This is a genomic window from Edwardsiella piscicida, from assembly GCF_021733145.1.
Taxonomy (GTDB): Bacteria; Pseudomonadota; Gammaproteobacteria; order Enterobacterales; family Enterobacteriaceae; genus Edwardsiella; species Edwardsiella piscicida.
Genome location: NZ_CP090968.1, coordinates 3,673,098 through 3,730,768 on the forward strand (window position 1 = coordinate 3,673,098; position 57,671 = coordinate 3,730,768).

Consider the following 57,671-nt stretch of genomic DNA (forward strand, 5'->3'; position numbering starts at 1 on the left):
GGGTGCGTACCGCCCTACGCGATCTGCAAAGCAAACTGCGTTTGGGCAGCGACGAAATCGAGCGCTGCCTGCGCTGTCCGGGGGATTAATCCCGCCCGCGCCGGCGCACCCGATGGCGCCGGCGCGCTGCGCATCAGAGAATGTTACCCAGCCGCCGCTGGGCATCATCAATCGCCTGTGCGACCTGCTGCGGCGCTACGCCGCCGCGGGCGCTGCGTTTTACCAGACAGGAGTCCAGCGCCAGCAGCGGATAGACATCGGCGCCGATCGCCGGGCTGAATGACTGCAGCGTCTCCAGCGGCAGCGCCTCCAGCGGTTTACCCTGCGCCAACGCGGCCACGACCGCCTCTCCGACAATATGATGCGCCTCCCTAAACGGGATCCCTTTGGCCACCAGATAATCCGCCAGCTCCGTGGCATTCGCGTATCCCTGCTGCGCCGCTTCGGCACAACGCGGGCGCCTCACCGCCAATCCATCCAGCGCCAGCGCCGCCATCTGTAAACAGTCCAGCCAGGTGTCCAGGGCATCAAACAGCCCCTCTTTGTCTTCCTGCATATCCTTATTGTAGGCCAGCGGAAGCCCTTTTAACGTCATCAGCATGCCGCTGAGCGCCCCCTGCACCCGTCCACACTTACCGCGGATCAGCTCCAGCGCATCCGGGTTCTTTTTCTGCGGCATCAGCGACGATCCGGAGGTGACCCGCTCCGATAGCTCGATAAAGCCGGCTTCTCCGCTGTTAAAGAAGATCAGATCCTCGGCGAAGCGCGACAGATGCACCATGCCGATGGCGGCCGCCGACAGCAGCTCCAGGACATGATCGCGATCGGATACGCTGTCCAGGCTGTTACGGGTTGCGGCAGAGAACCCCAGCCAGTCGGCCAGCCGATCGCGATCGATAGGATAGGCGGTACCGGCCAGTGCGCCGCTGCCCAGCGGGCTGGTATTCAGACGCCGCAGGGCATCATCCAGTCGGCTCTCATCACGGGCCAGCATCTCGACATAGGCCAGACACCAATGGGCAAAGGTGATCGGCTGCGCCCGCTGCAAATGGGTATAGCCGGGCATCACCGCATCCTGATTCTGGCGGGCGCAATCCGTCAGCGCCTGCTGCAGCGCTATCAGCGCCTGGCGCAGCATCTCGCCCTGCGCCTTGCACCATAGCTTCAGATCGGTCGCCACCTGATCGTTGCGGCTGCGCCCGGTATGCAGCTTTTTACCCAGGTCACCGACCCGCCCAATCAGCTGCTGCTCCACCCAGCTGTGAATATCCTCCGCATCGCTGTCCAGAATAGCGTGGGGATCGGCGCGGACCTCCTCCAACAGCGCCGCGAGCGCCTGCGCCAGCTGCTGCTGCTCCTGTACCGTCAGTACGCCGACGGTCACCAGCGCCCGGGACCAGGCGACGGACCCGATGATATCCTGCTCCGCCAGCCGATAGTCAAAGCGCAGGGAATCATTAAACTGTTTAAAACGACGATCTGCCGCCTGGGAAAAACGCCCGCCCCAAAGTGCCATAGTGACTGCTCCGTACTCAGAATAAAATGATCGGCAGGCCGCAGCGCGGCCCGCGTTCTGCCCTGTGCGTACTACTGCTTTGCGCTGTTCAGCGCACGAATGCGCGAAGAGAGGGAGAACAGGCGAATAAAGCCGCCGGCGTGGCTGTGATCGTACACATCATCCTCACCAAAGGTGGCGAAAGCTTCGTTATACAGACTGTTGGCCGACGTCTTCTGAATGGCGGTAGCCTGCCCTTTATACAGCTTGATCACCACCTCGCCGCTCACCGCCTCGGCCAACGCATCGGCCGCCGCCTGCAGCGACTGACGCAGCGGCGCGAACCAGCGGCCGTCGTACACGACGTAGGACATCTCCTGGCCCAACTTCTCACGCCACTGGAAGCTGTCGCGATCCAGTACGAGCTGCTCCACGCCGCGCAGCGCCGCCATCATGATGGTGCCCCCCGGCGTCTCATAGCAGCCGCGCGATTTAATGCCCACCAGGCGGTTTTCGACGATATCAATACGCCCTACGCCGTGGCGGGCGCCCAGCGCATTCAGCGCCTGCAGGCAGCCAAAGGGCGTCATCGCCACCCCGTTGACCGAAACGACCTCACCCTTCTCCACGCCCACGGTCACCAGCTCTGGCTGATCCGGCGCCTCCTCGGGAGCACAGGTCCACACCCAGCAGTCTTGGTTAGCCGGGCTCCACGGGCTCTCCAGTACGCCCCCCTCGGTAGAGATATGCCAGGCGTTGGCGTCACGGCTGTAGATCTTCTCCAGCGTTGCGGTGGTGGGGATATCGCGCCCCTTCAGATAGTCGAGCAGCGCCTCACGCGAACGCAGATCCCACTCACGCCACGGCGCCACGACCTGCAGCTGCGGCGCCAGCGCGGTATAGGTGGTTTCAAAGCGCACCTGATCGTTGCCTTTCCCGGTCGCGCCGTGGCACAGGGCGTCGGCCCCCAGCGTCAGCGCCAGCTCAACCTGCGCCTTCGCGATCAGCGGGCGGGCCATCGACGTCCCCAGCAGATAGCTGCCCTCATAGAGCGCGCCGCTCTTCAGCACCGGATAGACGTAATCTTTGATAAAGGTTTCGCGCAGATCCACGACATAGCAGGAGGTGGCGCCAGAGCGGAGCGCCTTCTGCTCGATGCCCACCAGATCTTCACGCTCCTGGCCGATGTCCGCCACAAAGGCGATAACCTCACAGTCGCCGTAGTTTTCCTTAAGCCATGGAATGATGGCGGAGGTATCCAGGCCGCCGGAGTAGGCCAGAACGATTTTGCTGATGCTTTGGGTTGCCATACGGGTTTCCTTATTCTTAACCGAATCGTGTCGTTGTGTTATGCATGAATACGCGTGCCGACGGCTTCGCCGTTAAACAGCGCCGGCAGCTTTTCGGCGTGACGCCAACCGGCGATATCCACCGGGCGCCCCAGCGTCCGTGCGGCTTCCAAGGCCGCATTCACCTTTACCACCATCCCATCGGTGATGATGCCCTGCTCGATCAGGCGCTGCGCCTTCTGCGCCGTCATCTCCGCAATGCGCTGTCCCTTACCATCGAGGATGCCGCTGACGTCAGACAGCATCAGCAGATCCGCGCCCAGGGTCGCCGCCAGCACCGTCGCCGCCTGGTCGGCATTAACATTCAATAACATCCCGTCAGCGTTGATGCCGATGGAGCTGACGATCGGCAGAAAGTCCGCCGCCAGCAGCTGACGCAGCAGCCTCGGCGATCCCGGCTGCGCCTGGCCAACGTGCCCCAGAGACGCATCCAACTGACTCACCTGCACCGCCCCGCCGTCGGCCAGCGACAGGCCGATCGCCGCCAACCCGTGCGCAATAGCACAGGCCTGTAGCGTCTTGTTCGCCGTCCCCGCCAGCGCACCGCTGATGATGCCTATCTGGTCGGCCGGCGTGACTCGCAGACCCTGCCGCTTCACCACCGGCAGCTGCAGGCGCGCCATCAGCTCATCCACCAGACACCCGCCGCCGTGTACGATGACGATCGGACGGCGATCGTGATGTCGGTAGGCCAGCAGCGCCTGAAATAAACGCTCCATCGCCTGTGGGTTATCGAGTAATACGCCGCCGAGTTTGATGATTAACGGATCCATAGCTGCCTCTGTCTGTCCGGGATAGATAGTTAAAGAAGAGCGCACGTCTCATGAAAGCCAAAGCGCAGGTTCATACACTGCACCGCCTGGGCCGCCGCCCCTTTCAGCAGATTGTCCTCTGCGGCAACCACGATCAGATGCTGCCCCTGCAGGGAGAAGCCGATGTCGCAAAACGGCGTACCCGCCACCGCGCCGATGGACGGCAGCGTTCCCTGACACAGGCGGATCAAAGGCTTATCTTGGTAGGCCCGATAAAAAGCCGTCGCCACCTCGGCCGCATCCACGCCGCGTTTTACCCGCAGATGGATCGTCTCCAGTATGCCGCGAGGAAAATTGCCTAAGTGGGGGGTAAAAATCACCGGAATGCCCAGATGCGTGGCGATCTCCGGCTGATGACGATGAGTAAACAGCCCATAGGGCTGCAGGCTCACCTCGCAAAAGCTGCTGCCGAGGCTGGCCTTACGCCCGGCGCCGCTAACGCCGCTGACGGCGTTGATAACCGGCCACTGCGCCGTATCGATAAGCCCAGCATCCAGCAGCGGTTTTAACGCCAGCAGCGCCGCCGTTGGGTAGCACCCCGGCAACGCGATCAGCTGCGCCGCGCGCAGCGCCACGCCCTGCCACTCCGCCAAACCATATACGGCCTGCTCAAGCCACTCTGAGTGTTGATGCGTAAAGCCGTAATACTGCGGGTAGACCTTGCTGCAGCGGAGCCGATAGGCGCCGGAGAGATCGAACACGGTGCACCCGGCCGCCAGAAACTTAGGCGCCAGAAGATGGCTAACCGCATGATCGGTCGCCAGAAAGACCACATCAGCCAGATCGGCCAGCGCCGCACTGTCGTCGCTGGCAATCAACGGGAGATCGACCACCCCTTTCAGCCGCGGGTGAATATCTGACAACAATTTTCCGCCATCAACGCTTTGCGCAGACACGGTCAAACCCGCTATGGTGATGTGGGGATGGCGCTGCAGATAAGCGGCGAGCTCAGCACCGGTATAGCCGCTGGCGCCAACGATTAACCCATTTAACGGCCTCTGAATACTGGACATCGCTGCGATCGCTCCTCTTGGTTAACCGTGGATACCGGCCGTGCACTGAGATGCCTCAGCCCCTGACCACACATCCAGTTAGCCCCACCGCTGCTGCCAATACTCGGGCGTCCCTGTCTGTTCCATTTGATGATGCTTTATTGTATTTTTATTCATAATTATTGCATGAATATTGATACTATCCAAACTTGAGGCTGTCAACCATGAATACGCAATTACCCTCATTTATCGCGTTGTACCGTGCGCTGATCGCAACCCCCTCCATCAGCGCCAACGACGGCGCACTGGATCAGAGCAATGAACGGTTAATCACGCTGCTGGCAGGATGGCTGAGCGATCTCGGGCTGCGTGTTGAGGTACAGCCAATACCTAACACACGGAATAAATTCAATTTATTGGCGAGCTATGGCGAGGGATCCGGCGGACTGATGCTGGCGGGGCACACCGATACGGTCCCCTTTGACGAGGGACGCTGGACCCGAGATCCCTTCACCCTCAGCGAACAAGATAATCGCCTGTACGGTCTTGGCACCGCAGACATGAAAGGATTCTTCGCTTTTATCATCGATACCCTACGCGATATCGAACTGCATAAACTGAATAAACCGCTCTACATTTTGGCGACGGCGGATGAGGAGACCTCGATGGCGGGCGCGCGCTATTTTGCCGCCAGCACCGCGCTACGCCCCGACTGCTGCATCATCGGCGAGCCCACCTCCCTTAAGCCGATCCGGGCCCATAAAGGCCATCTCTCCGAGGCCATCCGCATCACCGGTCAGTCAGGACACTCCAGCGATCCGGCGCGCGGCGTTAACGCGATTGAGATCATGCACGATGCCATCGGCCACCTGCTCACCCTGCGCAATACGCTGCAGCAGCGTTACCACAATCCGGCCTTTAATATCCCTTACCCCACCATGAACCTAGGGCATATCCACGGGGGCGATGCGGCCAACCGCATCTGCGCCTGCTGCGAACTGCACCTGGATATGCGCCCGCTGCCGGGAATGACGCTGAACGATCTCAGCGAGCTGCTGAACCAGGCGCTGGCGCCCATCGCGACGCAGTGGCCGGGACGTCTGCGTATTGAGCACCTGCATCCGCCGATCCCCGGCTATGAATGTCCGCGCCACGCGCCGCTGGTACAGGCAATAGAACAACTCTTGGGGGAACGAGCAGAGGTCGTCAACTACTGTACCGAGGCGCCGTTCCTGCAAGAGATCTGCCCAACGCTGGTACTCGGCCCAGGCTCCATTGAGCAGGCGCACCAGCCGGATGAGTATCTGTCCACCGACTTTATTGTGCCGACGCGCACCCTGCTGACGCAGATAATCCACCATTTTTGTCAGCGCTGATCGCGGCAGGCGCCGCCCTGGGCAAACGATGACGCGGCGGCGTTTGCAATGTAACTGTTATCAGTTAGACCTCTTCAGGTCATTGCGTAATTAAATTTCAGTTAACAGCGCTAAATTGTGTGTTTTGGCAAGAAATTGTGTCAATTGACGCAGAGGACGGAACGTGGCTTTATAAAGAGGCACTCTACAATTTCAGAGTGAAAGAAATTTACGTATTGGGAGGGGCAGTGGTTCTATGAATGAGCAATATTCGGCGATGCGTGGCAATGTCAGCATGTTGGGCAAGCTGCTGGGCGATACCATCAAGGACGCGCTGGGAGAAGATATCCTGGATCGCGTTGAAACTATCCGCAGGCTGTCCAAGTCGTCACGCGCAGGCAATGAAGCCAGCCGACAGGCGCTGCTGAACACACTGCAAAATCTTTCCAATGACGAGCTGCTGCCGGTGGCGCGCGCCTTCAGCCAGTTCCTCAATCTGGCCAACGTCGCGGAGCAATATCACCGAATCTCCCCGCACGGCGAGGCCGCCAGCAATCCCGATGCCCTATCTCACCTGTTCACCCGGCTGAAGAATAAAAATCTGGACGAGGCGCAAATCCGTCAGGCCGTCGACAACCTCTCCATCGAGCTGGTACTGACCGCGCACCCCACCGAGATCGCTCGCCGTACGCTGATCCATAAACTGGTGGAGGTAAACACCTGCCTCAGTCAGCTCGATCATGACGATCTGGCCGACTATGAGCGTCACCAGATCATGCGCCGTCTGCGCCAGCTGGTTGCCCAATCCTGGCACACCGACGAGATCCGTAAAAATCGCCCTACGCCCATCGACGAAGCCAAATGGGGCTATGCCGTGGTCGAAAACAGCCTGTGGGAAGGCGTTCCCGCCTTCCTGCGTGAGTTTAATGAACAGCTGGAAAAATCCCTTGGCTACCAGCTGCCGGTCGAAGCGGTGCCGGTGTGCTTCACCGCCTGGATGGGCGGCGATCGCGACGGTAACCCAAACGTCACCGCCGAGGTGACCCGCCGCGCGCTGCTGCTCAGCCGCTGGAAGGCCGCGGAGCTGTTCCTGCGCGATGTCCAGGTGCTGGTATCAGAGCTCTCCATGACCGTCTGTACACCGGAGCTACGGGCGCTGGCGGGCGAACATGCCCAGGAGCCCTACCGCGAGGTGTTAAAACGCCTGCGCCAGCAGTTGAACAATACGCTGACCTATCTGGACGCGCGTCTGCGGGGGGAGCGCCTGCCGCGCCCCACCGATCTGCTGGTCAGCAATGATCAGCTGTGGCAGCCGCTGCATACCTGCTACCGCTCGCTGAAGGCCTGCGGTATGGGGATCATCGCCAACGGTCAGCTGCTAGACACCCTGCGCCGGGTTCACTGCTTCGGCGTGCCGCTGGTACGCATCGACATTCGCCAGGAAAGCACCCGCCATACCGAGGCGCTGGCCGAGCTGACCCGCTATCTGGGGCTGGGTGACTATGAGACCTGGTCTGAAGAGGATAAGCAGACGTTCCTGCTGCGCGAGCTGAACTCCAAGCGTCCGCTGGTGCCGCGTCACTGGACACCGTCGCCGGAAACCAAAGAGGTGTTTGACACCTGTCAGGTGATCGCCGAGGCGCCTGCCGGCGCTATCGCCGCCTATGTCATCTCGATGGCGCGAACCCCATCCGATGTTCTGGCGGTCCACCTGCTACTGAAAGAGGCGGGCTGCCCGTACAATCTGCCGGTTGCTCCGCTGTTCGAAACCCTCGACGATCTGAACAATGCCGAGGCGGTGATGACGCAGCTGCTGAGCATCGACTGGTACCGTGGCTTTATCCAGGGTAAACAGATGGTGATGATCGGCTACTCTGACTCCGCCAAAGACGCCGGCGTAATGGCGGCCTCTTGGGCTCAATACCGGGCGCAGGAGGCGCTGGTACGCGTCTGTGACGGCGCCGGGATCGCCCTGACCCTGTTCCACGGTCGCGGCGGCTCCATCGGCCGCGGCGGCGCGCCGGCGCACGATGCTCTGCTCTCCCAGCCGCCGGGAAGCCTGAAGGGCGGCCTGCGCGTAACGGAGCAGGGGGAGATGATCCGCTTCAAGCTCGGCCTGCCGGAGATCGCCGTCAGCAGCCTGACGCTCTACACCAGCGCCATTCTGGAAGCCAATCTGCTGCCGCCGCCGGCGCCGAAGCAAGAGTGGCGCGATGTCATGGACGAGCTCTCACAGACATCCTGCGCGCTTTATCGACGCTATGTCCGCGAAAATCCAGATTTTGTTCCTTACTTCCGCTCGGCGACGCCCGAATTGGAGCTGGGTAAACTGCCGCTAGGCTCGCGTCCGGCCAAACGCCGCCCCAGCGGCGGCGTAGAGAGCCTGCGCGCGATCCCTTGGATCTTTGCCTGGACCCAAAATCGCCTGATGCTACCGGCCTGGCTGGGCGCCGGGGCCGCGCTGGAGGAGGCCATGGCAGAGGGACGCCGCGACACGCTGGAAAGCATGTACCGCAGCTGGCCATTCTTCACCACCCGTATCGATATGCTGGAAATGGTGTTCGCCAAGTCCGATCTGTGGCTGGCCGAATACTACGATCAGCGCCTGGTCGATCCCGCCCTATGGCCGCTGGGTACGGAGCTACGCCAGCAGGTACAGCGAGATATTCAGGCGGTGCTGGCCATCGCCAACACCGATCATCTGATGGCCGATCTGCCCTGGGCCGCAGAGTCTATCGCCCTGCGTAACGTCTATACCGATCCGCTCAACGTCCTGCAGGCTGAGCTGCTCTACCGCTCGCGCCACCAGGAACAGCCGGATGCCAACGTCGAACAGGCGCTGATGGTCACCATCGCCGGGGTCGCTGCCGGAATGCGCAATACCGGCTAGCGACGGCGCAGAGGAAAAAGCCCGCGGCAGCGGGCTTTTTTACGCCTATCACGCCACGCTCCCCTGCGGCCGCACGCCCAGCGTATGGCAAATGGCGTAGCTCAGCTCGGCTCGATTCAGGGTATAAAAATGGAAGTCTTTCACCCCCTCGCGGCTGAGCAGTTTCACCATGTCCATCGCAATGTTGGCGCCGACCAGCTTGCGCGTCTCCGCATCCGCATCCAGCCCGTCAAACATGGCCAGCATCCACTGCGGCACGCGGACATTGGTCAGCGCGGCAAAGCGCTGCAGCTGGCGAAAGTTGGACACCGGCAGGATCCCCGGCACAATCTCCGCGTCAATGCCGGCCGCCGCACAGCGATCGCGAAAGCGCAGATAGCTCTCCACGTCAAAGAAAAACTGGGTGATTGCCCGACTGGCGCCAGCGTCGATCTTACGCTTTAGGTTTAGCAGGTCGGCCTGGGCGCTCTTAGCCTCCGGGTGGACCTCCGGATAGGCGGCGACCGAAATATCAAAGTCAGCCTCCTCGCGCAGCAGCGCCACCAAATCGCTGGCGTACATTTCAGGACGCCCACCCTCCGCTGGCAGATCGCCGCGCAGCGCAACAATATGGCGGATACCGCTATTCCAGTAATCTCGAGCGATTCCCCGCAGCGCCTCCCGGCTGACATCAACGCAGGTCAGGTGCGGCGCCGCCTCCAGCCCAGTACGCTCTTTTATTCCCTTAATCACGCCGTGGGTACGGTCGCGCTCGCCGGAGTTAGCGCCGTAGGTCACCGAGATGAACGACGGCCTCAGGGTGCTGAGCCGATCGATGGATCGCCACAGCGTTTGCTCCATTTCCTGGCTGCGCGGCGGAAAAAACTCAAAGGACACCTGGATCCGCCCCTGCAGCTCGGCCAGGCTCTGGTTTAGCGCATCATGCTGGCTTGCGTGAAAAAAACTCATACCCCATCATCCTTATGCTCTGCGCGGATCTCCGCCACCCCATTTTAAACATCCATACGTTTAGACGTCTAAATAGAAATTGCCGCAAGTTGATGGATTCGTCAACAGCAAATTGCCGCCGAGCGATGAAGAAACGTCAGGAGATGATGAGAAAGCGTCAGGTGGGCTCCTGCGCAGCCCGGACACCGATCCTGCGATCCGTGTCGGAGAGCCCGTCGGCGCAGGGAATTAGGATAGCGTGCTGGCGCGCCAGCGACGCAGCGCGGCGCAGCTGTCATCCACCAGCGTCGCCAGCGCAGGGGAATTGCCGATCTGCAGCGCCATAATGCGAATACCGATCACCTCTTTTTGCAGCCAACGCGCCATTTGCCGGGCCTCGGCCTCGGTTAACGATGGCGTACCTTGCCGAAAAGCCCGGTAAAAGGCCGCCTCCATCGTCGCCAGGCTCTCCCGCACCACTGATAGCGGCGCATCCTCCGCTCTCCCCTCAAGCTCAAGCAGGCTTTTAACCAAGAAACAGACGCTGGAGGGAAGCCCCGTCGAACACGGGGCGCCAAAATGGCGCAAAAAGGCCTCGGCGCCGGAAAACGGATCGGGATAGTCCGCCATCAGCGCGAAAAACGCCTCTACCTGGCACTGGGTATAGCGCGTCAACGCGCTGGAAAACAGCGCGGCTTTATTGCCAAATGCGGCGTAGATACTGCCAGGGCGCATATTCAGCGCCTGCTCAATCTCTTTCATCGACGTCGCAAAGTAGCCACGCCGCCAAAACAGAGCGACAGCCTGCTGCAGCGCCGCGTCGCGATCGTGTTGGAGGGGTCTTGCCATGCTACAAGCCTGCTGAGGAGTTTAACGGATTTCATTGTAACGCACTTTTTTGAACAACCGTTCAAAAAAGTTATTGAATGATCATTCAAAAATATCTAGAGTGAAATTTCACCGGTTAATGCCGGGAGGAAGAGCGCTGGCAGAGCGTGGTTTACAGAGACGCCAGCGCAGCACGACGGCCTCAACGCCGCCTTATCCGATTCGTTAAACGCCAACCCCAGGGAAATAACATGCTGACTTTTGAAAAGTACGATGAGCACACGGCGCCCCAAGAAAGCCGCGATTTACTGCTGCAGAGCAAGCGCAGCAACGGGGGGATCCCAGGGCTACACGCGATCATGGCGGAGTCGCCGCAGCTGCTGGCGGGATACCAGGCTCTGCATAGCCTGTTTCTGCACAGTAGCTTCGATAATGACGAAAAAACCGTCGTCTGGCAGACCATTAACGTTGAGCACCGCTGCCACTACTGCGTACCCGCCCATACGCTGATCGCTCGCGCCATGAAGGTCAGCGATGAGATCAGCGACGCCCTGCGCGACGAAACCCCGCTGCCCAATGCGCGTTTAGAGGCGCTGCGCACCTTTACGCTGGCGATGGTACGCCAGCGCGGCGAGGTAGATGATGCAACCCTGCAGGCGTTTATCGCCGCCGGTTTTGAGCGCCGCCATATCCTCGACGTCATTTTATGCCTGGCGCAAAAGGTCATGAGCAACTATACCAATCATGTGGCTCATACGGCGCTGGATCCCCGTCTACAGCCCGTTGCTTGGCAAAAGCGGGCGGTTTAACCGTCGACGGTGCATCTCCGCTCTCCGCGGCGCTCCTGCGCCGAAGGGAGCGGGTTCGCCTTACCGACCGCACGAACGGCAGTTGCCAAGCCCGGCCGCTGACGGCAGAATAGCCAACCCCACCAGCCGCTATTTCACAGGCGATCCCGCTGGGTCTGACTGTTTTTCCTTTTAGCGACCATACATTATGCAAAACCGTTTATCTTCTACTCGCCGACTTGGCCGGCGTGCATTGTTATTTCCCCTCTGTCTGGTGCTGTATGAGTTTGCCACTTATATCGGTAACGATATGATTCAACCGGGCATGCTGTCGGTAGTGCAAACCTTTGGCGTCGACGAAAGCTGGGTACCGACCTCCATGACCGCCTATCTGGCCGGCGGCATGTTTCTACAGTGGCTGCTCGGCCCGATCTCCGATCGTATCGGACGGCGACCGGTGATGTTGACCGGCACGCTCTACTTTGCCGTAACCTGCCTGGCGATTTTGCTGACCAACAGCATCGAACAGTTCACCCTGATGCGCTTTTTGCAGGGGATCAGCCTGTGCTTTATCGGCGCCGTCGGCTATGCCGCGATCCAGGAGTCCTTTGAGGAGTCCGTGTGTATCAAGATCACCGCGCTGATGGCCAACGTTGCGCTGATCGCGCCGCTGCTCGGGCCGCTAGCCGGCGCCGCCTGGGTGCATCTGTTTCCCTGGGAGGGGATGTTTATCCTGTTTGCCGCGCTGTCGCTGCTCGCCTTCCTTGGTCTGTATAAGGCCATGCCGGAAACCGCGACCCGGCGGGGGGAGACGCTGTCGCTGTCGGCGCTGGGGCACGACTATGCGCTGGTGCTGAAAAATAAACGCTTTCTGGGCGGCGCGCTAGCCTGCGGCTTCGCCAGCCTGCCCCTGCTGGCCTGGATTGCCCAGTCGCCGGTGATCATCATCAGCGGCGAAGGCCTCAGCAGCTACGACTACGGCATGCTACAGGTACCGATTTTCGGCATGCTGATCCTGGGGAACTTTACCCTGGCTCGCCTGAGCGGCCGCCGTCCGGTTCGCCGTCTGATTCAGCTGGGCGCCTGGCCAATGGTCGGCGGACTGGCGATCGCCGCCGTCTCTACGCTATACAGCGCCCATGCCTATCTGTGGATGACGGCGGGACTGAGCCTGTATGCCTTTGGCATCGGTCTGGCCAACGCTGGCCTCTATCGCCTGACGCTGTTTTCCAGCACGATGAGCAAGGGCACCGTCTCCGCGGCGATGGGCATGATCAGTATGTTTATCTATACCCTTGGCATTGAGGTAGGCAAACACGCCTGGCTGCTGGGTGGAAACGGCGCCTTCAACCTGTTCAACCTGATAAGCGGTCTGCTGTGGCTGGCGCTGGTTGCGCTGATGCTGCGCGATAAGCGGGTGGGCGGGACGACGGAGCGCTGAGACAGCGGCGTATGACAGGCCGTACGCCGCTGTCGGCTTAAACCTGCAGCCAGAAGGTGACCGGACCGTCATTGAGCAGGGAAACCTGCATATCGGCGGCAAAGCACCCGGTCTCGGTGGTGATACCGCTGGCGCGGCAGGCGTCGGAAAAATAGGTATACAGGCGCTCAGCCTCATCCGGCGCCGCGCCGCGGGAAAACCCGGGGCGCATCCCCTTTTGGGTATCCGCCGCCAGGGTAAACTGAGAGACCACCAGCACGCTGCCGCCGGACTGGCGCACGTTGAGGTTCATTTTACCCTCGTCGTCGCTAAAGACGCGGTAGCCCAATACCTTGTCACACAGGCGCTTTGCCTTCTGCTCATCGTCATCTTTCTCCACGCCCAGCAACACCAGCAGCCCCGCGCCGATCTCTCCGATAACCTGATCCTCTACCGTCACGCTGGCGTGGGTAACTCGCTGAATTAATGCGATCATCGAACCTTTTACTCCTTACTCATGATGTGATGTCAACTCCTGCTGCAGACCCTGCTCCTGCCGGCGGTGCGCCCGAAAATCACCGATAGCCACGGTCACCTCTGCGCCAAGCAGTACGATACACCAACTCCAGTACACCCAGACAAACAGCATCGGGATCACCGCCAGCACGCCGTAAATCAGCTGATACGACGGAAACGCGGTGATGTACAGCGCAAAGGCCTTCTTCCCCAGCTCAAACAGCCCGCCGGCAACCACGGCGCCGATCAGCGCATCGCGCATCGGCACTCGCTGGGTCGGCACAATGCAATACAGCAGCCAGAAGCTGACGCACGACAGCAGCAGCGGGAACAGACGCAGCAGCTGATCCACCATGGAGTAAACCGCACTGTCCGCCAGCCAACGCAGCGACAGCAGATAGGTACTGATCGCCATGCTGGCGCCCACCAGCAGCGGTCCCAGCGTCAGGATCATCCAGTAGACGGCGAACGAGTACACCACGGCGCGCTTACGCTCGCTGCGCCAAATGTGGTTCAGCGCCCCATCGACCGAGGAGATCAGCAGCAGGGCGGTCACGATAAGGCCAATGGTTCCCAGCGCCGTCATCTTGCTGGAGTTAGCGACAAACTGCTCCAGATAGGACTGCACCACGTCACCGGCGGCCGGTACGAAGTTGGTGAAGATAAAGTGTTTTAGCTGAAAAGAGACGCTGGCGAACATCGGGAACGCGGTAAACAGAGAGAAGACCACCGTGATCAGCGGCACCAGAGAGAGCAGGGAGACGTAGGCCAGCGAACCGGCCACCATGGTCATACGATCGTCATCCACCCGCTGCCACAGAACCTTGGCAAAGTAGGCCCAACCTTTAATACGTTTTAGGGAAAATGGCGTCATGCTTGCTCCTGTCAGTTACGCCCGCATCGCGGGTCATATCGGCCCCCGCGAAGGGGGCTTTCGATCCTACTGTGATGTTCAGGGTAGCGCAGACGCAAGATAAAAGAAAAAACCGGTCTCGTTATGCAAAATAGGCGGGGATCACCTGACGGTCACACACCTGTACCGCCTGGATCCCCAACGCCTTCGCCGCCGCCACATTGTCGGCGTTATCGTCAAAGAAGACCGACTCCCCGGCCGCCGCCCGCTCCTGCTCCAGGACATAGCGATAGATTTCGGCATCGGGCTTGCGCATACCCAGCTCCTGCGACAGGTACATTTTATCGCAGGCGGCCGCGATCTCCGGGTAGTGCTTAGGCCAAAAGTGAGTGTGCAGCCGATTGGTATTGGAGAGCACCACGACCCGCTCCCCCTGACGACGCAGGCGCTGCATGATATCGATTACCTCCGGGCGCAGCGCGACGAAAATCGCCTGCCAGCCCAGTTCGAACTGGGCAAAGCTGAGGGAGATCCCCATCTCATCGCACAGACGCTGGGCAAAGGTTTCATCGTCTATCGCCCCGCGCTCATGCTGTCGAAAGGTGTCGCCCATCGTAAAACGCTTGCTTAAGGTGGCCAGCGGGGCGCCGCTGTACCGGCTCCAGACCCCCAGCACACGGTGAAAATCGATGTCTACAATCACGTTACCTAAATCAAAGATGTACAGCATGCGCAGCTCCCGATTTCAGCTTATTGGCGTGAGATACTCCACTGTAGACGGAAAAAACGGCAGCGAACAGAAGGGACGCAAGAAAAGCGGGAGGTCGCGCGCAGATAGCGCCCGCAAAAAAAACGGGGTGCCTAAGGCACCCCGTGGTATCACATCGACGCGATTAGTCGCGCGGACCGCGGTTGGCGCGGCGGCGATCGTTCTCGGTCAGATGACGCTTACGCAGACGCACGGAGTGCGGCGTAACTTCAACCAGCTCGTCATCATCGATGAACTCCAGCGCCTGCTCCAGGGTCATTTTAACCGGCGGAGACAGGGTGGTCGCTTCATCGGTACCGGAAGCGCGCATGTTGGTCAGCTTCTTACCGGTCAGGCAGTTAACCGTCAGGTCGTTGGAGCGGCTATGAATACCGATGATCTGGCCTTCATAGACTTCAGCACCGTGACCCAGGAACAGCTTGCCGCGATCCTGCAGGCTATACAGCGCGTAGGCAACCGCTTTACCCTGGCCGTTAGAGATCAGCACGCCGTTCTGACGCTGGCCGATTTCACCCGGACGCACGTCATCATAGTGACTGAAGGTAGAGTACAGCAGACCGGTACCGGAGGTCATGGTCATGAAATCGGTACGGAAGCCGATCAGGCCACGGCTCGGGATGATGTAATCCAGGCGTACGCGACCCTTACCATCCGGAGACATATCGCGGATCTCACCCTTACGGATACCCAGCGCTTCCATCACGGAGCCCTGGTGCTGTTCTTCGATATCCAGCGTGACCTGCTCAAACGGCTCCTGCATGCGGCCATCGATCTCACGATAGATAACCTTCGGACGGGATACCGCCAGCTCATAGCCTTCACGACGCATGTTTTCGATCAGCACGGACAGGTGCAGTTCGCCACGACCGGAAACGCGGAACGCATCCGGGTCCGGCGTTTCTTCAACGCGCAGGGCGACGTTGTGCACCAGCTCTTTCTGCAGACGCTCTAGGATCTGGCGAGAAGTCACAAACTTGCCTTCTTTACCGCAGAACGGAGAGGTGTTAACGCAGAAGTACATGCTGACGGTCGGCTCATCGACGGTCAGCGGCGGCAGGGCCTCAACGGCGCTCGGATCGCACAGGGTATCGGAGATGTTCAGATCGCCCAGGCCGGTTACCGCGACGATGTCGCCGGCTTCCGCCAGGTCGGTCTCGATACGTTGCAGACCCAAATGGCCCAGAACCTGGCCCATTTTACCGTTACGACGCTTACCTTCGCTGTCGATAATGGTGATCTGCTGGTTCGGCTTCACCTTACCGCGCTTGATACGGCCGATGCCGATAACCCCAACGTAGCTGTTATAGTCCAGCTGGGAGATCTGCATCTGGAACGGGCTGTCCAGATCAACGTCCGGCGCAGCTACATGCTCGACGATAGCTTCAAACAGCGGAGTCATATCCTCGGCCATGTCGGCGTGGTCCAGGCCGGCGATCCCCTGCAGAGCAGAAGCGTAGACGATCGGGAAGTCCAGTTGCTCATCGGTCGCGCCCAGATTGACGAACAGATCGAAGACCTGATCGACAACCCAGTCCGGACGCGCGCCAGGACGGTCAACCTTGTTGATAACCACGATCGGCTTCAGCCCGTTGGCGAACGCCTTCTGGGTTACGAAGCGGGTCTGCGGCATCGGGCCATCCATTGCGTCGACCAGCAGCAGAACCGAGTCAACCATAGACATCACACGCTCTACCTCGCCGCCGAAGTCGGCGTGCCCCGGGGTATCCACGATGTTGATGCGATAGCCATTCCAATTAATGGCGGTGTTTTTCGCGAGGATGGTAATCCCACGCTCTTTCTCCAAATCGTTGGAGTCCATTACGCGCTCAGTCGCGTCGTTACGTTCACCCAGGGTTCCGGATTGTTGCAACAGTTTGTCGACCAGGGTGGTTTTCCCATGGTCAACGTGCGCAATAATGGCGATGTTACGCAGATTTTCGATCACAGCTTTGCCTCAGGCATTAGAAATAGCGCGCTATTGTACACGTATTAAGCGAGGGACTAAACAGGATCACAAGCTTCTCGCAGAAACAATGCTACGAATGGCGGTTTGTGATCCTATTCACGATGCTAAACGGCGCGGGAATAAACAGCTTGCACCAAGATTGTGCGTTTGCTGAAGTGTTTTGCACCATTATGGAGCACTCGGCTCCATCAGTGCCGCCTGACACAGCGTCAGAGTAAGGTAATTATGCGCCATCCGGGCAATTTGTAAAGTTGGCACGTTTCTCGCTAATGCTACAGCACGATGGCTAAAACCACTTTCTATCATCCGTGATCCGTTGCACGGCGACCAAAGAAACCGGGAGTAGAGTATGTCCGCTGAACATATCTTAGCGATGCTGAATGAGCACGAAGTTAAATTTGTCGATCTGCGCTTTACCGATACCAAGGGTAAAGAGCAGCACGTCACCATTCCGGCTCATCAGGTTGACGCCGACTTCTTCGAAGAAGGCAAGATGTTTGACGGCTCCTCCATCGGCGGCTGGAAAGGCATCAATGAGTCAGACATGGTGCTGATGCCGGATCCCACCACCGCGGTACTCGACCCGTTCTATGAAGAGCCAACGCTGATCATTCGCTGCGATATTCTGGAACCAGGCACCCTGCAGGGCTACGACCGCGACCCGCGCTCCATCTCCAAGCGCGCCGAAGATTTTTTGCGCGCCTCCGGCATCGCCGACACCGTACTGTTCGGGCCGGAGCCAGAGTTCTTCCTGTTCGACGATATCCGCTTCGGCAGCAGCATCAACGGCAGCCACGTTGCCATTGACGACATCGAAGGCGCATGGAACTCCTCAACCAAATACGAGGGCGGTAACAAAGGGCACCGTCCGGCGGTTAAAGGCGGCTACTTCCCGGTTCCGCCGGTTGATTCGGCTCAGGATATCCGCTCGACCATGTGCCTGACCATGGAAGAAATGGGACTGGTGGTAGAAGCTCACCACCATGAGGTGGCCACCGCCGGGCAGAATGAAGTCGCCACCCGCTTCAACACCATGACCAAGAAAGCGGACGAAATCCAGATCTACAAATATGTGGTGCACAACGTCGCCCATGCCTTCGGTAAAACCGCCACCTTTATGCCCAAGCCGATGTTCGGTGACAACGGCTCCGGCATGCACTGCCATATGTCTCTGTCTAAAAACGGCAGCAACCTGTTTGCCGGCGACAAGTACGGCGGCCTGTCTGAAACCGCGCTGTACTATATCGGCGGGGTGATCAAGCACGCCAAGGCCATCAACGCCCTGGCCAACCCGACCACCAACTCTTACAAGCGTCTGGTCCCGGGCTATGAAGCGCCGGTGATGCTGGCCTACTCTGCCCGCAACCGCTCCGCCTCCATTCGTATCCCGGTGGTGGCGTCGCCGAAGGCTCGCCGCATCGAGGTCCGTTTCCCTGACCCGGCGGCCAACCCGTACCTGTGCTTCGCCGCCCTGCTGATGGCCGGCCTGGATGGCGTCATCAACAAAATCCACCCCGGCGACGCCATGGATAAAAACCTGTATGACCTGCCGCCGGAAGAGGCTAAAGAGATCCCGACCGTAGCCGGCTCTCTGGATGAGGCCCTGGCCGCGCTGGACAGCGATCGCGAGTTCCTGACCCGCGGCGGCGTCTTTACCGACGATGCCATCGATGCCTACATCGAGCTGCGCCAGTCAGAAATGGAACGCGTACGCATGACACCGCACCCGGTCGAGTTTGAACTCTACTACAGCGTATAACGCGACGCACGCCAGGCGACCCGGCGCCGTACCGGGTCCTTGCCGAACGCTCCACGCGAAGAGATCCGTTTTTGTTGCCGTGGAAACTTTCAGCCCATCTTCGGATGGGTTTTTTTCGCCGTACGCCGCAGGACAGAGAAAAAATTCTCCGCGCCCCCGCACGGACAGCGAAAGCATGCTACAGTGCAAGGCATCCTATTGCACCAAAATAGTGCAGGAGTGCGCAAATGGCTGAACACCCTACGCCGCCCCACCGTGACTTACCCGATGCCGGACCGCTACTGAATGCCCTGATGACCTGCATCCTGGTTCTGGACGACGATCTGGTCATTCGCTATGCCAATCCGGCCGCGCAGCAGCTGCTGGCGCAGAGTCCGCGCAAGCTGTTTGGCACACCGCTGCCGGATCTGCTGAGCTATCTCTCCCTGGATATCGCGATGATGCGCATCAGCCTGCACGCCGGGCAGGGTTTTACCGACAACGAGGTGATGCTGGTCGTCGACAGCCAGCCGCACATCATGGCGCTGACGGCCCAGCCCCTGAGCGAAGGGCAGATCCTGCTGGAGCTTTCAACCCTGGACAGCCAGCGTCGCCTGAGCCAGGAGCAGCTCCAGCACTCCCAGCAGGTCGCCGCCCGCGATCTGGTGCGCGGGCTGGCCCATGAGATCAAGAACCCCCTAGGCGGGCTACGCGGGGCAGCGCAGCTGTTGGCCAGGGCATTACCGGATCCGGCCCTGACCGAATACACTCAGGTGATCATTGAGCAGGCCGATCGCCTGCGCAACCTGGTCGATCGTCTGCTGGGCCCCCAGAGACCGGGGCAGCGCGTCACCCAGAGCATTCATCAGGTCGCCGAGCGGGTCTGTCAGCTGGTCACCCTGGAGTGCCCAGGGAACATCACCCTGCTGCGCGACTATGATCCCAGCCTGCCGGAGCTGAATCACGATCCGGAGCAGATAGAGCAGGTGCTGCTGAACATCACGCGGAACGCCCTGCAGGCGCTGGGTGAACAGGGTGGCACCATCACCCTGCGTACCCGTACCGCGCTACAGGTCACCCTGCACGGCGAGCGCTATCGCCTGGCGGCGCGCATAGACATTGAAGACGATGGGCCAGGGATCCCCGCCCAGCTGCAGGATACGCTGTTCTACCCGATGGTGAGCGGACGCAGCGGAGGCACCGGGCTTGGCCTGTCGATTGCAAGGAGCCTGATCGATCAGCATCAGGGCAAAATCGAGTTTAACAGCTGGCCGGGCCACACCGAGTTTTCGGTGTATTTGCCAATCCGCAAATAGCCCACGCCCCTTTACGCAACAGGTGGTCACCATGACAATGCAACCGGGTCTCGTCTGGATAGTCGACGACGACAGTGCCATCCGCTGGGTCTTAGAGCGCGCGCTGACCGGCGCAGGTTTGCGCTGTGCCACGTTTGAAAATGGTCAGGCGGTGCTGACGGCGATGAGCGCTCAGACGCCGGACGTTTTGCTGTCAGACATCCGTATGCCCGGTATGGACGGACTGGCGCTGCTGCAGCAGATAAAAGTACGTCATCCGCTGCTGCCGGTCATCATTATGACGGCCCACTCCGATCTGGATGCCGCGGTCAGCGCCTACCAGCAGGGCGCCTTTGATTATCTGCCCAAGCCGTTCGATATTGACGAAGCCGTCGCGCTCGTCGAACGCGCCATCAGCCACTATCAGGAGCAGCAGCAGCCCGCGCGCCAGGTGCCGGGGAGCGATCCCAGCGCCGATATCATCGGAGAGGCGGCGGCGATGCAGGATGTCTTTCGCATTATCGGACGCCTGTCACGCTCCTCCATCAGCGTGCTGATCAATGGGGAGTCGGGCACCGGGAAAGAGCTGGTCGCCCATGCGCTGCACCGCCACAGCCCGCGCGCCAAGGCGCCGTTTATCGCCCTGAATATGGCGGCGATTCCACGCGATCTGATCGAATCCGAGCTGTTCGGCCATGAAAAAGGCGCCTTTACCGGCGCCAGCCAGATCCGCCAGGGGCGCTTTGAGCAGGCGGACGGCGGGACACTGTTTCTCGATGAAATCGGCGACATGCCGCTGGACGTTCAGACCCGCCTGCTGCGCGTGCTGGCCGACGGACAGTTTTATCGCATCGGCGGCTATGCGCCGGTCAGGGTCGATGTACGCATCATCGCCGCCACCCACCAGAATCTGGAGCAGCGGGTGCAAGAGGGGATGTTCCGCGAAGATCTCTTCCACCGCCTTAACGTGATCCGCGTGCATCTTCCGCCGCTGCGTGAGCGGCGCGAGGATATTCCGCGTCTAGCCCGCCACTTTCTCAAAGTGGCGGCGCAGGAGCTGGGCGTCGAGGCCAAAGTGCTCAGCCCGGAGGCCGAGGCGGCGCTGACCCGTCTGCCGTGGCCTGGCAACGTTCGCCAGCTGGAGAATACCTGCCGCTGGCTGACGGTTATGGCCGCAGGCCAAGAGGTGTTGACGCAGGATCTGCCGGCGGAGCTGTTTGACAGCGCGCGCGATGAGCGTCAGCCGGCGGCGCTTTCGCCGGACAGCTGGCCACGGCTGCTGAGCCAGTGGGCGGAGCATGCCCTGCAGAGCGGCCAGCAGGATCTGCTGGCGGAAGCCCTGCCGGAAATGGAGCGTACGCTGCTGAACTGTGCCCTGCGCCACACCCAGGGCCATAAGCAAGAGGCAGCCAGGCTGCTGGGATGGGGCCGCAATACCCTGACCCGCAAGCTGAAAGAGCTGGGAATGGAGTAATGGCGGGAGAAGATACCCTCGGTCAAAAACGCTGCTTAGCGCACAAAAAAACGCCACTCGCGATCTTTACACCCCCGCGCGGGCGAGTATGATCGGCTGCGTTTTAACGGGAGAATAATGATGATCGATTCGCTGTACGCCATGGTTTCCCACGGCGCCGAACTCAGCGCCAGCGGCGGGCCATCATCGCATGCCGCCGTTGCCGCCGTGCTGTGCGCCGCGCTGCTCCACCTGTTGGGATAACCTCTCTACGCTCAAGGCGTGACCATCATGGCGCGCCTTGAGCCCCCAGCGTCCCCGGAAGAATCTCTGCTAGGATATCCATTAAATACCCGGGCTGTGCCGTGTGACACAGTCCATTTACCGACGCTCTGTAACAATGTACAGGTGGGTTTTCCGTTACCCCAGCGGATCATCCGGTCGTGCGCGTTTCACCGGAGTCGTTTAATCATCAAGGATGTATCATGAGCGATATCGCCCTTACGGTCAGTATGCTGTCACTGGTCGCAGTGCTTGGGTTGTGGATTGGTAACTGGCGGATCTATGGCGTCGGCCTGGGGATCGGCGGCGTCCTGTTCGGCGGGATCATCGTCGGCCATTTTGCCCAGCGCTACCAGCTGGATCTCAACAGCGATATGCTGCATTTTATTCAGGAGTTTGGCCTGATCCTGTTTGTCTACAGTATCGGTATTCAGGTGGGGCCCGGCTTTTTCTCCTCGCTGCGCGTTTCCGGCCTACGCCTCAACGCCTTTGCCGTCCTAATGGTGCTGATAAGCGGGCTGATTACCGCCGCCATTCACAAGCTGTTTGCCGTTCCTCTGCCGATCATTCTGGGCATTTTCTCCGGCGCCGTCACCAATACGCCAGCGCTGGGTGCCGGGCAGCAGATATTGACCGATCTGGGGTCCAATCCATCCCAGATAGATCTGATGGGGATGGGCTACGCCATGGCCTATCCCTTCGGCATCTGCGGCATTCTGCTGGTGATGTGGCTGGTACGCCTGCTGTTCCGCATCAATATCGACGCCGAGGCGCGTGACTTCGACTCGCGCAACGGCCATAGCCACGAGCTGCTGCAAACCATGAACATCATGGTGCGCAACCCCAACCTGAGCGGGCTGTCCATGCAGGAGGTACCGATCCTGAATAGCGACACCATCGTCTGCTCGCGCCTCAAGCGCGGCGATTTCCTCATGGTGCCGCTGCCCACCACCCAGATCGAAATCGGCGATCTGCTCCATCTGGTGGGGCAAAAGCAGGAGCTGGAAAACGCCCGGCTGGTGATCGGCGAACAGGTTGATACCTCGCTGTCCACCCGCGGAACCGAGCTGCAGGTCAGCCGCGTCGTGGTCACCAACGAAAAGGTGCTGGGAAAAAAGATCCGCGATCTCAACCTGAAGCAAAAGTACGATGTCGTGATCTCGCGGCTTAACCGCGCCGGCGTCGAGCTGGTAGCTGGTAACAATGCGACGCTGCAGTTCGGCGATATTCTCAATCTGGTCGGCCGGCCGCAGGCGATCGACGCCGTCGCCGCCATCGTCGGTAACGCTCAGCAAAAGCTGCAGCAGGTGCAGATGCTGCCGGTCTTTATCGGTATCGGGCTGGGCGTTCTGCTGGGATCGGTGCCCCTGTTCATTCCGGGCTTCCCGGCGGCGCTCAAGCTGGGGCTGGCCGGCGGGCCGCTGGTGGTCGCGCTGATCCTGGGCCGTATCGGCAGCATCGGGAAGCTGTACTGGTTTATGCCGCCCAGCGCCAACCTGGCGCTACGCGAACTGGGGATCGTGCTGTTTCTGGCGGTCGTCGGGCTGAAGTCCGGCGGTAACTTCATCGACACGCTGCTCAACGGCGAAGGGGTCACCTGGATTGGCTACGGGATCCTGATCACCGCCATTCCGCTGCTCACGGCGGCGCTCCTGGCGCGTCTGATGATCAAGATGAACTATCTGACCCTCTGCGGCATGCTGGCGGGGGCGATGACCGATCCCCCGGCGTTGGCCTTCGCCAACGGCCTACACGCCACCAGCGGGGCCGCAGCGCTCTCCTACGCCACGGTCTACCCTCTGGCGATGTTCCTGCGCATTATGTCGCCCCAGCTGCTGGCGCTGCTGTTCTGGAGCGTCTGAACAGCTAAGCCTAAAACAAAAACAACAATCCCCGGCGTGCCGGGGATTGTTTTATCGACGGACGTCAGATAACGCGCGAAAACTGCTGCATTCGGGCCTGATGACGCAGATACACATCAAAGCACATGCAGATATTCCGGATCAGCAGACGGCCGCGCGGCGTAACGTTAATCGCCGTCTCACCCAGCTCGACCAGCCCATCCTGCGCCAGCGGACGCAGCAGCAGCAGATCTTCGATGAAATAATCCACAAAGCGAATGCCGTACTGCTGTTCTATCGGCGCGAAATCCAGGCGGAAATTACAGATAAGCCCCTTAATCACATCTCGGCGAATACAGTCATCTCGGCTCATAGCCAGCCCGCGCCACAGCGCGTTGCCCTGCGCCTCAACCGCGGCATAGTACTCCTTCAGCACCTTGCGGTTTTGGGCATAGCTATCCCCGATCATGCTAATCGCCGATACGCCCAGCCCCAGCAAATCGCTGTCGCCCTGCGTGGTATACCCCTGAAAGTTGCGATGCAGCTTACCGGCGCGCTGGGCCACCGCCAGCTCATCGTCACGGTGGGCAAAGTGATCCATCCCGATAAACTGGTATCCCACGCCGGTCAGCGTCGCGATGCTCTGCTGTAGAATGGCCAGCTTATGGTCTGCGCTGGGCAGATCGGCATCTTTGATCTTACGCTGAGCGGCAAACAGCTTAGGCATGTGTGCATAGTTAAAAATGCTGAGTCGATCGGGATTCAGCTCGATCACCTTTTGCAGCGTAAAATCGAAGCTCTCCGGCGTCTGGCGAGGCAGACCATAAATCAGATCGATATTGGTAGAGGTAAAGCCGATTTCCCGCGCATGGCGCAGCAGGGAAAAGATAAACTCCTCATCCTGCTCGCGGTTGACCAACGTCTGCACGGTCTTATTGAAGTCCTGAACCCCCATGCTCAGGCGGTTAAACCCTTCTTGGCGCAGGTGATCCAACACATCCAACGCAATCTCCCGCGGATCGATCTCTATCGAAATCTCCGCCTGAGGCGCAAAGGTAAAATGGCGACGCAGCAGCGTCATGAGGCGGCTAATCTGCGCCTTATTGAGAAAGGTCGGCGTACCGCCGCCCCAATGCAGCTGGCTCACCGTCCGCCCGGCAAACAGCGGCGCGCGAGCGGCGATCTCCAGCGCCAGCTTATCCAAATACTCGTCGGCCTTGTGAGACTGGCGGGTCACTATCTTATTGCAGCCGCAGAAGTAGCACAGCTTATGGCAGAACGGGATATGCACGTAAAGGGAAAGCGCCCGATCGGGGTAGCGGGCTACGGCACGCAGAAAGGCCGCCTCATCAAAGCCTTCGTTAAACTCTAGCGCGGTGGGGTACGAGGTATAGCGCGGCCCGGAATAGTTATACTTCTGGATCAGGGCCAAATCCCAGACGATAGTCTGTTCTGACATGGATGCTCACTCCTTATTCTGTTTTCTCCTGCCTGCACGCAGTGGAGAAGCCGGCGGCCTGCCGTAACGCATGGCGGCCCGTTGCCAGCGCGCTTTGCGCTGCGACAGCCGCCATAGTTTAGCCAATAACCACAGCAGATAACATGTGAGCATCAGACCGATGGCCAGAATCAGGCTCATCCAGCATCAGATAGCATCTTTTGGGCTACCGCGGCGCAGCAGCTGCATGATGTCTTCCTGCTCCTCAGCCTCGTCTTCATCCTCTTCCAGCTCGATACCCAGCTCTTCCATCAGCGCATCGATGCGATCCAGCATCTCGTCCACATAGCGCTGCTCTTCGCCATTCAGCGTCGCGCCATCTTCCAGACGCTCCAGCAGGGCATCCAAACGCGGATCGTTTTCCAGACGCGCCAGCTCCGCTTCCGGAGAGAGCGCCTTCTTCACCTCTGGCTGTACCGGCGGCTGCGGACGGCGCTGCGCTGTCGCTTGGCTATCGACCACCAGCGTAACCGGCGTCTTGCTGCCGAGACGCGGATCGCGCCCTGCGCGGCTACTTCCCTTCCCACCCTGGGCCGCACTGTCACTATTGCGAGCGCCCGGCTTATGGCCGCGGTGCTTTTTCTGGCGTTTACGCTCGCGTCCTTCCAGATCCAGCTCCTGACGGGTTTTACGTGTTTTTTTGGCTTTAACGGCCTTTGATTTATTCACCGGACTCATAACTTATACTCTTGATCAGAGATGTCGAAAACTGCGGCGAAATCTATCAGAAAGGCCGCAAAGAAAAAAGGCGACAGCCTAAACTGTCGCCTTAATTTTATACCTTCTGCAGAAGGATATTCACACTAATCATCCCTAACGGCAAACAACGTCCCGGTTTATCCCTTTGCGGTGATGCTCCCTGCCCTCATCCCTAAGGCAAACTCCCTCTCCGTCCGAAGACGGTAGCCCACTCCCGAGCCAGATACATCCCTGTGACAAACCTCCTGTTTGTCGCGCCACATCCTGTGGCCGGTCTCCTTACCCCGACGCATTATCCTTAACGCTCCCTGGGCATCGTCATCCTGACGAAGAGTCCGTTTTACGCGGCATCCCTGCGCTGGAGTTAATCTATCTTACTGATGGTAAAGAACAATACGCGAAACAGTGCTTCGATAGCCGATCGATATCACACAAGTAATGTAATTAGCTGAATATCAATAATTAAAAAATCAAAGCCTTACAGAACGATACGCCATTATCTGATGGTGCTATAGTCGATCGCTTACGCGTAGACGGGCGAATGGCTTACGCTATCCATGCCAGCAAAATACGGATTTACGCGCCCTTTCCCGTCATTATGGTTATAATTCCTGCCATTATTCCTCCAGCAATAGGGAGACGACCCTCTTGGCCCGTCAAACTTATAACTACCATGTGACGCACTTCGTCACCAGCGCCCCCGATATTCGCCACCTGCCGGCAGATACCGGCATTGAAGTGGCGTTTGCCGGGCGCTCCAACGCCGGGAAATCCAGCGCCCTCAATACGCTAACCAACCAGAAAAGCCTGGCGCGTACCAGTAAAACGCCAGGGCGTACCCAGCTGATTAACCTGTTCGAGGTTGAGGATGGCATTCGCCTGGTCGACCTGCCGGGCTATGGCTATGCCGAAGTCCCAGAAGAGATGAAGCGTAAATGGCAGCAGGCGCTGGGGGAGTATCTGCAAAAACGGCAGTGTCTGAAGGGATTAGTCGTGCTGATGGATATCCGCCACCCGCTAAAGGATCTCGATCAGCAGATGATCGCCTGGGCGGTAGAGGCCGGTCTGCCGGTACTGCTGCTGTTAACCAAGGCCGATAAATTGGCCTCTGGCGCCCGTAAGGCCCAGCTGAACATGGTTCGAGAGGCGGTTCTGCCGTTTATGGGCGACATTCAGGTCGACGCATTCTCCTCCCTCAAAAAGTTCGGCGTCGATAAACTGAGAGATAAGCTGGATACCTGGTTCAGCGAGATTGCACCTCAGCCGGCGGACGAGGACGACGATCCCAGCATCGGCGAGTAAGAGTCCCTGACCCGCTATACCATTAGCCGCGCAAGCGGCTTTTTCATGTCATTTTTCAACAAAATAGAAAAATAAGCACATCCGCAACCAGCGCATTACGCGTCGACAAACGCCCGGCGCCATCGTCGAGATATGTGCGGCGACATTTCAGCTAACGTTTTCTTTATACAAAAAAAACGCCCCAGTCATAAAGACTGGGGCGGCTAATAATCAGCCAAATCCGATTACGTGAAGTAAAAGGTCTGAAAGATAGAACATCTTACCTCTGTACCCTACGTTGATAACTGTACAACATTTTATGTATCGATCAACCTTTTTTGTTGTTTACTTACAAAAATATGCCGTTTAAATCCGCAAACCTCATCCATTAACGCGTTTTTATGTAGTTAAATTACATAAATAGATTAAAACGCCGCGATTTAGTGAGCTTGATCCCAGTTTTCACCACAACCAATATCAACTTTTAATGGGACAGCCAGCGACAGGCTATTCTCCATCAGCGCACGCACCTGACATACCACCGCCTCGACCTGAGACTCCGGTACCTCAAACACCAGTTCATCGTGCACCTGCATAATCATGCGCACCTCCGGCTGAGCCTCCTGTAGCCAGCCATCAACGGCAATCATGGCCCGTTTAATGATATCGGCCGCCGTTCCCTGCATCGGTGCGTTAATCGCGGCACGCTCCGCCGCTTTACGGCGCATGCCATTGCGCGCGTTGATCTCGGGCAGATAGAGTCGGCGGCCATCCAGCGTTTCAACATAGCCCTGATCCGATGCCAGCTGGCGGGTGCGCTCCATATAGGCCAGCACGCCCGGATAGCGCTCAAAGTAGAGATCCATATAGCGCTGGGCTTCGCCGCGGCCAATGTTCAGCTGGCGAGCCAGACCAAACGCGCTCATGCCATAAATAAGGCCAAAGTTAATCGCCTTAGCGCTGCGACGCTGATCGGCGCTCACCGCCTCTAACGGCAGGCCAAAGACCTCTGCCGCCGTAGCGCGATGGATATCTTTCCCTGCCGCAAACGCTGCCAGCAGCCCTTTGTCTCCCGATAAGTGCGCCATGATACGCAGCTCAATCTGTGAGTAGTCCGCCGCCACAATCCGACTGCCGGCCGGCGCGATGAAAGCCTGACGAATGCGCCGCCCTTCATCGCTACGCACGGGGATATTCTGCAGATTAGGATCGCTGGATGAGAGTCGGCCCGTCGCGGTGACGGCCTGATGATAGGAGGTATGTACCCGACCCGTCAGTGGATTCACCATCTGCGGCAGCTTATCGGTGTAGGTACTCTTCAGTTTGGCCAGCGTGCGGTACTCCAGGATTACCTGCGGCAGCGCATATCCCTGATCGGCCAGCTCAGCCAGCACCTCTTCATTCGTTGATGGCGCTCCGCCCGGCGTTTTCTTTAATACCGGCAGCTGCTGCTTTTCAAACAGAATAGCCTGCAGCTGTTTGGTCGATGACAGATTAAACGGCTCTCCAGCCTCGCTATGTGCCTGCTGCTCCAGCGCCTCCAGCCGTACCGCCAGCTCCTGCGAGTGTTGACCCAGAATCGCGCTGTCGATCAAAACCCCGGTGCGCTCCATCCGCGACAGCACCGGAATCAACGGCATATCGATATCGCGGAAAATATGGCTCGGACCAGACTCGCCCTCCAGCGTCGGCCATAAACGCTGATGCAGCTGCAGGGTAACATCGGCATCCTCTGCGGCATACTCCGCCGCCTGCTCCAGCGGGATTTGATTAAAGGTCAGCTGACCTTTGCCTTTACCGGCAATCTCTTCAAACGTAATCGTTTTATGGTCGAGATGACGGGCTGCCAGACTGTCCATATCATGGCGTCCGGCAACGCTATTGAGCACGTAGGACTCCAGCATGGTATCAAACGCCACGCCGCGCAGCGTGATGCCATAGCGCGCCATAACGCCGATGTCATACTTCAGGTTCTGGCCAATCTTGGCTACCCCTTCATCCTCCAGCAGCGGCTGTAGCCGCGCCAGAACATACTGACGATCGAGCTGACGCGGCGCATCCAGGTAATCATGAGCCAACGGGATGTAACATGCCTGCCCCGGAGCATCGGCACAGGAGATCCCCACCAGATTAGCCGATAGCACATCCAGCGAATCGGTCTCGGTATCAAAGGCAAAGCACCCGGCCTGGCGCAGGCGCGCAATCAATGCCTCCAGCGCGGCCTCATCGAGGATCGTTTGGTAACCCTCGCGCGTCAGCGTCACGGAAACCTCCGACGCAGGTGCCGCAGGTGCGTCAGCGCTCTTCTCCACCCGCGTTTTACGGCCGCCTTTCGCCCCCGTGAGCCAGGATCCCTCCTGCGCATCGGTCAACCAACGCTTAAACTCATAGCGGCTGAACAGCCGATGCAGCGTCTCGCTATCCAGCGGTTTAATGGCTAAATCGTCGCAGTCCTGCGCCAGATCAACGTCGGTCTTAATGGTCGCCAACAGATAGGAAAGATCAGCTTTTTCTTTATTCAACAGCAACTTGGCTCCCATGGTCTTCGCGCCACGAAAGCTCAGGGTCGCCACCCGATCGAGATCATCATAAATCGTCTTCAGGCTGCCAATACCTTGCAACAGCGCCTGTGCCGTCTTCTCACCAACGCCGGGGACGCCGGGAATATTGTCAGAGGCATCGCCCATCAGCGCTAAAAAGTCGATGATCAGCGACGGCGGTACACCGTATTTGTCGCACACTTCCTGAGGCCCCAGAACGGTGTTGGTCATCGTATTAATCAGCGTGATATTCGGCGTGACCAGCTGCGCCATATCCTTATCGCCGGTGCTGATCAGAACATGCCGCCCCGCCAGCTCAGCGCGGCGCGCCAGCGTACCGATCACATCGTCCGCCTCCACCCCCGGTACGACCAGCAGCGGTAGCCCCATCGCCTCAACCATCTGGTGCAGCGGCGCTATCTGCTCACGCAGATCGTCCGGCATCGGAGGACGATGTGACTTATATTCAGCAAACAGCTCATCGCGAAACGTTTTACCCTTGGCGTCAAACACCACGGCAACATGGCTCGGCTGATACTGCATGAGCAGGCTACGCAGCATATTCAGCACACCATACATAGCCCCGGTAGGCTCCCCGGCGCTATTGGTCAGCGGTGGAAACGCATGATAGGCACGGTAAAGGTATGAGGATCCATCAACCAGGATCAGGGGATTTTCAGCTATCTGGGCCATAATCTGTCTTTGTCGTGGTGGTTATCAGAGTGTAAGAATGCCACACCTCGGGTGCGCTGACGAATATTCGGGGTGTTTTATCGCGCTTGGCGACATACGATCGCACCGGATCCATCTGTGGATAACTTTGTGAGCAAAATATCGAACGTTTAATACGCAGAAGCGCGCTTATGGAAATTTAATAAATATAATCAATTAAAATCAATACAATGCATTTATAACAAGGGAAAGGTTAATATGAAAAGCATAATGGTTGAGCTGTGTATAACTCGACAGATGTTATCGACGCTGTCCGCGCCTTCGATAAGCATCGTTATAGTATGACCAACGATTAAAACGGCGCAGGCTTTTTTACCAAAATATCTTTGAGCGGGACAAAATGTGCCGACTTACGCCCCTATCTGCTAACATTGCAGCTCCTAATTCTTCCGAGTGCGGTGCGATTTCCTAATGCCTACCCTGATTGCCACGGTGTTGTCTCCTTTTATCTTCGTATTAACAACGCTGTTGACCATCGTAGTCACCGTGGCCTGCTCGCTGCCTATCACGCTCTTAGGCATCGTAAAACTGCTGCTGCCGCTGCCTGGGATACGCCGCGCTATTTCCCGCTATTCCGATAGGTTGATGTGGTGCTGGTGCCAAGGCTTGGCTGGCTTAATGTCCCTGAATCCACGGCTACAATGGCACGTCAGCGGCCTAGAGGGATTAAGTAAACAAAACTGGTATCTGCTGATCAGCAATCATAAAAGCTGGACGGATATTGTAGTGCTATGTGTATTGCTACGGAATCATATTCCAATGAATAAGTATTTCCTTAAGCAGCAGCTGGCCTGGGTGCCTTTTATCGGCCTAGCCTGTTGGGCGTTGGATATGCCTTTCATGCGGCGCTATTCTCGCAGCTATCTCCTTAAACACCCGGAACGGCGCGGTAAGGATATTGAAACAACCCGCCGTTCATGCGAGAAGTTTCGCCTGCGTCCAACCACTATCGTTAACTTCGTCGAAGGCTCACGCTGCACGGAGGAGAAACGCCGCAGCCAAAATTCACCCTATCAGAATCTATTACAGCCCAAGGCCGCCGGCATCGCGTTTACCCTCAGTACCCTTGGCAGCCAGTTTGAGCGAGTACTTAACGTCACGCTGATTTACCCGCAGAATGAGCGACACCCTTTCCTCGACCTCCTCTGCGGACGCATGCAAAGCATCGTCGTACACGTTGAAACACTGCCTATCAGCGATGAAATTCGCGGCGATTATTTCAATAATAAGCGCTTCAAACGCCAGTTTCAGCTATGGCTGAATACGCTTTGGCAGCGTAAGGATCTGCTGATAACGCAGCTGCGCGAGCGTTACCGTCCTACCGTCTAACGTCAAAAAAAACGCCGGAGAAACGATATCCGGCGTGTTACTCAGAGTCAGCGCGCCGATTACGGCTGGCTCACCAAGAAGTGCACCACATTGGCAAACTGCGCCACATAGTTCGCCATGGAGCTGGTATCCAATCCATCGCTTTTCACCATGTACTTACCGTTTACAAATACCGCCGGAACGCCGCGCAGTTGGAAATCCTCTGCGGCCTTCTCCTGCTGTACCACTAAAGATTTAACCACGAAGCTATCCAGCGCAGCGTCATACTCTTGCGGTTTCACCCCGGCCTGAATAAAGACATTGCGAATATCCGCCTCGCTTTTAATACTCTGCGTTTTCTGTACCGCATCAAACATAGGCTGAGTGATCTTATCCTCAACGCCCAGCGCCATCGCGACAGCCCATGCCTGAGTTAGCTGTTTCCCTAACGGACCAAGAAACTCTACGTGATATTTAGTCAGCTTTACCCCCTGCGGAAGTTTACCTTCAATGGCCTGGGGAATATGGTAAACCCCAGCAAACTCATAGCAATGAGGGCAATAAAACGAGAAGAACTCCAATACCTGCGGCGCACCGTTTACCGGTTTATCCAGCGTGGTATATTGCTCCCCATTAGTAAACTGCGCGGCCGATACGCCAAACGCCATAACCATGCCCAGCAGGGCCAGCCACATCTTTTTCATTATCGCTTCTCCATTATTCGGAATCTGTCGTCAATACATCGGCGTTAACTGTAGCGGGGCGGCCTGTAACAGACGGACCTGCTCTTGAAATACCTGGATCTGGCGCAGCCAGAACTGGGTCTCCCCCACCCAGGGAAAACTGCGCGGAAACGCGGGATCCTGCCAGCGGCGGCAGATCCAGGCCACATAGTGGATCATCCGCATGGCGCGCAGCGGTTCAATCAGCGCCAGCTCGCGCAGGTCGAAATCACTGAATTCGCCGTAGGCCTCCAGCAATACATCCAGCTGTATGCGCTTCTCTGCGTCATCTCCATTCAGTAGCATCCACAAATCCTGGATCGCCGGGCCATTGCGCGCATCGTCCAGATCCACGAACAGTGGACCATCGCGCCACAGTATATTTCCCGGGTGGCAGTCACCGTGCAGACGCAGCTGCGGCAAATCATCCCGCCAGCACGGAAGCAACGCCGCAATCAGCGTATCTAACGCCGAGAGCAGCGCAGATCGCTGCGCTTCAGGCACCAGGGGACTCTCCGCCAGCAGCGCTCGCGGCTGGTAGACGTATTCGTCCAGCCCAATGGTCGGCCGGCTGCTAAACAGCTGGCGTCGGCCTACCTGATGGAGTCGTCCCAGATAGCGTCCAACCCACTCCAGCTGGTCGAGGCTGTCGACCTCATATTCACGGCCCCCCAGGCTGGGAAATACCGCAAAGGCATATCCATGGTAATGATGCAGCGTGGCGCCATTCAGGGGCAGCGGGGCCGCTAGCGGGATCTCCTGCGCGGTCAGCTCGGCAGAGAAAGCATGCTCCTCTGCTATCTGGGCATCACTCCAACGCTCGGGGCGATAGAATTTCACCACATAGCGTCGTCTATCCTCATCCATCAGCTGATAGACACGGTTTTCATAGCTGTTCAGCTCACTAAGACCGGAATCAACGCGGATCCCCGTACTCTCCAGCGCATCCAGGATGAGATCCGGTGTCAGAGTCTGAAAATTAAAGGCCGACGTCGTCATAGCATCAATCTTTAATAACACCGCGCGCACGCAGTAGGGCCGTTTTGAAATCCTCTTCATAGTCTTTTTGCAGACCGGGGATCACCGCACGCTTATCGCTGTCGCGCATTTTCAGGTGATAGATCAGAATATCATCGGTAAGGTCGGACAGTGCGCCCTCATAGCCCGCCTCATCGGCCAGCTTCTGTAAAAACTGAATCAGGTTCAAATCCGGTTCCTGCTGCCAGGCCGGATGGATTAACTCAATAAGCTCATTAACGCGATGGCATTTCATAGAGTACGCTCTCTTGTCTATTCACAGGGCTGCTAAAGCTAGCAATCCTAATTTAACAAAGATAGTCGTTTACCGTGTAACACTCACTATTTACAAACTATTACATCGTCATTAAAGGGGCGCTATGATAGACCATCGTTCGACCTCTACAGCCGACAGGAGCACTTTCACAATGCAGGATATTGAGGGGGTTATTTTAGCGGGCGGGCGGGCAACCAGGATGCAGGGGAGAGATAAAGGACTGGTTACGCTCAACGCCATTCCCCTGTATCAGCAGGTTTTGCAGCGTCTAGCGCCCCAGGTTTCCCGGGTCGTCATCAGCGCCAATCGAAATCAGCAGACCTACCGGCAAAGCGGCTGCGAGGTGCTCAGCGACAGCATGGCAGACTTTCCAGGCCCATTGGCCGGCGTGCTAACGGCGCTGGAGCAGTGCCGAACCCCATGGCTTATCTCTGTTCCCTGCGACGTCCCTTTTATTCCCACCGATCTGGTCAACGTACTCTGGCAAGGCAAAGGCGACGCTCTCCTAGCCTATATCGACGATGGCGAGCACCGTCACCCGACGCTCGCCCTATGGCACCGCAGCCTGCTGCCGCAGCTACGCACCTTTCTGCAGCGGGGGGAACGTAAGCTCATGCTCTTCATGCAATGGGTAGACGCGCAGCCCGTACGCTATGCCAATCCCGCGCTCTTTATCAATATTAACAGTCTGCAAGAGTGCCAGCAGGCGCAATAACAGGAGCACACATCACCGTGACGACCCCACCACTCTTGGGCATTGCCGCCTACAGCGGCACCGGTAAAACCACGCTGCTGAAACAGCTGATTCCCAGCCTAAAAGCCCGAGGGATCCGCATCGCCCTGATCAAGCACACCCATCACGATATGGATGTCGATACCCCGGGTAAAGACAGCTATGAGCTGCGTAAGGCCGGGGCAGATCAAACGCTGGTCGCCAGCGATCTACGCTGGGCATTGATGAGCGAAACGCCGGAGAGGCAGCCGCTGGACTTACACTTTCTGGCCTCACGCATCGACGCCAGGCGCTGTGATTTAATTCTGGTCGAAGGATTTAAGCATGAGCACATTGCCAAAATAGCGCTCTATCGCCATGCGGTTGGCAAGCCCTTTGGCGGGCTTATCGACGAGTACGTTATTGCGCTGGCCAGCGACAGTCGTCATGACTGCGCCGTTCCGTTCTTGGATATTAATGATCCCGATGAAATTGTGGCCTTTATCCAGCGTTGGCTAGAGCAACAAGCTAAAGAATAAGAATAAATAGTCTGTGTATAAAAAGACCGCCAACGGCGGTTTTTCACAGCATCTGGCTGGACTCAAGACGCAAAAAAGCCGCTCATTGAGCGGCTTTTTTGCTTTATTTAATGCTTGGCAGTTCCCTACTCTCGCATGGGGAGACCCCACACTACCATCGGCGCTACGGCGTTTCACTTCTGAGTTCGGCATGGGGTCAGGTGGGACCACCGCGCTATCGCCGCCAAGCAAATTCTTTTTGCCGAACAAAACCCCGAAAAAGTGGTGCTGATACCCAGAATCGAACTGGGGACCTCACCCTTACCAAGGGTGCGCTCTACCGACTGAGCCATATCAGCACGCTAAATTGGATGCCTGGCAGTTCCCTACTCTCGCATGGGGAGACCCCACACTACCATCGGCGCTACGGCGTTTCACTTCTGAGTTCGGCATGGGGTCAGGTGGGACCACCGCGCTATCGCCGCCAGGCAAATTCTGTTTTACCAACCGCCATCACTGGCCATCGGTATCAATCTTGAACAAGCTTCATTCGTCTCTCTAAAACACCTTCGGTGTTGTAAGGTTAAGTCTCACGGATCATTAGTACTGGTTAGCTCAACGTATCGCTACGCTTACACACCCAGCCTATCAACGTCTTAGTCTTAAACGTTCCTTCAGTGGACTCAAGGTCCAAGGGAAGACTCATCTCGAGGCAAGTTTCGCGCTTAGATGCTTTCAGCGCTTATCTTTTCCGCACGTAGCTACCGGGCAATGCAATTGGCATCACAACCCGAACACCAGCGGTGCGTCCACTCCGGTCCTCTCGTACTAGGAGCAGCCCCTCTCAATCTTCCAACGCCCACGGCAGATAGGGACCGAACTGTCTCACGACGTTCTAAACCCAGCTCGCGTACCACTTTAAATGGCGAACAGCCATACCCTTGGGACCTACTTCAGCCCCAGGATGTGATGAGCCGACATCGAGGTGCCAAACACCGCCGTCGATATGAACTCTTGGGCGGTATCAGCCTGTTATCCCCGGAGTACCTTTTATCCGTTGAGCGATGGCCCTTCCATTCAGAACCACCGGATCACTAAGACCTGCTTTCGCACCTGCTCGAGCCGTCACTCTCGCAGTCAAGCTAGCTTATGCCTTTGCACTAACCTCCTGATGTCCGACCAGGATTAGCTAACCTTCGTGCTCCTCCGTTACTCTTTGGGAGGAGACCGCCCCAGTCAAACTACCCACCAGACACTGTCCCTATCCCGGATCACGGGACCAGGTTAGAACATCAAACATTAAAGGGTGGTATTTCAAGGTCGGCTCCATGCAGACTGGCGTCCACACTTCAAAGCCTCCCACCTATCCTACACATCAAGGTTCAATGTTCAGTGTCAAGCTATAGTAAAGGTTCACGGGGTCTTTCCGTCTTGCCGCGGGTACACTGCATCTTCACAGCGAGTTCAATTTCACTGAGTCTCGGGTGGAGACAGCCTGGCCATCATTACGCCATTCGTGCAGGTCGGAACTTACCCGACAAGGAATTTCGCTACCTTAGGACCGTTATAGTTACGGCCGCCGTTTACTGGGGCTTCGATCAAGAGCTTCGCCTTGCGGCTGACCCCATCAATTAACCTTCCAGCACCGGGCAGGCGTCACACCCTATACGTCCACTTTCGTGTTTGCAGAGTGCTGTGTTTTTATTAAACAGTTGCAGCCAGCTGGTATCTTCGACTGGCTTCGGCTCCATCCGCGAGGGACTTCACCTACGTGCCAGCGTGCCTTCTCCCGAAGTTACGGCACCATTTTGCCTAGTTCCTTCACCCGAGTTCTCTCAAGCGCCTTGGTATTCTCTACCTGACCACCTGTGTCGGTTTGGGGTACGATTCAGTGTTATCTGGAGCTTAGAGGCTTTTCCTGGAAGCAGGGCATTAACCACTTCAGCACCGTAGTGCCTCGTCATCACGCCTCAGTGTTAAAGGTAACCGGATTTGCCAAGTTACCCCACCTACACGCTTAAACCGGGACAACCGTCGCCCGGCCGGTCTAGCCTTCTCCGTCCCCCCTTCGCAATAACACCAAGTACAGGAATATTAACCTGTTTCCCATCGACTACGCTTTTCAGCCTCGCCTTAGGGGTCGACTTACCCTGCCCCGATTAACGTTGGACAGGAACCCTTGGTCTTCCGGCGAGCGGGCTTTTCACCCGCTTTATCGTTACTTATGTCAGCATTCGCACTTCTGATACCTCCAGCAGCCCTCACAGGCCACCTTCGCAGGCTTACAGAACGCTCCCCTACCCAACAACGCCTAAGCGTCGCTGCCGCAGCTTCGGTGCATGGTTTAGCCCCGTTACATCTTCCGCGCAGGCCGACTCGACCAGTGAGCTATTACGCTTTCTTTAAATGATGGCTGCTTCTAAGCCAACATCCTGGCTGTCTATGCCTTCCCACATCGTTTCCCACTTAACCATGACTTTGGGACCTTAGCTGGCGGTCTGGGTTGTTTCCCTCTTCACGACGGACGTTAGCACCCGCCGTGTGTCTCCCGTGATAACATTCTTCGGTATTCGTAGTTTGCATCGGGTTGGTAAGTCGGGATGACCCCCTAGCCGAAACAGTGCTCTACCCCCGAAGATGAGTTCACGAGGCGCTACCTAAATAGCTTTCGGGGAGAACCAGCTATCTCCCGGTTTGATTGGCCTTTCACCCCCAGCCACAAGTCATCCGCTAATTTTTCAACATTAGTCGGTTCGGTCCTCCAGTTAGTGTTACCCAACCTTCAACCTGCCCATGGCTAGATCACCGGGTTTCGGGTCTATACCTTGCAACTAGACGCCCAGTTAAGACTCGGTTTCCCTACGGCTCCCCTATTCGGTTAACCTTGCTACAAAATATAAGTCGCTGACCCATTATACAAAAGGTACGCAGTCACACCCCGAAGGATGCTCCCACTGCTTGTACGTACACGGTTTCAGGTTCTATTTCACTCCCCTCGCCGGGGTTCTTTTCGCCTTTCCCTCACGGTACTGGTTCACTATCGGTCAGTCAGGAGTATTTAGCCTTGGAGGATGGTCCCCCCATATTCAGACAGGATAACACGTGTCCCGCCCTACTCATCGAACTCACAGCTGTGCACCTTCGTGTACGGGGCTATCACCCTGTATCGCGCGACTTTCCAGACGCTTCCACTAATGCACAAACTGATTCAGGTTCTGGGCTCTTCCCCGTTCGCTCGCCGCTACTAGGGGAATCTCGGTTGATTTCTTTTCCTCAGGGTACTTAGATGTTTCAGTTCCCCTGGTTCGCCTCGTTAAGCTATGTATTCACTTAACGATAGTGCAACGGATTGCACTGGGTTTCCCCATTCGGACATCGCCGGCTAATAACGCTTCATATCAGCTCACCGACGCTTATCGCAGATTAGCACGTCCTTCATCGCCTCTGACTGCCTAGGCATCCACCGTGTACGCTTAGTCACTTAACCTCACAACCCGAAGGTGTTTCACTTCGTGCTGTAAGCATTTGAGAGACTCTCGAATCACTTATTAAAAGCAATTCGATTGTTTTCGAATTTTCAGCTTGTTCCAGATTGTTAAAGAGCAAAATATTTCACAACATGCTGATTTCTCAGTATGTTCTGAAATATGGTGGAGCTATGCGGGATCGAACCGCAGACCTCCTGCGTGCAAAGCAGGCGCTCTCCCAGCTGAGCTATAGCCCCATGACTTTACTGCAATACCTTATAACCACCCTCCGCTTCACACAGGAAGGGAGTTGGTAGGCCTGAGTGGACTCGAACCACCGACCTCACCCTTATCAGGGGTGCGCTCTAACCACCTGAGCTACAAGCCTGCATAAGGTATTTGCTCGTGACATTTATCAGACAATCTGTGTGAGCACTACACAATTTCGTATCTTTAGGTAAGGAGGTGATCCAACCGCAGGTTCCCCTACGGTTACCTTGTTACGACTTCACCCCAGTCATGAATCACAAAGTGGTAAGCGCCCTCCCGAAGGTTAAGCTACCTACTTCTTTTGCAACCCACTCCCATGGTGTGACGGGCGGTGTGTACAAGGCCCGGGAACGTATTCACCGTGGCATTCTGATCCACGATTACTAGCGATTCCGACTTCATGGAGTCGAGTTGCAGACTCCAATCCGGACTACGACGTACTTTATGAGGTCCGCTTGCTCTCGCGAGTTCGCTTCTCTTTGTATACGCCATTGTAGCACGTGTGTAGCCCTACTCGTAAGGGCCATGATGACTTGACGTCATCCCCACCTTCCTCCAGTTTATCACTGGCAGTCTCCTTTGAGTTCCCGGCCGAACCGCTGGCAACAAAGGATAAGGGTTGCGCTCGTTGCGGGACTTAACCCAACATTTCACAACACGAGCTGACGACAGCCATGCAGCACCTGTCTCAGCGTTCCCGAAGGCACTCCCGTATCTCTACAGGATTCGCTGGATGTCAAGAGTAGGTAAGGTTCTTCGCGTTGCATCGAATTAAACCACATGCTCCACCGCTTGTGCGGGCCCCCGTCAATTCATTTGAGTTTTAACCTTGCGGCCGTACTCCCCAGGCGGTCGATTTAACGCGTTAGCTTCGGAAGCCACGCCTCAAGGGCACAACCTCCAAATCGACATCGTTTACAGCGTGGACTACCAGGGTATCTAATCCTGTTTGCTCCCCACGCTTTCGCACCTGAGCGTCAGTCTTCGTCCAGGAGGCCGCCTTCGCCACCGGTATTCCTCCAGATCTCTACGCATTTCACCGCTACACCTGGAATTCTACCTCCCTCTACGAGACTCTAGCTTGCCAGTCTTGGATGCAGTTCCCAGGTTAAGCCCGGGGATTTCACATCCAACTTAACAAACCGCCTGCGTGCGCTTTACGCCCAGTAATTCCGATTAACGCTTGCACCCTCCGTATTACCGCGGCTGCTGGCACGGAGTTAGCCGGTGCTTCTTCTGTAGGTAACGTCAATTGTGAGCGCTATTAACGTTCACACCTTCCTCCCTACTGAAAGTACTTTACAACCCGAAGGCCTTCTTCATACACGCGGCATGGCTGCATCAGGCTTGCGCCCATTGTGCAATATTCCCCACTGCTGCCTCCCGTAGGAGTCTGGACCGTGTCTCAGTTCCAGTGTGGCTGGTCATCCTCTCAGACCAGCTAGGGATCGTCGCCTAGGTGAGCCATTACCCCACCTACTAGCTAATCCCATCTGGGTTCATCTGATGGCATGAGGCCCGAAGGTCCCCCACTTTGGTCTTGCGACGTTATGCGGTATTAGCTACCGTTTCCAGTAGTTATCCCCCTCCATCAGGCAGATCCCCAGACATTACTCACCCGTCCGCCGCTCGTCAGCGGAGAAAGCAAGCTTTCTCCCTGCTACCGCTCGACTTGCATGTGTTAAGCCTGCCGCCAGCGTTCAATCTGAGCCATGATCAAACTCTTCAATTAAAAGCTTGATGCTCAAAGAAATTAAACTGTTTATTCGTAATGAATTAACTGCTGTCACTCTTCAAGACTTTAAATATTTTCGCATTCCGAGGAATGCGTAATACGAATCTTGCGAGTGCCCACACAGATTGTCTGATAATTTGTTAAAGAGCGTCGCCGTGAAAACCCGTTGAGTTATCACCGGCGTGGGCTGCGTATATTACGCTTTTCGCCCGCAGAGTCAAGCGTTTATTTTCGCTTTCTCTGCCTGACTGGGCGACGTATCGGTCGTTGTTCCCGGTCAGTGGAGGCGCATTATAGGGACTTCTCGCAACGTAACAAGTCTTAATTTAAAAAAAATGCGCAACTGCGCTCATTTTCACCATCTCGCACAAAAAAACGCAATATCGGACTCTTTTCATCCAACAGTACAGCGTGATCTGATTTTTGTAGGATAAAATAGAGGAATATAGATATGCATACCCGATTAGGATCGACTAGCCATGCAACTAAATGCTCAACAACAAGCCGCCCAGCGCAACCTCTCCTATCTTCTTGCTGAGAAGATAGGCCAGCGGATCCTGTCCGGTGAATATCAGTCCGGCAGCATTCTGCCGGGGGAACTCGAACTGGGTGAGATCTATGGCGTCAGCCGCACCGCTGTACGTGAGGCGGTAAAAATGCTGGCGGCCAAAGGTATGCTGCTACCGCGTCCGCGCATTGGTACGCGCGTCATGCCGAGCAGCAGCTGGAATTTTCTCGATCAGGAGCTGCTGACCTGGTGGCTGACCCGAGAGAATTTTGAACACGTCAAAGATCACTTCCTGGTGCTGCGCAATGCGCTGGAGCCACAGGCCTGCCTGCTGACGGCGCTGCACGCCAGCGGCACCGATAAAGCCGTTATCAATAACCTGATGCATGAAATGCGCGAGCTCAATAGCCATTTTGATCGCGAACGCTGGATTCGGGTCGATGTACAATTCCACCAGCAAATCTACAAGGCCAGCGCTAACCCGTTCCTGACCTCGTTCTCCAACTTGTTCAACTCGGTCTACCAAAGCTACTTCCGTTCGGTAACCGGTAATGAAGTCGTCAAGCTGGAGCAGCACCAGGCGATCGTCGATGCCATCCTCGCCGGCGACGCCCAGGGGGCCTATGTGGCCTGTCAGGGTCTGCTGGGTATAGACGGAGCCTAACACTCGACGGAAAACTTATGACCCAGACCGCCCGGAGTATGGCTGGCCTGCCCTGGATTGCGGCAATGGCTTTTTTTATGCAGGCGCTGGATGCCACTATCCTGAATACCGCACTGCCCGCCATCGCCCGCAGTCTGGCCCGCTCCCCGCTGGTGATGCAGTCTGCCATCATCAGCTATGCCCTGACGGTCGCGATGCTGATCCCCATCAGCGGCTGGATAGCCGATAGACTGGGGACGCGGCGCGTTTTTATTGCCGCCGTCTCGCTATTCTCGTTTGGATCCCTGCTGTGCGCGCTGTCCGGCTCACTGGAGATGCTGGTCGCCTCTCGCGTGCTACAGGGCATCGGCGGAGCGATGATGATGCCGGTTGCCCGTCTCGCGCTCCTGCGTGCCTATCCGCGCGATGAGCTGCTGCCGGTACTCAATTTCATCAGCCTACCCGGCTTGGTGGGACCCGTACTCGGCCCTTTGCTCGGCGGCTGGCTCGTCACCTATGCCACCTGGCACTGGATTTTCCTGATCAACATCCCGATTGGCATCATCGGCATCCTCTATGCCCTGCGCTATATGCCTGACTTTACCGCCCCTACCCGCGGCTTTGATATGCTTGGCTTTATGCTATTTGGCCTGGGGCTAGTGCTGCTCTCATGTGGCATGGAGCTATTCGGTGAACAGGCGCTACCGCAGCCCTATGCCTGGGGGGGCATATTGGCGGGCCTCGGCTCGTTGCTACTGTATATCCTGCACGCTCGGCGCCATCCTCACCCGCTTATCGCCCTGCCGCTATTTCGTACCCATACCTTCTCCGTCGGCATCGTAGGCAACATCGCGTCACGCCTGGGTACCGGCTGCATTCCCTTTCTGATGCCGCTCATGCTGCAGGTAGGATTCGGCTACAGCGCTATTATCGCGGGCTGTATGATGGCGCCGACGGCGCTGGGATCGATGCTGGGTAAATCGCTGGTTACCGGCGTACTGCGCCGTCAGGGATATCGTAATACGCTGGTTGGGGTGACGCTGATTATCGGTCTAACGATCGCGCAGTTCTCCCTACAGAAGCCTGAAATGCCCCTGTGGCTGCTGATCCTGCCGCTGTTCCTGCTGGGGATGTTTATGTCCACCCAGTTTACCGCAATGAACACGATTACCCTGGGCGATCTGAGTGACCAAAATGCCAGCGCGGGCAACAGCGTACTGGCGGTAACCCAGCAGCTCTCCATTAGCTTTGGCGTTGCCGTCAGCGCCGCGGTGCTGCGCTTTTATGATACTCAGATTGCCGGGTCACTGGTGGATCACTTCCACTATACCTTTATTACGATGGGCGCCATCACCCTACTGTCAGCTAGCGTATTCCTGTTACTCCATCCCAAGGATGGCGACCACTTGCTGAAGGGCCGCCGCGTCTCGCGTCGGCGCGATGCCCCTCAGCCGTGATGGACCGCGACCGAACCTCGCTCGATAAGCTGGGGCGTTAAGACCAGCGTCTGTGGCTCCCGCGTAGGATGCTTCAGGCGGTGTACCAGCGTATCGACGGCCAGCTCGCCCAGCTCATCCTTGGGCTGATGGATCGTCGTCAACGGCGGCGACATATAGCGCGCCAGCTCAATATCGTCATAGCCGACGACCGCGACATCGTCGCCCACCCGCAGTCCGGCTTCAAACAACACCTGATATACGCCGACGGCCATCGCGTCATTGCCGGTAAACAGCGCATGGGGCGGCGTCGGTAGCGCCAGCAGCTGTTTCATCGCCTGCACTCCGCCGGCAAACTCGAAATCGCCGAACAGGATGTACTCCGGCGGTACCGGCAGCGCGGCCTGTTTCATTTCATACAGAAAGCCCTCAAGACGCTGGCGAGAGGGGGACTTATCCTTAGGGCCAGCCAGACAGGCTATGCGGGTATAGCCGCGTTCGATCAGATGACGAGTCGCGATTTGCCCCCCCAGGAAGGAGTTGTCCTGGATGATATCGTTCTGACCATCGAACAGCGCCCAGTCCATCATCACCGTCGGCAGCGCGGGATAACGGGCAATCATCTCCTGCGCCGGCCGAAAATTCTCGGTGCACATCATCAGCAGACCGTCTACCCGCTTTTGCAGCAGCGTCTCCATACTCTGGCTCATGCGCGCCGGATCACCCTCGGTGTTACACAGGATCAGGCTATAGCCCCGCTCATAGCAACTGCGCTCCACCCCGCGCACCACCTCAGCAAAAAAGGGGTTATTACTGGTGGTCACCAGCATCCCGAGCGTGTGCGTCTGGTTCATCTTTAAGCTGCGGGCCAGCGCAGAGGGGGCATAATTCAGCTGCTGAACGGCCTCCAGAACACGCTGACGCACGCTGTCGCTGACGAAGCGATTGTTATTGATGACATGGGATACGGTCGAGGTGGAGACGCCCGCGAGGCGGGCGACATCCTTCATGGTTGCCACGTACGATTACTCCTGATGCGTCTGCAGGAAGGCATCGATCTCACGGCGCCAAGGGACAGAGGGCTGCGCACCCTCGCGCGTCACGGCGATCGCCGCGGCGGCATGGGCAAAGCGCACGGCGGCAGACAGCGTATTCCCCTCCAGCAGAGCGGTTAGCAGCGCCCCGTTGAAGGTATCCCCGGCGGCAATGGTATCGATGGCGTTAACCCGAAATCCCGGGATCACCCCACCATGTCCCTCTTGGCTGACCCACACGCCGCGGCGACCGAGCGTGATCATCACGGTCGCAATACCTTTGCCATGCAATACGGCGGCGGCTTGGCGAGCGCTCTCATCGTCGTGAACCCGAATACCGGTCAGGCGTTCAGCCTCGGTCTCATTGGGGGTGATGACATCCACCAGCCGCAGCAGAGAATCCGGCAGCGTCCTCGCCGGTGCCGGGTTCAAAATCACCTTGGTCTGGTGCTCTCGGGCCAGCGCCGCGGCGGCTTCAACGGTCTCCAGCGGCGACTCCAGCTGCATCAGCAGCGCATCGGCCTGCGCCACCAGCGCCCGATGGCGGGATAGATACTGCGGCGTCAGCGCATGATTAGCACCGGCGTTAATACCAATGACATTCTCCCCATCCTGATTGACAAAAATCAGCGCCACGCCGGTGCTTTCGCCGTCGACGCGCTCCACGGCGTGAACGTCGATCCCATCACAGGCCAGCTGGGTTCGGATCCGTTCGCCGATATCATCGGCGCCAACACAGGCAATAAAGGCAATATCCGCGCCGCTGCGCCCGGCGGCAACGGCCTGATTGGCCCCTTTACCGCCGAATGCCACCTGATACCCCTGTCCGGTTAAGGTTTCACCGGGGCGGGGAAAATGTTCGACCTTAAGAATGTGATCGGCATTGATACTGCCTAATACGACCAGTTTGCCTGTTTGCATATTCTGTATTCCTACTTATCTACCGCCGCCGGTATTCCAGCGGCGGCGTTGCCCGGAGGGTCTCCCGGCGCGTTACTTGGTGACCAGCTTCAGCTCAACCGGAATGTTTGCCGGCACTTTTTCCCCTTTGATGACCTTATCCGCGGTCTCGACGCCGATCACGCCGATCTGCTCAGGCTGCTGCGCGACGGTGGCCCCCAGCTTACCGCTCTGTACGGCTTTTTCACCGTCTTGGGTTCCATCAAAGCCCACGACCAGCACATCGCCGCGGCCCGCCGTCTGCAGCGCGCGCAGCGCGCCGAGCGCCATTTCATCATTCTGCGCGAACACGGCCTGAACCTGCGGGTGCGCCGTGAGCAGGTTCTGCATGACGTTCAAACCCTTAGTACGGTCAAAGTCGGCTGGCTGGCTGGCCAGTACGTCAAACTTATGGGCGACGACCGCCTGTTTAAAGCCTTCGCCACGCTCACGGGCGGCCGAGGTTCCAGCGATCCCCTCCAGCTGGATGATCTTAGCGCCGGCCCCCAGCTTCTGGGCAATAAAGTCCCCGGCCAGCTTGCCGCCAGCGACGTTATCAGAGGCGATATGGCTAACCACGCTACCTTGGCTGGCCGCACGGTCAAGGGTGATCACCGGGATATTGGCCTGATTGGCCATTTTTACCGCGTTACCCACCGCATCAGAGTCCGTCGGGTTAATCAGCATCAGCTTAGCGCCGCGCACGGTCAGATCCTGTACGTTGGCCAGCTCTTTGGCCGGGTTGTTCTGTGAATCCAATACCACCAGCTTGTATCCCAGCTTGTTGGCCTCTTTCTGCGCGCCATCCTTCATCGACACAAAGAACGGGTTATTCAGAGTAGAGACCACCAGGGCAATGGTGTCCTGCGCCATGGCGTTGGCGCTCAGAGTGGCGCTCAGGGCCGCGGCGGAGATCAGGGTTGCCAGTTTTTTCATGTTCATCTCATCGATTCCTGTAGGTAAGGTTATTTATTGCTTTTGTTGTCTACCAAAACCGCCAACAGAATCACCGCTGCCTTGACGATCATTTGGTAGTAGGAGGAAACACCGAGTAAGTTTAGGCCGTTATTCAGGAAGCCAAGGATCAGGGCACCGATCAGCGTTCCCATAATCCGCCCTTTACCGCCGGCCAGGCTGGTCCCACCCAGCACCACCGCCGCGATCGCATCCAGCTCATAGCCGGTGCCGGCCGTCGGCTGCGCCGAGGAGAGCCGGGCGACCTCTATCACGCCGGCCAGCGCTGACAGCAAGCCGCACAGGGCATACACCGCAATCTTGACGCGATCGACGCTGATCCCGGACAGGCGCGTTGCCGCCTCGTTCCCCCCCAGCGCGTAGATATAGCGCCCGAGGCGGGTGTGGTGCAGCATGTACCACGCCAGCGCAAAGACCACAATCATCAGCCAGATGGGCGTCGGCATCCCCAGTGGACGGCCGATACCAAACCAGCCAAACAGATCCGCCTGCGCAGAAAACCCGGTATTGACCGGACTGCCGTCGGTATACACCATCGTAACCCCGCGCAGCAGCAGCATCATCACCAGGGTTGCAATGAAGGCCTGAACCTTACCCTTGGCCACGATAACGCCGGTGCAGCCGCCAATCGCGGCTCCCAGCGCCAGCGCCGCGCCAACCGCCACCAGCGCATTCACATCCATCCCGACAATAGACGCCGCGACCGCGCCGGTCAGCGCCAGCAGCGACCCTACGGACAGATCGATGCCGGAGGTCAGGATCACCAGCGTCATCCCGACGGCCATGATGGCGTTCACGGAGGTCTGCTGCAGAATGTTGAACAGATTATTGACGGTGAAGAAATTGGGGCTCATGGAGGAGACCACCGCGATCAGCACCAGCAGGGCGATCAGCGATTTCTGCTCGACCAGCCAGACCTTGAGTCGGGCCTTGCTGAATCCGCCCTGGTTTGCAGTTACTTGGGTATTCATCGGGGATTACTCCTGCTTAACGCCGTATTGCTTGCCAACGGCCGCGGCCATCAGCACTTCTTGTGTTGCCTGTGCAATCGGGAACTCGCCGCTCAGCTGTCCGTCATGCATAACCAGGATACGATCGCTCATTCCCAGCACCTCAGGCATTTCGGAGGAGACCAGAATGATGCTCAACCCCTCCGCCTTAAACTGGTTAATCAGCTGATAGATCTCTTTTTTGGCGCCAACGTCGACGCCGCGCGTCGGCTCATCAAGAATGAGAACCTTGGGGCGGGTCATCAGGCCGCGGGCGATCGCCACTTTCTGCTGGTTTCCACCAGAAAGCAGACCGATAGCCTGATCCATCGATGGGGTCTTGATGTTGAACAGCGAGATAAAATCGCCGACGGCCTCCCGCTCTTCGCCATGCTTGAGCGAGCCGTTAAGGCGACTGAAGTAGCGCAGCGCCGTCAGTGACATGTTCTCCTTCACCGACATCCCCAGCACCAGGCCATCGCGCTTTCGGTCTTCAGAGATATAGACGATGCCGTTGGCCATCCCCTCCTGCGGAGAGCGCGTCTGAATAGGGTTTCCCTCCAGAGTGATACTCCCCTGGGTACGCGGCAGCGCGCCGTACAGGATCTTCATCAGCTCACTGCGCCCCGCGCCCATCAGGCCAGACACCCCCAGAATTTCACCGCTGCGCAGCGTAAAAGAGACATCCCTGACGCCAGGGCCTGATAGGTGACTGACCTGCAGGCGCAGATCGCCGGGCGCCTTATCGAGGCGCGGATACTGCTCCTCCAGCTTGCGCCCAACCATCATTTCAATCAGCGAATCTTCGCAGAGCCCACTGACGGGCCGCTCTGCGATAAACTGCCCGTCGCGGAAGACGGTCACGTCATCGCAGATTTCAAAGATTTCCTTCAGACGGTGCGAGATATAAACAATGCCGCGTCCCTGCGCCTTCAGCTCACGGATGACGCTGAACAGGGACTCCGTCTCGGTATCCGTCAGCGCATCGGTCGGCTCATCCATGATGATGACCCGCGACTCGAAGCTCAGCACCTTGGCTATCTCTACCATCTGCTGTTCGCCGATGGACAGATCGCCGACCAGGCGGCGGCTGCCGTAATCCAGATTCAAACGCGCCAGCAGCCTGTCCGCCTCGGCATACATTTTTTTCCAGTCAATGCGCCCCAGACGATGGGTAAACTCACGGCCCAAAAAGATATTTTCAGCGATAGTCAGCTGCGGGATCAGGTTCAGCTCCTGATGAATAATACCAATGCCGGCCTCCTGCGAAGACTTGGGACCGTTAAACGCCGTCTCTTTACCCAGGTAATGCAGCGAACCGGCATCTTTCTGATAGATCCCGGTCAGCACTTTCATCATGGTAGATTTGCCAGCGCCGTTCTCCCCGACCAGCGCCATCACCCGTCCGGGATAGACATTCAACGAGGCGCCGGACAGCGCCTTCACGCCGGGAAACGATTTATCGATTGCGGTTAAAGCCAGTAACGGTTGCATAATGGCCTCAAAAGGTCACGCCGGCATACAGCAGTACATTGGCATAGGGTGAACACTCTCCGCTGCGGACGATGGCCTTACTCTCACCGCTCAGCGCCTTAAACTGATAGTGGGAAACATAGTCGATATGAATCGCGTTGCCCTGCGTCTGCGCCACCTGCTGCAGCCACGCCACCAGCTGCCGGTGAATATCAGGATTAGCCTCAACCATCTCCTGCGCCAAAACGGCACGCTCAACCTGCATTTCCGCCGTGATCGTCTCAATAACCTGCATAAAACGCGGGATGCCATGGGTCAGCGCCAGATCGATGCGCTGGATACCGTCAGGAACCGGCAGCCCGGCATCACCAACCGTCACGCTGTCCGTATGGCCGAGACGGGAGATCAGGGCTGAAAGTTCAGAATTTAATACCGTGCCTTTTTTCATTGCTCGCTCCACCAGCGAAACGTTTCGCTATCCGCTAAGTGTAGAGGTATGGCTTGGCTGAACAAAGCAAAAAATAAAAAAATGTGATCGTAATCGAAACGTTTCGCAGTAAAAACGATTCAGCTAAACAGTAATTTCAACGAGAAAGGGCGCCGTTAGGCGCCCTTTTACACGTTATCCCGTTTAACGGGTCAGATTTCAACCTGGGTTCCCAGCTCGATAACCCGATTAGGTGGGATCTCAAACTGATCGGCCGCCTGCAGCGCATTGCGGCTCAGCGCCATAAACAGCCGGCCTCGCGCCTTGAGATACCAAGGCCGGTGTCCCAGCAGCAGCGACTCATGGGACATGAAGAACGACGTCTCCATAATCCGGCAGGAGAGTCCCTCGAGACCGCAGCGGTGGAAAATCTCCTCAACGTTCGGCGTTTCCTTAAAGCCATAGCTGGCCACCACCCGCCAAAACGTCGGCGACAGCTGTTCGAGAGTGACGCGACGCACGTTATGAACATAGGGCACATCTTCGGTACGCAGGGTCAGCAAGATCACCCTCTCATGGAGCACCTTGTTATGTTTCAGGTTATGCAGCAGCGCCAGGGGAATGACGTTCACCGCCCGCGACATATATACCGCGGTTCCCTGCACCCTGACCGGAGGCGACTTCTCCAGCGAGGCGATCATGGCCTCCAGAGAGTTTCCGTGCTCATGCAGGCGACGCAGCAGACGAAAGCGCTCGCTTTTCCAGGTTGTCATGACGATAAACATCATCAGCCCCAGCGTCAGCGGGAGCCAGCCGCCGGAGAGTATCTTCATGGCGTTGGCACTAAACAGCGGTATATCGATACACAGTAGGCATACCAACAGGATCCCGACCAAGAAACGGTTCCAATGCCAGTTTTTAAAGGCGACGGTGCAGGAGAGAATACTGGTCAGCACCATCGTACCGGTAACGGCGATACCATAGGCCGCCGCCAGATTGCTGGAGCGCTCAAAGCCGACGATCACCAACACCACGCTGATATACAGCGCCCAGTTAATGGCCGGAATATAGATCTGACCGGCCTCCATATCCGACGTATGAATAATACGCATCGGCGGCAGATAACCGAGCCGTACCGCCTGGCGCGTCAAAGAAAAGACGCCGGAAATCACCGCCTGCGACGCGATGACCGTGGCGAGGGTAGCCAATACCAACAGCGGGATCAGCGCCCAGTCAGGCGCCAACAAAAAGAAGGGATTCTTTATCGCCGATGGATCGTTAAGCAGCAGCGCTCCCTGACCAAAATAGTTCAGCATCAGCGAGGGGATCACAAACAGAAACCAGGCGAGGCGGATCGGACGTTTACCAAAGTGGCCCATGTCGGCGTACAGCGCCTCGACCCCGGTGATCGACAGCACCACGGCGCCGAGGGCAAAAAAGGCCAGCGCCTTATAATGGATAAAGAAGTTGATAGCCCAGCGCGGATCCAAGGCGTGCAGCACCTGTGGATTGGCGAGAATACTGCGCGCCCCTAAGATCGCCAGCGCTAAAAACCACAGCACCATCACCGGCGCAAACAGGCGGCCAATGCTGCCGGTACCGTGTTTTTGGATACAAAACAGGACCGTCAGCACCAGAACAGAAAGCGGAACGATGTAGGGATCCAGCGACGGGGCGGCAATTTCAAGCCCCTCAATAGCTGACATCACGGAGATCGCCGGGGTGATAACCACCTCGCCGTAGAAGAAGCTACCGCCAATCAGCCCCAGAATCACCAGGGTAGCCGTTATCCGCGCCGGCGTATTGCGGCCAGCCAACGACATCAGGGTCAGGATCCCCCCTTCGCCTTCGTTGTCGGCCCGCATCACAAAGGTCAGATACTTCAGCGAGACAATCAGGATCTGCATCCAAAAGATCAGCGAGAGGAAGCCAAAGACGATCTCAGGCTTCACCTCAAATCCATAGTGCCCGGCAAAACACTCGCGCAGGGTATACAGCGGACTGGTGCCGATATCGCCATACACGACGCCGATAGCGGCCAGCGTCACCGTAGTCAGTGAACGTTTCTGTTCTGTACTCATATCATTTTTCGTTTGAAATTTCCGTCAGCCATCAATGCGCCAACATCCCGAGCGCAGATAAAGGTTGCACAGTATGCATAAATACCCATGTATTCCCACTGTAAAACCCGCAAGAATATCGTTGATTATGTAACAAACAGCATGTGACGCCGCCGCGTTGCCGGTGAATATCTCCCCGATGGCCGTGAATGAAAATAAAAGCTGGTCATACAGGTTATAAATGGATACAACAAAATCATCCATGTCATGAATAGAGAATATTATGACGCAACCTCGCCAATTGGCCGAACGTATTTCACGACTGAGCCAGGCGCTGGAGTCTGGACTGTATGAGCGGCAGCAGGCGGTACGCCTGTGTCTGCTGGCTGCGCTGTGCGGCGAAAGCGTCTTCCTGCTCGGGCCGCCGGGCATTGCCAAGAGCCTGATCGCCCGGCGGCTTAAGTTCGCCTTTCGCAATGCGCGCGCCTTTGAGTACCTGATGACCCGCTTCTCCACCCCGGAGGAGGTGTTCGGCCCCCTCTCTATTCAGGCCCTGAAAGATGAAGGACGCTACCAGCGCCTGACCCAGGGCTACCTGCCGGAGGCCGAAATCGTCTTTTTAGATGAGATATGGAAAGCGGGCCCGGCTATTCTGAATACGCTGTTGACCGCTATCAACGAACGCCGTTTCCGTAACGGTGATCGGGAAGAGGATATCCCGCTGCGCCTGCTGGTTACCGCCTCTAACGAGCTGCCAGACGCTGACGGAGGGCTGGAGGCGCTGTACGACCGCATGCTTATCCGCCTCTGGCTCGATAAGGTGCAGGAAAAAAGTAATTTTCGCGCGCTGATCAATAGCCATCAGGATGAAAACGCCAACCCGGTTCCCGACAGTCTCAGCATCGACGGCGACGAGTTTCAACGCTGGCAGCAGCAGCTGAGCGGCGTAACACTGCCGGATAACGTCTTTGATCTGATATTTCAGCTGCGTCAGCATATCGACACGCTGGAAAACGCCCCCTATATCTCCGATCGGCGCTGGAAAAAAGCCGTACGCCTGCTGCAGGCCTGTGCCTTTTTCAGCGGCCGCGACGCCGTCGCACCGCTCGATCTGATCCTGTTGAAAGAGTGCCTGTGGCACGATCTTTCCTCACGTCAGCTGCTGAACCAGCACATCCAGCAGATCCTGACGCAGCAGGCCTATCGGCAGCAGACGCTGCTGCTGCAGATCCAGCGGCTAGAGGGCCAATGGCTGCAAAGCCAGCGGACATATCAGCAGAACCGCGCGCTGACGCTGCGGCATAAATCTGCGCTGTTTAACCACCGGGCTCACTATACCCTGCCGGCAGATCTCACTGCGCCGCAGCTCACGCTGCTGCTGCTGCAGCCGCTGCGCCTGCACGATATGCAGGTCACCCACCTCTCCGTTGAAACCGCGGCGCTGACCCGCTGGCTGCAAAAAGGCGGCGAACTGCGTGCTCGCCTCAACGGTATCGGCTTTGCCCTGGCCGTTGACGTCGACATTAATCCACAGCATCAGCTGGAGATCCGCGATATCAGCCATCAATCCAGCCTGCTGAGTCTGCCTGACGGTACGCGCCAGCAGGCGAATCCCGCCATTCTGGCCGGCCTTGAGGAGATCAGACAAACGCTGCGCCAGCAGCGCCAACAGTTTGCCGGGCAGCAGCCCTGCCTGTTTGTCTGCCGCGAGTGGCTGGCTCAGATAGAGGCCAGCCTACTGGAGGTGGATGAACAGATTAATGCGCTAGCCGCTCGGCTACAGGGAGAGACTCTCTGACATGCCGTCACTTGAGGCCGTCGAAGCTTTTCTGGTCATGAATGAAAGCGAGCTGCTGCAGGACTTTCTGGTCGGGCTGATGGCCGCACCCCAGCTGGCGGTCTTTTTTGAAAAATATCCGCGCCTGCGCAAGCTCATCGATCGCGAATGGCCCGCCTGGCAGCGCCGCCTGCGTAAACGGCTCCACGACACCAGCGTGCCCGACGATCTGGCGCAAGAATTTACGCTGTATCAACACCAGCTCCTGCTGGGCAGCGGCGAGTTCTTCCGCCGCTTACCCGCAACCCTGGCCGCGCTGGATAGCCAGGGATCTCCGTTTAGCCATAAAGCACGCCAGCTCTGTCCCGATGGGCAGATCACCCACAGCGACAGCTTCCATACGCTGTTTTTACAGCAATGGCGCCTGAGCCTGGTCGCCCGTACGCTGACGCTCCACCACCAGGTGATGGAGCAGGAGCGAGAAATGCTGCAGCAAGAGCTACAGCAGCGCATGCAGCTCAGCGGCGCGCTGGAGCCAGTGCTGGTGGAGAATGAAAATGCCGCGGGCCGCCTCTGGGACATGAGTCGGGCACCGCCGCATCACGGTGACTATCAGCTGCTGGTTCAGTACGGTGACTTCCTTGCCGGCCAGCCAGAGCTACAGCAGCTGGCTGAACGGCTGGGACGCAGCCGCGCCGCCGATCCTCAGGATCACGCCGACAGTCAGCAGGAGATCCGCCGCGTACTGGTACGCGAGCCGGCCGTGATGCCTGAAGAGGTCAGCGGGATCCATCAAAGCGATGAGATCCTACGCCTGATGCCCAGCGAGCTGTCGCTGCTGGGGCTCAGTGAGCTAGAGCTGGAGTTTTACCGCCGTCTGCTTGAAAAGCGCCTGATGACCTACCGTCTGCAGGGGGATGCCTGGCGTGAACAGCAAATTCAGCACAGGGTAACGTACCGACACCAGCAACAGCAGCCCAAGGGGCCGTTTATCGTCTGCGTCGATACCTCAGGTTCGATGGGAGGGTTTCATGAGCAGTGCGCCAAGGCGTTCTGTCTGGCGCTGATGCGCATCGCCCTTGCCGATAATCGCCGCTGCTACATCATGCTGTTTTCTACCGCAATCGTGCAGTATGAACTGACCGCCGACAGCGGCATTGATCAGGCGATTCGTTTCCTCAGCCAGCGCTTTCGCGGAGGAACCGATCTGACGCGCTGCCTAGCTCAAACCTGTACGCTGCTGCAGCAGCCGGCCTGGCAGCAGGCGGATGCGGTCGTCATTTCCGATTTTATTGCCCAGCGGTTGCCGGAAGAGACGCAGGAGGTGATAAGCCAGCTGCAAAAACAGAATGGCCACTGTTTTCACGCAGTGGCCATGTCGCCACATGGCAAGCCCAGCATAATGAAAGTCTTTGATTATATTTGGCGCTTCGACAGCGGGATTAAGGGGCGCCTGCTGCGTCGCTGGCGCCACTAAGCGATAGCGTTTTAGAGAATAGCCTGCACTCGCTGGCGAATCTCCTGCGGCCACACGCCGCACTGCACCTGACCGATATGCTGCTGCTGCAGCAGCAGCATCACCAGACGGGATTGGCCAATGCCGCCGCCGATGGTCTGCGGCATCTCCCCGCGCAGCAGTGACTGATGCCACTCCAGCGCCAGACGATCCTCATCGTCCGTCAGCGCCAGCTGACGCTTCAGCGCCTTGGCATCCACGCGGATCCCCATGGAGGAGAGCTCAAAGGCATCGCCCAGCACCGGGTTCCACACCAGAATATCGCCGTTGAGCCCACCGAAGCCCTCGGCGCCCAGCGACGTCCAGTCGTCATAATCCGGCGCGCGAACATCATGGGCCTGACCGTTTGACAACCGACCGCCGATCCCGATCAGGAACACGGCGCCCAGCTCACGGGTAATCGCGCGCTCACGGCCTTTGGCATCCAGATCCGGATAGCGGCGCAGCAGGGTCTCACTGTGTACAAAATGGATTTCCGCGGGTAAAAACGGCGTTAAACCATACTGCGCGCACACTTCCGCCTCTGTTGTTTTCATCGCGGCGTAAATGTGGCGCACTGTCTCCTGCAGATAGGTCGGAGTACGCTCCCCATCGCCCATCACGCGCTCCCAGTCCCACTGATCCACGTACACCGAGTGGATCGCGGATAGACGATCCTCATCGGGACGCAGCGCCTTCATGTGGGTATACAGCCCTTCTCCCGGCGCAAAGTCATACATTCCCAGCGTCTTACGTTTCCATTTAGCCAGAGAATGCACCACTTCAAAGGTCTCCTGCGGCAGGTTCTTCACCTTTACCTGCACCGCCTTCTCATGACCGGAAAGGTTATCCTGCGTGCCATCGCCCAATCGACTCAGGATCGGCGCCTGCACTTCAATGAGACCGAGACGCTGCTCTAGCTGACGAGAGAAATGCGCCTTAACAAAGCTGATCTGCTGCTGTTTTTCAATATAGGATTTTTTCATTGTTGTACTCACTACCCGTCTGTCCTGTTGGTATTGATTAAGCAACAGATGCGACGATGAATTCAATAATCAACAACAAATATTGCCTTATTGGTTTTAATCGATCATTTTATGGCGGCTATAATTGAATTTTATCTAAAACAGAAGGTGAAAAATGGCAGAAATTTATCCGATCGATAATCTCGATCGCGGCATCCTCAATGCGCTGATGCAAAATGCCCGTACGCCTTATGCTGAGCTGGCAAAAAACTTTAACGTCAGCCCGGGAACCATCCACGTACGGGTCGAAAAGATGAAACAGGCCGGCGTAATTACCGGCGCCTGCATACAGGTCAGCCCGAAGATGTTGGGCTACGACGTCTGCTGCTTCATCGGCATCATTCTAAAAAGCGCCAAAGACTATCCGGCTGCCCTGGCGCGTCTGGAAAGTCTGGATGAAGTGGTCGAGGCCTATTACACCACCGGTCACTACAGTATTTTCATTAAAGTGATGACCAAATCTATCGAGGCGCTGCAGCACGTACTTATCAACAAGATCCAGACCATTGATGAAATTCAGTCTACTGAAACGCTGATCTCCCTGCAAAACCCGATCATGCGCGACATCAGGCCCTGATCCGGATCGAGTTATCCGTATTCACACCCAGATTATCCACAGCTAGATCCCAGCAAATTCGCAGCGTACAATAGCCCGTCCAAATCATTCGCTGGGATCATCATGGCAAATATCACCGTTATCAGCGGCAGTACCTTAGGCAACGCCGAGTATGTCGCCGAACATCTAGCCGAAAAGTTAACTGAACGGGGTCATGACGTGCAGGTGCTGCACGGTCCAGATCTGGATGAGCTGCCCCTGCAGGGTATTTGGCTGGTGGTGACGTCAACGCACGGCGCCGGAGAGCTACCGGACAACCTGCAACCGCTATTTGAACAGATAGAGACCCAGCAGCCGGATCTCACCGGGATCCATTTTGGCGCCGTCGGTATCGGCAGCAGCGAATATGACACCTTTTGTGGCGGGATCGCGATCGTCGATCGCATTCTGATCGCATTTGGCGCTCAGCGCCTCGGTGAAATGCTCAAGATCGATATCCAGCGCTGCGATATTCCAGAGGATCTTGCAGAGGAATGGCTGATCGCGTGGGAAAAACTTATCCAATAAGTACGTTTTTTGCCCACTTAGTCTGTGTATAAGTCTTGTTATAAGCAGTAAAAAACCGGTAGTTATCCAAATAACAAGCCATGGTCATTTTTGCGCCTGTGCATAACAACCAATAAAGATCCCAGCTTTTACGGTCTGGGATCACCGATCTTCCACAGTAAATGATCCTGCGTAGTAACTTGATCCTTATTGAGAAATTCGTGTTATCCACAAAGGATCGCGATCCTAATAGAAGATCTAATAAAGAGATCTTTAAATAAAAAAGATCTTTTAAATACTGGGCGGAGGATCCACGATCCACGTAGGTTGGACCTGCGCCTAAACTTGAGTAGAATCCCCACCCCTAGGCAAATAACGATCGTTGAGAGCCTTTCGGTTAGCGCGAGGTGTAGTACCATGTTTTACCCCGATCCCTTTGACGTCATCATCATCGGTGGCGGCCATGCCGGTACCGAAGCGGCCATGGCCTCTGCCCGTATGGGCCGCCAGACCCTGTTATTAACACATAATATCGATACGCTCGGACATATGTCCTGCAACCCAGCTATTGGCGGTATCGGTAAGGGGCACTTAGTAAAAGAGGTCGATGCCCTGGGGGGTCTGATGGCTCAGGCGATCGACAAAGGCGGGATCCAGTTTAGGATCCTCAACGGCAGCAAGGGACCCGCGGTACGCGCAACCCGAGCACAGGCCGATCGCGTACTGTATCGTCAAGCGGTACGCATGGCGCTGGAAAACCAGCCCAACCTGATGATCTTTCAACAGGCCGTAGAGGATCTGATCGTTGAAAACGATCGCGTCGTCGGCGCAGTTACCCAAATGGGGCTAAAGTTCCGTGCAAAAGCCGTGGTTCTCACGGTCGGCACATTCCTGAACGGCAAGATCCATATCGGTCTGGAAAACTACAGCGGTGGTCGCGCTGGCGATCCGCCCTCTATCGGACTGGCCCGTCGCCTGCGCGAATTACCGCTGCGGGTAAACCGCCTGAAAACCGGCACACCGCCGCGTCTTGACGCGCGAACCATCGACTTCAGCGTGCTCGCGCAGCAGCACGGCGACAACCCGGCGCCGGTATTTTCTTTCCTCGGTGATGCCAGCCAGCATCCGCGCCAGGTACCGTGCTATATCACGCACACCAACGAACATACTCATGAGGTGATCCGCAGTAATCTGGATCGCAGCCCGATGTATGCCGGGATCATCGAGGGGATCGGCCCACGCTACTGTCCGTCGATCGAAGATAAGGTGATGCGCTTTGCCGATCGTAATGCGCACCAGATCTTTTTGGAGCCGGAGGGACTGAGCAGCAATGAGATCTACCCTAACGGGATCTCCACCAGCCTGCCGTTTGACGTTCAGATGGCCATCGTACGGTCGATGGAGGGGATGCAAAATACCCGCATTGTGCGTCCGGGCTACGCG

47 protein-coding genes, 3 tRNA genes and 4 rRNA genes (2 of these 54 cut by a window edge) are annotated in these 57,671 nt (G+C 57.4%); 21 read left to right on the forward strand and 33 right to left on the reverse strand.

Annotated features, from left to right (window positions below; genetic code table 11):
- A protein-coding gene (locus L1P05_RS16750; protein WP_012850272.1) for a dihydrolipoyl dehydrogenase crosses the window boundary here: on the forward strand, positions 1-89 show its 3' portion. Its footprint begins 1,360 nt before the window's first position; only the last 89 of its 1,449 coding nucleotides appear in the window; its start codon lies off the left edge, out of view; its stop codon occupies positions 87-89.
- A 44-nt stretch (positions 90-133) separates the two neighbouring features.
- Here L1P05_RS16750 and argH read toward each other — a convergent pair whose 3' ends face one another.
- The 4 genes from argH to argC form a co-directional block, all read right to left on the reverse strand.
- Positions 134-1,516: an argininosuccinate lyase gene (gene argH / locus L1P05_RS16755; RefSeq protein WP_012850273.1), complete on the reverse strand. Its 1,383-nt coding sequence runs from the start codon at positions 1,514-1,516 to the stop codon at positions 134-136.
- Positions 1,517-1,587: 71 nt separating this feature from the next.
- The gene (locus L1P05_RS16760; RefSeq protein ID WP_012850274.1) at positions 1,588-2,805 is read right to left on the reverse strand and encodes an argininosuccinate synthase; all 1,218 of its coding nucleotides are present in this window, start codon (positions 2,803-2,805) and stop codon (positions 1,588-1,590) included.
- A gap of 38 nt (positions 2,806-2,843) precedes the next feature.
- Entirely contained in the window at positions 2,844-3,617 is a 774-nt protein-coding gene (gene argB / locus L1P05_RS16765) for an acetylglutamate kinase (RefSeq protein ID WP_012850275.1), read from the reverse strand.
- A 29-nt stretch (positions 3,618-3,646) separates the two neighbouring features.
- Entirely contained in the window at positions 3,647-4,669 is a 1,023-nt protein-coding gene (gene argC, locus L1P05_RS16770) for an N-acetyl-gamma-glutamyl-phosphate reductase (protein WP_012850276.1), read from the reverse strand.
- 203 nt (positions 4,670-4,872) lie between these two features.
- On the opposite strand from argC, the gene argE reads away from it, so the two are divergent.
- Together argE and ppc are read left to right on the forward strand one after the other, a co-directional pair.
- Positions 4,873-6,024 carry an acetylornithine deacetylase gene (gene argE, locus L1P05_RS16775; RefSeq protein ID WP_012850277.1) on the forward strand — a complete coding sequence of 384 codons (1,152 nt, stop codon included), beginning with the start codon at positions 4,873-4,875 and terminating at the stop codon, positions 6,022-6,024.
- A 235-nt stretch (positions 6,025-6,259) separates the two neighbouring features.
- The gene (gene ppc / locus L1P05_RS16780) at positions 6,260-8,893 is read left to right on the forward strand and encodes a phosphoenolpyruvate carboxylase (protein WP_012850278.1); all 2,634 of its coding nucleotides are present in this window, start codon (positions 6,260-6,262) and stop codon (positions 8,891-8,893) included.
- 48 nt (positions 8,894-8,941) lie between these two features.
- Here ppc and metF read toward each other — a convergent pair whose 3' ends face one another.
- Entirely contained in the window at positions 8,942-9,841 is a 900-nt protein-coding gene (gene metF, locus L1P05_RS16785; protein ID WP_012850279.1) for a methylenetetrahydrofolate reductase, read from the reverse strand.
- Between the two features lie 228 nt (positions 9,842-10,069).
- The gene (locus L1P05_RS16790; RefSeq protein ID WP_012850280.1) at positions 10,070-10,669 is read right to left on the reverse strand and encodes a TetR/AcrR family transcriptional regulator; all 600 of its coding nucleotides are present in this window, start codon (positions 10,667-10,669) and stop codon (positions 10,070-10,072) included.
- A 230-nt stretch (positions 10,670-10,899) separates the two neighbouring features.
- On the opposite strand from L1P05_RS16790, the gene L1P05_RS16795 reads away from it, so the two are divergent.
- Together L1P05_RS16795 and L1P05_RS16800 are read left to right on the forward strand one after the other, a co-directional pair.
- Positions 10,900-11,457 (forward strand): carboxymuconolactone decarboxylase family protein, encoded by a 558-nt coding sequence (locus L1P05_RS16795; protein WP_012850281.1) that lies wholly within the window; start codon positions 10,900-10,902, stop codon positions 11,455-11,457.
- Between the two features lie 187 nt (positions 11,458-11,644).
- Positions 11,645-12,877, forward strand: coding sequence for an MFS transporter (locus L1P05_RS16800; RefSeq protein WP_015462569.1), 1,233 nt, complete (start codon positions 11,645-11,647; stop codon positions 12,875-12,877).
- Between the two features lie 37 nt (positions 12,878-12,914).
- On the opposite strand, the gene dtd is transcribed toward L1P05_RS16800, so the two are convergent.
- From dtd to typA, 4 genes are all read right to left on the reverse strand, one after another.
- Positions 12,915-13,352, reverse strand: a complete 438-nt coding sequence (gene dtd, locus L1P05_RS16805; RefSeq protein WP_012850283.1) for a D-aminoacyl-tRNA deacylase — start codon at positions 13,350-13,352, stop codon at positions 12,915-12,917.
- A gap of 15 nt (positions 13,353-13,367) precedes the next feature.
- A complete protein-coding gene (locus tag L1P05_RS16810; RefSeq protein ID WP_012850284.1) occupies positions 13,368-14,246 on the reverse strand; it encodes a virulence factor BrkB family protein in 879 nt (292 codons plus the stop codon).
- 121 nt (positions 14,247-14,367) lie between these two features.
- Positions 14,368-14,955: a glucose-1-phosphatase gene (yihX, locus tag L1P05_RS16815; protein WP_012850285.1), complete on the reverse strand. Its 588-nt coding sequence runs from the start codon at positions 14,953-14,955 to the stop codon at positions 14,368-14,370.
- Between the two features lie 163 nt (positions 14,956-15,118).
- A complete protein-coding gene (typA, locus tag L1P05_RS16820; RefSeq protein ID WP_012850286.1) occupies positions 15,119-16,939 on the reverse strand; it encodes a ribosome-dependent GTPase TypA in 1,821 nt (606 codons plus the stop codon).
- Between the two features lie 370 nt (positions 16,940-17,309).
- Here typA and glnA point away from each other — a divergent pair, with 370 nt between their 5' ends.
- From glnA to L1P05_RS16845, 5 genes are all read left to right on the forward strand, one after another.
- Positions 17,310-18,719 carry a glutamate--ammonia ligase gene (gene glnA, locus L1P05_RS16825; protein ID WP_012850287.1) on the forward strand — a complete coding sequence of 470 codons (1,410 nt, stop codon included), beginning with the start codon at positions 17,310-17,312 and terminating at the stop codon, positions 18,717-18,719.
- Positions 18,720-18,946: 227 nt separating this feature from the next.
- Positions 18,947-20,014 (forward strand): nitrogen regulation protein NR(II), encoded by a 1,068-nt coding sequence (glnL, locus tag L1P05_RS16830; RefSeq protein ID WP_012850288.1) that lies wholly within the window; start codon positions 18,947-18,949, stop codon positions 20,012-20,014.
- Positions 20,015-20,051: 37 nt separating this feature from the next.
- Entirely contained in the window at positions 20,052-21,467 is a 1,416-nt protein-coding gene (glnG, locus tag L1P05_RS16835) for a nitrogen regulation protein NR(I) (RefSeq protein ID WP_015462571.1), read from the forward strand.
- A gap of 120 nt (positions 21,468-21,587) precedes the next feature.
- A complete protein-coding gene (locus L1P05_RS16840) occupies positions 21,588-21,710 on the forward strand; it encodes a YshB family small membrane protein (protein ID WP_015462572.1) in 123 nt (40 codons plus the stop codon).
- A gap of 221 nt (positions 21,711-21,931) precedes the next feature.
- The gene (locus L1P05_RS16845; protein ID WP_012850291.1) at positions 21,932-23,590 is read left to right on the forward strand and encodes a putative transporter; all 1,659 of its coding nucleotides are present in this window, start codon (positions 21,932-21,934) and stop codon (positions 23,588-23,590) included.
- A gap of 64 nt (positions 23,591-23,654) precedes the next feature.
- On the opposite strand, the gene hemN is transcribed toward L1P05_RS16845, so the two are convergent.
- Genes hemN through yihI form a run of 3 tightly spaced genes read right to left on the reverse strand, consistent with a single transcriptional unit; the run spans position 23,655 to position 25,745 of the window.
- Entirely contained in the window at positions 23,655-25,028 is a 1,374-nt protein-coding gene (gene hemN, locus L1P05_RS16850; RefSeq protein ID WP_012850292.1) for an oxygen-independent coproporphyrinogen III oxidase, read from the reverse strand.
- Positions 25,029-25,034: 6 nt separating this feature from the next.
- On the reverse strand, positions 25,035-25,208 hold the full coding sequence (locus L1P05_RS16855) for a hypothetical protein (RefSeq protein ID WP_012850293.1): 174 nt from the start codon (positions 25,206-25,208) through the stop codon (positions 25,035-25,037).
- Between the two features lie 6 nt (positions 25,209-25,214).
- On the reverse strand, positions 25,215-25,745 hold the full coding sequence (gene yihI, locus L1P05_RS16860; RefSeq protein WP_015462574.1) for a Der GTPase-activating protein YihI: 531 nt from the start codon (positions 25,743-25,745) through the stop codon (positions 25,215-25,217).
- 669 nt (positions 25,746-26,414) lie between these two features.
- Here yihI and yihA point away from each other — a divergent pair.
- Entirely contained in the window at positions 26,415-27,068 is a 654-nt protein-coding gene (yihA, locus tag L1P05_RS16865) for a ribosome biogenesis GTP-binding protein YihA/YsxC (protein WP_012850295.1), read from the forward strand.
- Positions 27,069-27,278: 210 nt separating this feature from the next.
- On the opposite strand, the gene spfP is transcribed toward yihA, so the two are convergent.
- Positions 27,279-27,326, reverse strand: a complete 48-nt coding sequence (spfP, locus tag L1P05_RS17590) for a small protein SpfP (RefSeq protein ID WP_071892919.1) — start codon at positions 27,324-27,326, stop codon at positions 27,279-27,281.
- 161 nt (positions 27,327-27,487) lie between these two features.
- A complete protein-coding gene (gene polA / locus L1P05_RS16870; protein WP_012850296.1) occupies positions 27,488-30,280 on the reverse strand; it encodes a DNA polymerase I in 2,793 nt (930 codons plus the stop codon).
- Positions 30,281-30,730: 450 nt separating this feature from the next.
- On the opposite strand from polA, the gene L1P05_RS16875 reads away from it, so the two are divergent.
- The gene (locus L1P05_RS16875; protein WP_012850297.1) at positions 30,731-31,648 is read left to right on the forward strand and encodes an acyltransferase; all 918 of its coding nucleotides are present in this window, start codon (positions 30,731-30,733) and stop codon (positions 31,646-31,648) included.
- A 59-nt stretch (positions 31,649-31,707) separates the two neighbouring features.
- Here L1P05_RS16875 and dsbA read toward each other — a convergent pair whose 3' ends face one another.
- Genes dsbA through L1P05_RS16890 form a run of 3 tightly spaced genes read right to left on the reverse strand, consistent with a single transcriptional unit; the run spans position 31,708 to position 33,622 of the window.
- Positions 31,708-32,331 carry a thiol:disulfide interchange protein DsbA gene (gene dsbA / locus L1P05_RS16880; protein ID WP_012850298.1) on the reverse strand — a complete coding sequence of 208 codons (624 nt, stop codon included), beginning with the start codon at positions 32,329-32,331 and terminating at the stop codon, positions 31,708-31,710.
- A gap of 30 nt (positions 32,332-32,361) precedes the next feature.
- The gene (locus L1P05_RS16885) at positions 32,362-33,348 is read right to left on the reverse strand and encodes a serine/threonine protein kinase (protein WP_012850299.1); all 987 of its coding nucleotides are present in this window, start codon (positions 33,346-33,348) and stop codon (positions 32,362-32,364) included.
- A 4-nt stretch (positions 33,349-33,352) separates the two neighbouring features.
- Positions 33,353-33,622, reverse strand: coding sequence for a YihD family protein (locus L1P05_RS16890; protein WP_012850300.1), 270 nt, complete (start codon positions 33,620-33,622; stop codon positions 33,353-33,355).
- Between the two features lie 172 nt (positions 33,623-33,794).
- Here L1P05_RS16890 and mobA point away from each other — a divergent pair, with 172 nt between their 5' ends.
- Positions 33,795-34,358, forward strand: a complete 564-nt coding sequence (gene mobA / locus L1P05_RS16895) for a molybdenum cofactor guanylyltransferase MobA (protein ID WP_012850301.1) — start codon at positions 33,795-33,797, stop codon at positions 34,356-34,358.
- Between the two features lie 11 nt (positions 34,359-34,369).
- Entirely contained in the window at positions 34,370-34,894 is a 525-nt protein-coding gene (gene mobB / locus L1P05_RS16900; protein WP_071818558.1) for a molybdopterin-guanine dinucleotide biosynthesis protein MobB, read from the forward strand.
- A gap of 112 nt (positions 34,895-35,006) precedes the next feature.
- On the opposite strand, the gene rrf (L1P05_RS16905) is transcribed toward mobB, so the two are convergent.
- The 7 genes from rrf (L1P05_RS16905) to L1P05_RS16935 form a co-directional block, all read right to left on the reverse strand.
- Positions 35,007-35,122, reverse strand: a 5S ribosomal RNA gene (rrf, locus tag L1P05_RS16905).
- Between the two features lie 34 nt (positions 35,123-35,156).
- A tRNA-Thr gene (locus L1P05_RS16910) sits at positions 35,157-35,232 on the reverse strand.
- A gap of 14 nt (positions 35,233-35,246) precedes the next feature.
- A 5S ribosomal RNA gene (gene rrf, locus L1P05_RS16915) occupies positions 35,247-35,362 on the reverse strand.
- Between the two features lie 90 nt (positions 35,363-35,452).
- Positions 35,453-38,360, reverse strand: a 23S ribosomal RNA gene (locus L1P05_RS16920).
- 161 nt (positions 38,361-38,521) lie between these two features.
- Positions 38,522-38,597, reverse strand: a tRNA-Ala gene (locus L1P05_RS16925).
- Positions 38,598-38,651: 54 nt separating this feature from the next.
- Positions 38,652-38,728, reverse strand: a tRNA-Ile gene (locus L1P05_RS16930).
- A 70-nt stretch (positions 38,729-38,798) separates the two neighbouring features.
- Positions 38,799-40,342, reverse strand: a 16S ribosomal RNA gene (locus L1P05_RS16935).
- Together the 16S, 23S and 5S rRNA genes with 3 tRNA genes alongside form the textbook arrangement of a ribosomal RNA operon.
- 482 nt (positions 40,343-40,824) lie before the next feature.
- On the opposite strand from L1P05_RS16935, the gene L1P05_RS16940 reads away from it, so the two are divergent.
- Both L1P05_RS16940 and mdtD read left to right on the forward strand, forming a co-directional pair.
- Positions 40,825-41,517 carry a FadR/GntR family transcriptional regulator gene (locus tag L1P05_RS16940; RefSeq protein WP_012850303.1) on the forward strand — a complete coding sequence of 231 codons (693 nt, stop codon included), beginning with the start codon at positions 40,825-40,827 and terminating at the stop codon, positions 41,515-41,517.
- 17 nt (positions 41,518-41,534) lie between these two features.
- Entirely contained in the window at positions 41,535-42,953 is a 1,419-nt protein-coding gene (gene mdtD, locus L1P05_RS16945) for a multidrug transporter subunit MdtD (protein WP_012850304.1), read from the forward strand.
- Here mdtD and rbsR read toward each other — a convergent pair.
- The 7 genes from rbsR to kup all read right to left on the reverse strand — a co-directional run bounded on the left by rbsR (position 42,944) and on the right by kup (position 50,850).
- Positions 42,944-43,951, reverse strand: a complete 1,008-nt coding sequence (rbsR, locus tag L1P05_RS16950; RefSeq protein ID WP_012850305.1) for a ribose operon transcriptional repressor RbsR — start codon at positions 43,949-43,951, stop codon at positions 42,944-42,946. The two genes, mdtD and rbsR, sit on opposite strands and share 10 nt — an antisense overlap.
- 6 nt (positions 43,952-43,957) lie before the next feature.
- Positions 43,958-44,887, reverse strand: coding sequence for a ribokinase (gene rbsK, locus L1P05_RS16955; RefSeq protein WP_012850306.1), 930 nt, complete (start codon positions 44,885-44,887; stop codon positions 43,958-43,960).
- Between the two features lie 72 nt (positions 44,888-44,959).
- Positions 44,960-45,847 carry a ribose ABC transporter substrate-binding protein RbsB gene (gene rbsB / locus L1P05_RS16960; RefSeq protein WP_012850307.1) on the reverse strand — a complete coding sequence of 296 codons (888 nt, stop codon included), beginning with the start codon at positions 45,845-45,847 and terminating at the stop codon, positions 44,960-44,962.
- Positions 45,848-45,870: 23 nt separating this feature from the next.
- Positions 45,871-46,851, reverse strand: coding sequence for a ribose ABC transporter permease (gene rbsC, locus L1P05_RS16965; protein WP_012850308.1), 981 nt, complete (start codon positions 46,849-46,851; stop codon positions 45,871-45,873).
- Between the two features lie 6 nt (positions 46,852-46,857).
- A complete protein-coding gene (rbsA, locus tag L1P05_RS16970; RefSeq protein ID WP_012850309.1) occupies positions 46,858-48,363 on the reverse strand; it encodes a ribose ABC transporter ATP-binding protein RbsA in 1,506 nt (501 codons plus the stop codon).
- 7 nt (positions 48,364-48,370) lie between these two features.
- On the reverse strand, positions 48,371-48,790 hold the full coding sequence (gene rbsD, locus L1P05_RS16975) for a D-ribose pyranase (protein WP_012850310.1): 420 nt from the start codon (positions 48,788-48,790) through the stop codon (positions 48,371-48,373).
- A gap of 191 nt (positions 48,791-48,981) precedes the next feature.
- Positions 48,982-50,850, reverse strand: coding sequence for a low affinity potassium transporter Kup (gene kup, locus L1P05_RS16980; protein ID WP_012850311.1), 1,869 nt, complete (start codon positions 50,848-50,850; stop codon positions 48,982-48,984).
- Between the two features lie 262 nt (positions 50,851-51,112).
- Between kup and ravA the strand changes: the two genes are divergently transcribed.
- A complete protein-coding gene (ravA, locus tag L1P05_RS16985; protein WP_012850313.1) occupies positions 51,113-52,627 on the forward strand; it encodes an ATPase RavA in 1,515 nt (504 codons plus the stop codon).
- 1 nt (position 52,628) lies between these two features.
- Positions 52,629-54,083 carry an ATPase RavA stimulator ViaA gene (gene viaA, locus L1P05_RS16990; protein ID WP_012850314.1) on the forward strand — a complete coding sequence of 485 codons (1,455 nt, stop codon included), beginning with the start codon at positions 52,629-52,631 and terminating at the stop codon, positions 54,081-54,083.
- Positions 54,084-54,094: 11 nt separating this feature from the next.
- On the opposite strand, the gene asnA is transcribed toward viaA, so the two are convergent.
- Positions 54,095-55,087, reverse strand: coding sequence for an aspartate--ammonia ligase (gene asnA, locus L1P05_RS16995; protein ID WP_012850315.1), 993 nt, complete (start codon positions 55,085-55,087; stop codon positions 54,095-54,097).
- A 154-nt stretch (positions 55,088-55,241) separates the two neighbouring features.
- On the opposite strand from asnA, the gene asnC reads away from it, so the two are divergent.
- The 3 genes from asnC to mnmG form a co-directional block, all read left to right on the forward strand.
- Positions 55,242-55,703, forward strand: coding sequence for a transcriptional regulator AsnC (asnC, locus tag L1P05_RS17000; protein WP_012850316.1), 462 nt, complete (start codon positions 55,242-55,244; stop codon positions 55,701-55,703).
- A gap of 102 nt (positions 55,704-55,805) precedes the next feature.
- Complete coding sequence (mioC, locus tag L1P05_RS17005; protein ID WP_012850317.1) at positions 55,806-56,249, forward strand: FMN-binding protein MioC; 444 nt, start codon at positions 55,806-55,808, stop codon at positions 56,247-56,249.
- Positions 56,250-56,645: 396 nt separating this feature from the next.
- Positions 56,646-57,671, forward strand: partial view of a tRNA uridine-5-carboxymethylaminomethyl(34) synthesis enzyme MnmG gene (gene mnmG / locus L1P05_RS17010; RefSeq protein WP_012850318.1) — the 5' portion only. Its footprint extends 864 nt past the window's final position; the window shows 1,026 of its 1,890 coding nt (coding positions 1-1,026); it begins with the start codon at positions 56,646-56,648; the stop codon falls past the right edge of the window.

What these genes read in the sequence shown, in the direction of transcription:
- argH (WP_012850273.1), bottom strand. Translation starts at nt 1,516, where the DNA reads ATGGCACTTTGGGGCGGGCGTTTTTCCCAGGCGGCAGATCGTCGTTTT.
- L1P05_RS16760 (WP_012850274.1), bottom strand. Translation starts at nt 2,805, where the DNA reads ATGGCAACCCAAAGCATCAGCAAAATCGTTCTGGCCTACTCCGGCGGC.
- argB (WP_012850275.1), bottom strand. Translation starts at nt 3,617, where the DNA reads ATGGATCCGTTAATCATCAAACTCGGCGGCGTATTACTCGATAACCCA.
- argC (WP_012850276.1), bottom strand. Translation starts at nt 4,669, where the DNA reads ATGTCCAGTATTCAGAGGCCGTTAAATGGGTTAATCGTTGGCGCCAGC.
- argE (WP_012850277.1), top strand. Translation starts at nt 4,873, where the DNA reads ATGAATACGCAATTACCCTCATTTATCGCGTTGTACCGTGCGCTGATC.
- ppc (WP_012850278.1), top strand. Translation starts at nt 6,260, where the DNA reads ATGAATGAGCAATATTCGGCGATGCGTGGCAATGTCAGCATGTTGGGC.
- metF (WP_012850279.1), bottom strand. Translation starts at nt 9,841, where the DNA reads ATGAGTTTTTTTCACGCAAGCCAGCATGATGCGCTAAACCAGAGCCTG.
- L1P05_RS16790 (WP_012850280.1), bottom strand. Translation starts at nt 10,669, where the DNA reads ATGGCAAGACCCCTCCAACACGATCGCGACGCGGCGCTGCAGCAGGCT.
- L1P05_RS16795 (WP_012850281.1), top strand. Translation starts at nt 10,900, where the DNA reads ATGCTGACTTTTGAAAAGTACGATGAGCACACGGCGCCCCAAGAAAGC.
- L1P05_RS16800 (WP_015462569.1), top strand. Translation starts at nt 11,645, where the DNA reads ATGCAAAACCGTTTATCTTCTACTCGCCGACTTGGCCGGCGTGCATTG.
- dtd (WP_012850283.1), bottom strand. Translation starts at nt 13,352, where the DNA reads ATGATCGCATTAATTCAGCGAGTTACCCACGCCAGCGTGACGGTAGAG.
- L1P05_RS16810 (WP_012850284.1), bottom strand. Translation starts at nt 14,246, where the DNA reads ATGACGCCATTTTCCCTAAAACGTATTAAAGGTTGGGCCTACTTTGCC.
- yihX (WP_012850285.1), bottom strand. Translation starts at nt 14,955, where the DNA reads ATGCTGTACATCTTTGATTTAGGTAACGTGATTGTAGACATCGATTTT.
- glnA (WP_012850287.1), top strand. Translation starts at nt 17,310, where the DNA reads ATGTCCGCTGAACATATCTTAGCGATGCTGAATGAGCACGAAGTTAAA.
- glnL (WP_012850288.1), top strand. Translation starts at nt 18,947, where the DNA reads ATGGCTGAACACCCTACGCCGCCCCACCGTGACTTACCCGATGCCGGA.
- glnG (WP_015462571.1), top strand. Translation starts at nt 20,052, where the DNA reads ATGCAACCGGGTCTCGTCTGGATAGTCGACGACGACAGTGCCATCCGC.
- L1P05_RS16840 (WP_015462572.1), top strand. Translation starts at nt 21,588, where the DNA reads ATGATCGATTCGCTGTACGCCATGGTTTCCCACGGCGCCGAACTCAGC.
- L1P05_RS16845 (WP_012850291.1), top strand. Translation starts at nt 21,932, where the DNA reads ATGAGCGATATCGCCCTTACGGTCAGTATGCTGTCACTGGTCGCAGTG.
- hemN (WP_012850292.1), bottom strand. Translation starts at nt 25,028, where the DNA reads ATGTCAGAACAGACTATCGTCTGGGATTTGGCCCTGATCCAGAAGTAT.
- L1P05_RS16855 (WP_012850293.1), bottom strand. Translation starts at nt 25,208, where the DNA reads ATGAGCCTGATTCTGGCCATCGGTCTGATGCTCACATGTTATCTGCTG.
- yihI (WP_015462574.1), bottom strand. Translation starts at nt 25,745, where the DNA reads ATGAGTCCGGTGAATAAATCAAAGGCCGTTAAAGCCAAAAAAACACGT.
- polA (WP_012850296.1), bottom strand. Translation starts at nt 30,280, where the DNA reads ATGGCCCAGATAGCTGAAAATCCCCTGATCCTGGTTGATGGATCCTCA.
- L1P05_RS16875 (WP_012850297.1), top strand. Translation starts at nt 30,731, where the DNA reads ATGCCTACCCTGATTGCCACGGTGTTGTCTCCTTTTATCTTCGTATTA.
- dsbA (WP_012850298.1), bottom strand. Translation starts at nt 32,331, where the DNA reads ATGAAAAAGATGTGGCTGGCCCTGCTGGGCATGGTTATGGCGTTTGGC.
- L1P05_RS16885 (WP_012850299.1), bottom strand. Translation starts at nt 33,348, where the DNA reads ATGACGACGTCGGCCTTTAATTTTCAGACTCTGACACCGGATCTCATC.
- L1P05_RS16890 (WP_012850300.1), bottom strand. Translation starts at nt 33,622, where the DNA reads ATGAAATGCCATCGCGTTAATGAGCTTATTGAGTTAATCCATCCGGCC.
- mobA (WP_012850301.1), top strand. Translation starts at nt 33,795, where the DNA reads ATGCAGGATATTGAGGGGGTTATTTTAGCGGGCGGGCGGGCAACCAGG.
- L1P05_RS16940 (WP_012850303.1), top strand. Translation starts at nt 40,825, where the DNA reads ATGCAACTAAATGCTCAACAACAAGCCGCCCAGCGCAACCTCTCCTAT.
- mdtD (WP_012850304.1), top strand. Translation starts at nt 41,535, where the DNA reads ATGACCCAGACCGCCCGGAGTATGGCTGGCCTGCCCTGGATTGCGGCA.
- rbsK (WP_012850306.1), bottom strand. Translation starts at nt 44,887, where the DNA reads ATGCAAACAGGCAAACTGGTCGTATTAGGCAGTATCAATGCCGATCAC.
- rbsB (WP_012850307.1), bottom strand. Translation starts at nt 45,847, where the DNA reads ATGAACATGAAAAAACTGGCAACCCTGATCTCCGCCGCGGCCCTGAGC.
- rbsC (WP_012850308.1), bottom strand. Translation starts at nt 46,851, where the DNA reads ATGAATACCCAAGTAACTGCAAACCAGGGCGGATTCAGCAAGGCCCGA.
- rbsA (WP_012850309.1), bottom strand. Translation starts at nt 48,363, where the DNA reads ATGCAACCGTTACTGGCTTTAACCGCAATCGATAAATCGTTTCCCGGC.
- rbsD (WP_012850310.1), bottom strand. Translation starts at nt 48,790, where the DNA reads ATGAAAAAAGGCACGGTATTAAATTCTGAACTTTCAGCCCTGATCTCC.
- kup (WP_012850311.1), bottom strand. Translation starts at nt 50,850, where the DNA reads ATGAGTACAGAACAGAAACGTTCACTGACTACGGTGACGCTGGCCGCT.
- ravA (WP_012850313.1), top strand. Translation starts at nt 51,113, where the DNA reads ATGACGCAACCTCGCCAATTGGCCGAACGTATTTCACGACTGAGCCAG.
- viaA (WP_012850314.1), top strand. Translation starts at nt 52,629, where the DNA reads ATGCCGTCACTTGAGGCCGTCGAAGCTTTTCTGGTCATGAATGAAAGC.
- asnA (WP_012850315.1), bottom strand. Translation starts at nt 55,087, where the DNA reads ATGAAAAAATCCTATATTGAAAAACAGCAGCAGATCAGCTTTGTTAAG.
- asnC (WP_012850316.1), top strand. Translation starts at nt 55,242, where the DNA reads ATGGCAGAAATTTATCCGATCGATAATCTCGATCGCGGCATCCTCAAT.
- mioC (WP_012850317.1), top strand. Translation starts at nt 55,806, where the DNA reads ATGGCAAATATCACCGTTATCAGCGGCAGTACCTTAGGCAACGCCGAG.